Origin of the sequence: Mycobacterium sp. ACS1612 (genome assembly GCF_001667505.1) — a bacterium.
Taxonomy (GTDB): Bacteria; Actinomycetota; Actinomycetes; order Mycobacteriales; family Mycobacteriaceae; genus Mycobacterium.
On sequence record NZ_LZHZ01000022.1, the window covers coordinates 115,344 to 173,014 of the forward strand.

The window sequence follows — 57,671 nt, forward strand, 5'->3', positions numbered from 1 at the left end:
AGCGAACGATTCGGCCGCGCGGCGCCGCATCTCCTTCTCGTCCATGAAGCCCAGGTATCCGAGCAGGCCCTTGCGGGCGATCTCCCTGCCGAGGAACACGTTCTGCACCGGGTTCAGATGCGGTGCGAGAGCCAGATCCTGGTACACCACCTCGATGCCGAGTTCCTCGGCCTGCCGCGGCCCCGACAGCCGGACTCGGTTGCCCTCGAAGAAGATCTGGCCGTCGTCGAGATCGAGGTTGCCGGACAGCGCCTTGATCAGCGTCGACTTACCGGCGCCGTTGTCCCCGATGAGGCCGACGATCTCACCGGGCGTCACGTCGAAGTCCGCGCCGTCCAATGCGCGGACGTGGCCGAAGCTACGTGACAGGCCACGGGCTTCCAGCAGTGCGGTCATGCCGTGTCCTCCGATATGTTCGGCGTGCATTGTGGGGGCCAGGACTGGCCCGGCCGGCAGACCAGCAGTCGGACATCGCCCTCGGTGTGCCACACGCCCGACGAGGCGGGCACGACGAGTGTGTTGCCCGCGCGCACCGCGACGGCCTCCCCCGCGGTGGGGACGATTGATCCCGATCCGGTGAGCACCACGGCGACAGCGAAGCCCGCGTCGACATCAATGTGGGGTGCGAGAAGGTCCATGCGGAAGTAGCTTTCGGCCGCTTCCGGCAGCACCGGCGTCACACCGGCCGTATCGACGCCGACGTGGCGCATCAGATCGCCGACGTCGGCCCGCGCCGCCGACTCGACGGCCGACAGCGCGACGTCACGGTCGAGGCCGAGAAAGACCTCGTCGTCGGACGCGCTGGTGTTGACGCGCTCCAGCAGGATGGACTGGTCGGTCGGTTCCTGGGCCTCGACGAGCAGGATCCCCTGCCCGATCGCGTGCGGGGTGCCGCCGGGGACCAGGATGCCGTCGCCCGGCCGCACTGGGATCCGGTGCATCAACGCCAGCAGTGCCTCAGTGTCCTGCGCGTCGACGAGCACCGAAAGGCGTTCCGGTGCAACGGTTTCACGCCAGCCGACCCAGACGGCGGCATCGGCGGCGGCCTGCAGGATGTACCACGCCTCGGTCTTGCCGTAGGGGCAGCCGAGATGGCGACAGGCGAAGTCGCGCGTCGGGTGCACGTGCACAGGCAGTCGCTGCCCGGCGTCGAGCAGCTTCACCAGCACGCCGGTGTCGCCCGGCTCACCGTCGTCGCGCCCCAGCCAGCTTTTGGGATCCGCGCGGATCGCCTCGCGCAGCAGCGTGCCGTCGGCCAGCGCTGCCGGCCCCAGAGCCGGTGCACCGAAACGCGAGACGGTGGCACCGATCCACTCCTCGGGCGAACGGTCCCCGACCGGCGGCAGCCCGCGCCACGCAGCCAGCGCCGGGCCGCCTGCGTACCAATGCCGTACGACGTTGGGCGGCAGCAGTTGTGGTTGCACGGTCGTCGTGGCCTCTTCGAGTCTGTTACCTGGGTCACGCCGGACAGTACGCCATATTCCCGGCTATGTCACCGGTGTCAGAGAATCCGTGCCTCCGGTCTGACATCGGTGACATACTGGCCGCTGTCCGACCGCGAAAGGATGCTCGATGGCGACCATGCGCGACGTTGCCGAGCGGGCCGGTGTGAGCACCAAGACGGTCTCCCGAGTCGTCAACAACGACCGCTACGTCTCCGCCGATGTCCGGGAACGCGTCGAGCGAGCCATCGACGAACTTCAGTACGTGCCCAACATGCTCGCTGTCACATTCCGGAGCGGTCGCGACGCCGCGATCGGCGTTTCGGTGCCCGGCGTGGCGGACCCGTTCTTCGCCGGCATCATCGGCGCGGTCGAGCGCGAGGCAAGCCGCCGCGGGGTCGCGGTGATCGTGACCGGCGCCGGTTGGGAACCGTCGCACGAACAGCAGTCGATCGAGGCCGTGTTGAAGCGACAGGTGGCCGGAATGATCATTTGTCCGGTTGGCCGCGACATGTCCTATCTGCGGCCCTGGCAGCAGCGCACGCCGCTGGTGTTCGTCGACCGGGAGCCCGGCAAACTGTCAGCCGACACCGTGCTGCAGGACGACGTCGGAGGAGGCTACGACGCCACGCGGCATCTGATTTCGCATGGCCACCACAGCATCGCGTTCGTTGGTGACGACACGGTGACCGGTCTGCTGCGGCTCAAGGGTTTGCAGCAGGCGATGGATGAAGCCGGACTGCCGCAGCGCGACGATCTAATCCACGTCGGCGCCATCGACGAAGCCACCCTGACCGCGGAACTGCGTCGGATGCTCGCGGTGCCCGCCCCACCGAGCGCGGTGTTCTCCTCGAATGCCCGCGTCACCATTGCAGTCGTGACGACGCTGCAGGCGTTGCGCCGCAAGGACGTTGGGCTGGTGGGTTTTGGCGACTTCCCGACGGCCGCCGCGCTGAGCCCAGCCGTCACCGTCATCCATCAGGACGGCGACGCGATGGGACGCTTTGCCGCCGACCGGCTGTTCACCCGGCTGGATCAACCGCACCGGCGGCTCCGCCGACGCACGGTGCTGCCTGTGTCGCTGGTGACCCGCGCGTCGTGCGCGATGCCCGGCGAGAAGGTGCGCGCCGGGCACGGCGACGTCGTCAGTCCTGCAGCGTCGTGACCAGAATGGGGCGCTGCGGCGGACCGTCGAGCAGCGCGAGGATCGCGTCGAGGTCGGTGTGAGCGGTGAGCAGGTCGGCCATCAGGTCCAGTTGTGCGTCCCGGCGGGCCGCCACGTCGACATCGTCGGCGACGACGAACCCGGGCCCGGCGACTTCGCTCAGCCAGGTGCGGCGGAAGCCGTCGTTGTCCAGCAACCCATGCCAATGGGTGCCGTAGACGCGCCCGCGCCGGATGCCGACCGACATCCAGTCCTGCTCGGCATGGCGCTCGAGTTGACCATGGTGGATCTCGTAGCCGTGCAGCGGAGACTCCCAGTGCTGCAAAGTTTTTCGTGGCGAGAACGCGATGTCCGCGTCGAGCAGGCCGAGGCCCTCGACGACGCCGGCCTTGGATTCCACCAGGTCGTCGATGCGTTTGCACAGCATCTGGAAGCCGCCGCAGACGCCGAGCACCGGCTTGCCGTGTGCGGCGTGCTCGCGAATCGCTTCGGCCAGACCGCGCTCTTTGAGCCAATCCAGATCCGACACCGTGGCTTTGCTGCCGGGCAGCACCACCACGTCGGCGTCGCTCACGTCGGCGGGATCGGTCACCCACCGCACCAGCACACCGGGCTCACAGGCCAGTGCCTCCGCGTCGGTGGAGTTGGAGATGCGCGGCAACCGGATCGCGGCCACCCGCAGCCAGTCCGCGCCGCGCGGGGGCTGTGACACACCGAGCAGGCCGTGCACCGACAGCGAGTCCTCGGCGTCCAGCCACAGGTCCTCGGCGTATGGGATGACGCCGTAGGCCGGCCTGCCTGTCCGCCGGTGCAACTGGTCGAGGCCGGGCGCCAGCAGCGCGGGGTCGCCGCGGAACTTGTTGACGAGGAAACCAGCGATGAGTCGCTGGTCGTCGGGTTCGAGCACCGCGACGGTGCCGTGCAGATGCGCCAGCAGGCCGCCGCGGTCGATGTCGCCGACCAGGACGACGGGCAGGTCCGCCGCACGGGCCAGGCCCATGTTGGCCAGATCGGTTGCCCGCAAGTTGATTTCTGCAGGCGAGCCCGCGCCTTCGCAGATCACTGCATCGAATTCGCTTCGCAGCGACCGCAATTCGTCAGACACCACCGCGGCCAGCCGGTCGCGGTGCTTGAAGTAGTCGCCCGCACTGACGGTGTCGACCACCTGACCGCGCAGCACCAGTTGCGACGTGCGGTCACTTCCGGGTTTGAGCAGGATCGGGTTGAACCGGACGCTCGGCGACAATCCCGCGGCGCGGGCCTGCATGGCCTGGGCCCGACCGATCTCGCCGCCCTCGACGGTGACCGCCGAGTTGTTGGACATGTTCTGCGCCTTGAACGGCGCGACGCGAACGCCCTTGCGCGCCAAGAGCCGGCACAGTCCCGCCACGACCATGGACTTACCCGCGTCGGACGTGGTCCCCGCGATCAGCAGCGCACCGCTCATTTTTCTCCGGTGAGCAGACGCAAAACTGCCCATTTTTCCGCCGAAACAGGCAGTTTTGCGTCTGCTCGCGGGGAGAGCGTCACAGCTGGGTCAAAATGTCCGCGCCGTCGTCGGTGACCACCAGCGTGTGCTCGAATTGCGCGGTCCACTTCTTGTCCTTGGTGGCCACGGTCCAGCCGTCGTCCCAGATCTCGTAGTCCAGCGTGCCGAGATTGATCATCGGCTCGATGGTGAACGTCATACCCGGCTCGAGCACGGTCTCAACGGCAGGCTGGTCGTAGTGCAGTACCACCAAGCCGTTGTGGAAAGTGGTGCCGATGCCGTGTCCGGTGAAATCGCGAACGACGTTGTAGCCGAACCGGTTTGCATACGACTCGATCACCCGGCCGATCACCGAGAGCTGCCTGCCGGGTTTGACGGCCTTGATCGCGCGCATCGTCGCTTCCTGGGTGCGCTCGACAAGCAGTCGGTGCTCCTCGGACACGTTGCCCGCCAGGAAGGTGGCGTTGGTGTCACCGTGCACGCCGTCGATGTAGGCGGTGACGTCGATGTTGACGATGTCGCCGTCCTCGATCACGGTCGAGTCGGGGACGCCGTGGCAGATGATCTCATTCAGCGAGGTGCAACACGACTTCGGGAAGTCCTTGTAGCCCAACGTCGACGGGTAGGCGCCGTGATCGATCATGTACTGGTGCGCGATGCGGTCCAGTTCGTCGGTGGTCACACCGGGTGCCACGGCCTTTCCGGCCTCGGCGAGCGCGCCCGCCGCGATGCGGCCCGCGACGCGCATCTTCTCGATCACCTCGGGCGTCTGCACCCATGGTTCGGCGCCCTCTTGGACCGTCGGCTTCCACACATATTCGGGGGGCTCGATCGAGCGCGGCACCGGCAGCGTCGGTGACAGCACGCCGGGGCGAAGGGCAGTGCGAACGGGCATGACGCCAGCGTAACCGGGCCGTCTCTCGCTAAATTCGGGTGCCATGACCAATGACGAGGTTGACCAGCAATTCGCCACGCAGTTCGCCGAGCGGTTCGCCGACACGTGGCGGACTCCGGACTTGGCCAAGCACGAGGCGTTGTGGAGTGACGACATCGTGGTGGTCCAGCCGATGATGGGCACCCTGCGGGGCAGGCAGGCCTGCCGGGCGGCCTTTCAGCGGTTGTTCGCGCTGGTGCCCGACCTGCACGCCGACGTGCACCGGGTCGGGTACGGCGGAAACGCGGTGTTCATCGAGTTCACGTTGAGCGGAACGTACGGCGGCAAGCCGATCGCGTGGGATGCCGTCGACCGCTTCACCTTCGCCAACGGCCTGATTGCCGAGCGGGTCTCGTATTTCGACTCCACGCCGCTGATCGGCAAGTTGGTCGCCCGCCCGGCGGGCTGGGACCGGCTGGTCCGCATCGGGTCGCAGTTGTTCCGGCGCTAACGACGGTCGAAGCGGCCGAACCGCAACGACCGCCGGGGGCCCCGGATGTCGACCGAACCACAGACCACCTTGCCCGTGAGGATGACGTGTGGCCTGCCTTCGGCGGGAGCATCTTTGCGGTGATCGCGGGCGCTACCGACGTTGACCTCCACGTCGTCGATCGACGCGCTTGCCCCGTCGGGGAGCCGCAGATCCAGCCCGCCGAATCGCATGTCCAGCTCGATGACCACGATCGGCCCCGCGAAGCGGGCCTGGGTCAGGTCCAGGTCAACCGACCCCATCCGCCGCCGCAGGGCCAGTCGGGTCGGCACGATCCACTCCCCCTGGCGTTTGAGCGAGCCGAGCACGCCGCGCAATTCGACGCGGTCTGTGGCGGTGGTGACGATCGCCCCCGGGCCGGGTAGGTCGCCGACGAGCGCGTCGAGGTCGGTCCGCAGCCGCGCCTGCGACACCAGTGCGGAGCGCTCCTCGAACTCTTCGATGTCGATCAGCCCGAGCGCGACGGCGTTGTGCAGCCGGCGCAGCGTGCCGTTGCGGTCGGCATCCGAGATGCGCATCGCGTATTCACCGTTGGTCTCCGTCATAGCCGCTACCAACGGTACCGCTGCCGGGCCGGCCATCCGCGTCACGCCGAGTAGTCGGGCGGCAGTTGGTCGAACATGCCCCGCAGCATCCGCACCGCGTACTCCGACGACCCGCCGCCGACGATCAACGCCGCGAACGCCATATCGCCGCGGTAGCCGGCGAACCACGAATGCGAACCGCCGTCGAACTCGGCCTCACCGGTCTTGCCGCGCACGTCGCCCAAACCGGCGAGATCCTTGGCGGTGCCGTTGGTGACCACCAACCGCATCATCGGCCGCAGCCCGTCGAGCATCTTCTGCGTGATCTGGCCCTGATCACCGTTCACCACCGTCTGCCTGCCCTCGATCAGTTGCGGCACAGGGGTTTTGCCCGCCGCGACCGTCGCTGCCACCAACGCCATCCCGAACGGAGTGACCAGCACCTTGCCCTGGCCGAAGCCGTCCTCGGTGCGCTCGGCGAGGTTGACCGTCGGCGGCACCGAACCGGTCAGCGTGTTGATGCCCTCGATCTGATAGTCGGCACCGAGCCCGTACTGCGCGGCGGCCATCGTCAAACCGCGCGGCGGCATCCTGCTCGCCAACTCCGCGAACGTGGTGTTGCACGAACTGGCGAACGCCCGCGACATCGGCACGACGCCGAGGTCGAAGCCGCCGTAGTTGGGCACGGTGCGGTGGCCGATGTCCAAGGTGCCGGGGCAGCCCAGCAGGGTGTTCGGCGTCGCCATATCGCGCTCGATCGCCGCCCCGGCGGTGACAATCTTGAACGTCGAACCGGGCGGATACAGCCCGGTGGTGGCCAGTGGCCCCTCGGCGTTGGCCGCCCCGTTCTGCGCAACCGCCAGGATCTCGCCGGTCGACGGTTTGATCACCACGATCATCGCTTTCTTACCGGTGGTGTTGACCGCGTTCTGCGCCGCGTTCTGCACCGACCGGTCCAGGCTGACGGTGACCGACGGCGCCGGGGCACCCGGCACCTCGTTGAGCACGTCGACGTCCACCCCGTTCTGGTTGACGCTGACCACCCGCCAGCCTGCCTCGCCGTCGAGTTCGTCGACCACCGCCTTCTTCACCTCGCTGACGATCTCGGGTGCGAACGTGTCGTCGGTCGGCAACAGTTCGGCCTGCGGGGTGATCACCACACCGGGCAGCGACCCGATGGCAGCCGAAACGCGATCGTGGTCGGCCTGCCGCAGCGTGATCACGCTCATCGGTTCCTTCGACGAACTGGCCTGCTCCGCCAACCGCTGCGGGTCCAGGGTGTTGTCGAAGGGACGCAACGCGTCGACCACGGCCCTGGCCGTCGGCATCAACGCGGCGCCGGCCGATTTCGCGTCCAGCGCATAGTGATACAGGTAACCGGGCACCAGCACGTCGGTGCCGCCGCGCTCGTTGACCGACGCCGTGCGCGGCGGGTCGGCACGCAGCGCGAAGGTCTGGTGCTCGCCGAGTCGGGGATGCAGTCCGGTGGCGCTCCACCGGACCTCCCACTTGCCCTCGTCGCGAACCAAGTTCAGCTGCCCGTCGTAGGTCCACGTCCGGTTCTTCGGCAGATGCCAGGTGTAGCGGTAGGTGACGCTGCCGGTGTCGTCGGCCCACTTCGAGCCGAGGATCTGGGCGTCCAGGTGCTGCGCTTGCAGCCCGGCCCAGGCCTCGTTCAACGCGGCGCGCGCGTCGGCCGGTTTATCGGCCAACTCGGCGGCGGTCGCGGTGTCGCCGGTGGCCAGCGCGGCGAAGAACTTCTGCGCGGTCGGTTCGGGTCCGTTCGGTTTCGGGGTGCACGCGTTCAGCGAGGTGACCAGCGCGGCGGCGGTCAGCACACTCGCCGTCCGTGTTGCAGTTGAGAGCCAAGTTGCCATTGAGGCTGATGTTACGAATCCGAGACCGCAAAGCGGCGGAGGCGCACCGTGCGTCTCAGACGAGGAAACCGATGTCCCGGCGGCCGGGACCGATGACCGGTTCCGGGTCAGTGCCGATTGTGTGCACCAGCAGCTCGTGGTAGATGTCGCGGAAATCCGTGTCGCCCTTGAGGTCGCCGTCGTCGAGGTCGGTCAGGCTGGGTTGCTCCCCGTAGAAGCCGCCCTTGACCGGCTGACCGCAGATGAACACCGGGCCCGCCGTGCCGTGATCCGTGCCGTACGACGCGTTGGCCCTGACCCGTCGGCCGAACTCCGAATACACCATGACGACGACGTCCTTGCCGTGCGGATCGGTGCTCATCTCGCGCAGGAAGGGCGTCAGCGCCTCGTCGACGACGCTCAGGAGCTGCTGCTGTGATTCGCGTTCGTCGGTGTGCAGGTCGAAACCGCCGAGCGAGACCATGTAGACGCGGCTGGGCACCGCCGCCTTGACGCATCTGCTCACGACGTTGAGTTGGGCCGCCAGCGTGTTCTTGCCGTAGAGGTCGGCACTGGTGAGACCCCCCACGTTGGTGCCGCCCGATACGGCGGTGTCGCCGCTGGCGATGACCGGTTCGAGCGCCGAGCCGACTGCCCGGCTGGAGCGGTAGGCGGTGCGGATCGCGGTCATCGCCGCGGTGTCTTGTGGGTCGTCGACACCCACGGTGTCCAGCGCGGCCACCACCTCCGCGGGCAGCGGTGACATGTCGCGGGCCAGCGCCGAAGCGGTGTACTTCTCCCCCACCGCCATCGGTGGTAACACGGCGCCGATGTTGATCGCCCTGACCGGGTCATCGCCCGTGGCGTCCAGCCAGCGGCCGATCCAACCGGTGGGCACCGATTCCAGCGGCGACGCCGACTGCCAGATGTCCATCGACCGGAAATGACTGCGCGACGGCTTCGGATACGTCACGCCGCGCACGATCGCCAGCTTCTGCTCGTCCCACAGCTTGTGCAGGCCCTTCAGTACCGGGTTGAGCCCCAGCTGATCGTCGAGCGGTATCACTTCCCCTGGCGCATAGGCCAAGTCGGGTCGCGCATCGTGATAAGCGTTGTCCGGGAACGGGATAACGGTGCTCAGCCCGTCGTTGCCACCGTAGAGCGTGACGATCACCAGCACGCCCGCCCCGTCGGGCAGCTGAGCCCGCTCGGCGGCCTGCTGCAGATCCAACCAGCTACACGACGCCGCGCCGGCGAGCAGGCCCGCCGCGCCGACGCCGATGCTGGCGGTCAAGAACTTTCGCCGATTGATCTCTGCCATCTGAAAGCCGTTACGTCGTCAGGTATTCGGGTGTGCTGACTGCTGCCATGAAGAGAGCCCTCGGGTTCTTGGCGAAGGGTTTCAGTCCCGCGACCGTCTGATCCGTCCACGCGCCGACGCCGATCAGATAGCCCGCGGCGTCGATGCGTTCGTTCTTACCTACCTCTTCGATCACCGACAGGTCGCCGCGGTCGGCCAGTTCGCCGACCGCCCAGGTTTGGGACGTGATGCTCGCGGTCGACACCCACGCGCGGCCCTGCGGCCATCCCGCGACATCCGGTGGGTAGAGCGGTTTTTGACCGAGCACGGTCAAGATGTCGAAGGCCGTGCCTGCCTCTGCGTCGCTGTCCAGCGTCAGTTCGAGCGTGCGGACCACGCCGAGCAACCACTCCATGGGGTTGTTCACCGACGAGGCGGTGACGAATTCCGGGTCGAGCAGAATCGCCTTGGTCAGCGCCTTGAGGTCGCGGCCTTGGCCGTACGCGCTGACGAGGCGGGCGAGTGTCTGCGGCGACGGCGGCGCGTCCGATGCCAGCTGTTTCCACAGCCTGGTCGCGACGTACGGCGCCGACGCCGGATGGTTCAGCACCGCATCGCAGAACCCCTCAGCGTCCAGGTCACCCGACTGGCCCAGCACCGTCTTGGTCTGCGAATCGTGTTTGTCGGCAACGACTTTGGTTTGTCCGTCCCGTGCGACGGTCCAGCCGGTCAATGCTCTGGCGCCCTCTTTGACGTCTGACTCGGTGTAGCCGTTGCCCTCGCCGAGTGTGAAAAGCTCCATGAATTCGCGCGACAGGTTCTCGTTCGGCGACGACGCGACATTGTCCTTACCGTCCAGCCAGGACAACATGGCGGCGTCGGTCAACATCGCGTAGGCCAGCGTGCGGAAGTCGCCGAGCGCCAGCGTGCGCAGCTTCTGATTCTGGGCAGCCATGTAGGTGGCGTAGCGGACCTTCGCCGTCGACGTGGCGAAATGGTTGTGCCAGATCAGCGTCAGCTTCTCGTGGATCGGCTCGTGCACCGCCGCGATTCGGCGCACCCACCAGTGCGCCAGTTCCGTCGCCTGTGAGGAGATCAGGTTGTCCCGGGCCAGCAGCGCCGCCGACAACTCGTCGCCGACCAATTCATCGGGCCAGCCCGGCGCGGGCGGGAAGACCGGCATCGGTGTGGCGATGGCGCCTGGATCGGATTCGGGGTCCGCGTCGAGCAGCGTGTCGAGGTAGGTCGACCAGTCCTGGCCGACGACCGCGTCGACGCGCGGCCCCGACGTGCCGAACCCCGTTCGTCGCAACAGACGCGCAGTGGCGATCCACTGTGGTGACTGCGCCGACATACCTAGACCCCCAGTCGCTGACGGGTCAGTTGGCTAAGTCTGCGGAGGCGTGACTGACCCGTCGCTGCCCACAGCGTAGGCGATCAGCAATCGGTTCGACGGCTGCTTGCAAAGGCAACAGCAGTTGCTGGTTCAGGGCCCCGCGGCGGGTGCGCGGACCACGAGAGGCACCGCGGGGAAGTACGCGGCCATCTCCGAGCGTGACTTGCGCAGTGTCGCCGTGCCGTATCCCTGCTTGCGGTACGCGGGGTGGATCCAGATCCGGACGTTGACCTCGCCGCCGGAGAGCTCCCCGAACACCATGCCGACCTTCTCCGAGCCGTCGATGGCCACCAGCCAGGCCGCTTCTTCGGCGTCGACGCGACGCAGCGCGGCGCGGATCTCGTCGTCGAGGTCACCGGGCGGCGCGCCGGAGCCGTCGCCGGCGGCGCGCACGTCGTCGGTACGGGCGGCGAAGAGGTCGCGGTCCTGATCCGCCGCGAACGGGCGCAGCACCAGATTCTGTCCCGGCACGGGCGGCGGTTCGGCGATGAACGTCAGCTGACTGTTCAGATCCTCGAGTTCGGCGGCGATCCTGTCCCGCGACACTTTCGTCAGCCTGTCGAACGACAGCCGCAGCACCGCCTCGGCTGCCACCGGCGTCGTGCCGACCAGCCGGGCGATCGCCTCGATGGCGGCGTCGTAGTCCTGCGATTCGACGACCGCATCGAGCAGTTCGTGGCGGCGGTCGAGCGCGCGGACCATCGCACGAGCGATCTCCCTGCGTTCGATCTTGTTGTCGTGCTCCGTCATACCGCCAGACGCTAGTCCAGAAGGACGGTCGCGAAGGTGCCGACCTGTTGGAAACCGATGCGCGCGTAGGTGGCGCGGGCAACGGTGTTGAAGTCGTTGACGTACAGGCTTGCGACGCGGCCGCTGCGTACCACCGCCGAAGCCAGCGTCGCAGTGCCCGCGGTGCCCAGGCCGCGGCCGCGGTAATCGGGATGCACCCAGACACCCTGGATCTGGCCCACCGACGGCGACTGCGAGCCGACCTCGGCCTTGAACACCACCTGACCGCGCTCGAACCGCGCCCACGCGCGGCCCGCGGCGATCAGGCCCGCGACGCGCCGCCGGTAGCCGCGCCCGCCGTCGCCGATACGCGGATCGATGCCGACCTCGCCGATGAACATGTCGATGGCCGCCACCAGATAGGCGTCGAGCTCGTCGACGCGAACCGGGCGCACCGCCGGGTCGATCGGCGACTGCGGCGCGGCGGCCAACGCCATCAACGGTTGTTGTTCGCGCACATCACGTGCCGGACCCCAGGCCTGCTCCAGGCGCCGCCACATGGGCATCACGTATTCGGCGCGGCCCACCAGTGACGAGCAGCGCCGCGCGGTGCTCATGGCCTTGTCCGCGAACGCGTTCAGATCGGTGAGCTCACCGCGCAGCGGGATCAGATTCGCCCCGGCGAAGCACAGCGACTCACTGACCCGCCGACGCGTCCACAGTTCACCGCCGATGGCCGACGGTTCGACACCGTGTTCGGCGACCCGCGACGCCACCATGCAGGAACCGACGGGATCGTCGTCGAGCACCTGGCGCACGGCCGCGGCGTCATGAACCACCGATACCCGTCGGTCGTCGACAAGGCGGAATAGCGGCGGAGCCGACATGGGCGCTCTTTCTAACCGATGCTGGGGCTGGTGACCCTGCTCACAGGGTCATGCTCAGCTTACGGTCACAACCGGCGTACCGCTGGCAGATGTTTCGTCACCACGCTCCTCCGCGATTCGCATGGCCTCTTCGATCAACGTCTCGACGATCTGCGCCTCGGGCACGGTCTTGATGACCTCACCCTTGACGAAGATCTGCCCCTTGCCGTTTCCGGATGCGACGCCGAGGTCCGCCTCGCGCGCTTCGCCGGGACCGTTGACGACGCAGCCCATCACGGCGACGCGCAACGGAACGTCCATGCCCTCCAGGCCCGCGCTGACCTCGTTGGCCAACGTGTAGACGTCGACCTGCGCGCGCCCGCAGGACGGGCAGGACACGATCTCGAGCGAGCGCGGCCGCAGATTCAGCGATTCCAGGATCTGGTTGCCGACCTTGACCTCTTCGATCGGCGGCGCCGACAGCGACACCCTGATGGTGTCGCCGATGCCCCGCGACAACAACGCGCCGAACGCGACAGCCGATTTGATCGTGCCCTGAAACGCCGGGCCCGCTTCGGTGACGCCGAGGTGCAGCGGGTAGTCGCACTGGGCGGCCAACTGCTCGTAGGCAGCGACCATGATCACGGGATCGTTGTGCTTGACGCTGATCTTGATGTCGCCGAAGCCGTGCTCCTCGAACAGCGAGGCCTCCCACAGCGCCGATTCGACGAGCGCTTCGGGGGTGGCCTTGCCGTACTTCTCCATGAACCGCTTGTCCAGCGAGCCCGCGTTGACGCCGATCCGGATCGGGATGCCCGCCTCGCCCGCCGCCTTGGCTACTTCCTTCACCCGGCCGTCGAATTCCTTGATGTTCCCGGGGTTTACCCGCACCGCGGCGCACCCCGCGTCGATGGCGGCGAAGATGTACTTCGGCTGGAAGTGGATGTCGGCGATCACCGGGATCTGGCTGTGCTTGGCGATCTCGGACAGCGCGTCGGCGTCCTCCTGACGCGGACAGGCCACCCGGACGATGTCGCAGCCCGATGCGGTCAGTTCGGCGATCTGCTGAAGCGTGGAGTTGACGTCGTGGGTCTTGGTGGTGCACATCGACTGCACCGCGATCGGATGGTCGCTGCCGATGCCGACATTGCCGACCATCAACTGGCGGGTCTTGCGGCGCGGCGCCAACGTCGGAGCAGGCGGGGCCGGCATACCCAGCCCAATTGCCTGGCCTGTCATGGTTTCTCCTACTGGAAAGGTCTGATCGGGTTGACGAAGTCAGCGGTCACCGTGAGCGCCATGTAGCCGATGACGAAGACGAGGATCACGTACGTGGCCGGCATCAGTTTGAGGTAGTTGACCGGCGGCGCCGCGTCGATGCGGCGCGCTCTACGGATCATATTGCGGATCTTCTCGAACACGGCAATCGCGATGTGGCCGCCGTCGAACGGCAGCAGCGGAACCAGGTTGATGGCGCCGAGCACGAAGTTCAACTGGGCGAGGAAGAACCAGAACGCCATGAAGTAACCGTGTTCGAAGGCGTCGCCGCCGATGATCGACGCGCCCACCACGCTGATCGGCGTATCGGGATCGCGCTGCCCGCCGCCGATGCTGTGCACGAGCGCACCGATCTTGGTGGGGATCTTCGCGAGCGACTTACCCAGTTCCACGGCGAGGTCACCGGTGAACGCGACCGTGCCCGGCACGGCGGTCACCGGGTTGAAGTGCTGGTATTTGACCGGGCCGAACTCGGAGGCCGAGACGCCGACCGCGGCCACCGTGGTCGGGCCCTGCGCGTCTTTCGACGTCCAACGCTGGGTGCGGGTGACGTCGACCATGGTGGTGAACTTCTTGCCGTCGCGTTCGATGACGAACTGCGTCGGACCGGTCAGCGCGCGCACCGCGTCGACCATCTCGTCGGGATTGGTGACGTCCTTGTCGCCGACCTTGACGATGATGTCGCCCGCCTTGATCCCAGCGGCGGCGGCGGGCCCGATGCCCTCGCACTTGCCCATCTGGTCTTTACTGAGTTGCGGTGCGACACAAGATGTTTCGGCAACGTAGGCCGCCGGCTGCGGATGCAGGTTCGGCAGCCCCCAGATCAATGCCATGCCGTAGATGAGCACCAGGCCGATGACGAAATTCATGCCCGGCCCTGCGAACAGCACCAGCACCCGCTTCCAGGTCTTCTGCCGGTACATCGCATATTTCTCGTCCTCGGGCGCGATCTCGTCGATCGCGGTCATGCCCGCGATGTCGCAGAAGCCGCCGAGCGGCACGGCCTTGACGCCGTATTCGGTGTGGCCGAGCTTGTTGGGCCGATGCGTCGACCACAGCGTCGGGCCGAACCCGACGAAGTAGCGGCGCACCTTCATCCCGGTGGCGCGCGCGGCCCACATGTGCCCGCATTCGTGCAGCGCCACCGACACCAGGATGAAGAGCGCGAACAGCGCGACGCCGATGATCCACATGATCATTTGGTGGTGACGACCTCCCGGGAAACTACGCTCTTTGCCCGGTCGCGGGCCCAGCGTTGCGCATCGAGCACGTCTTCCACGGTAGCGGGTTCGGCGGCCCACTGGTCGGCAGCGCGCAGGACCTCGGCGATCGTTCGCACAATCGACGGGAAGCGGATCCGGCCGTCGAGGAAGGCTGCCGCCGCTTCCTCGTTGGCGGCGTTGTAGACCGCGGTCAGGCAGCCGCCCCTGGTGCCGGCTTCTTTCGCCAGGTCGACCGCCGGGAACACCGTGGCATCGAGCGGCTCGAAGTCCCAGCTCGACGCGGTGGAGAAATCGCAGGCCAGGGCGGCGCCGGCGACACGCGCGGGCCAGCCCAGCGCCAGCGCGATGGGCAGCTTCATATCCGGCGGGCTGGCCTGGGCCAGCGTCGAGCCGTCGGTGAACGTCACCATCGAGTGCACGATCGACTGCGGGTGCACGACGACGTCGATCCGGTCGTACGGGATGCCGAACAGCAGGTGTGTCTCGATCAGCTCCAGCCCCTTGTTGACCAGCGACGCCGAGTTCAGCGTGTTCATCGGCCCCATCGACCAGGTGGGATGCGCGCCTGCCTGCTCGGGGGTGACGTCCTCGAGCCGTTCGGCGGGCCAGCCGCGGAACGGTCCGCCGGACGCGGTCAGCACGATCTTGGCCACCTCGTCGGGCGCGCCGCCGCGCAGGCACTGCGCCATCGCGGAGTGTTCCGAGTCGACCGGCACGATCTGCCCCGGCGCGGCGGCCTTGAGCACCAGCGGGCCGCCCGCGACCAGCGACTCCTTGTTGGCCAGCGCGAGCCGGGCGCCGCTGGCCAGCGCCGCCAGCGTGGGCGCCAGCCCCAGCGCGCCGACGAGCGCGTTGAGCACGACGTCGGCCTCGGTGTTCTCGACGAGTCTGGTGGCGGCATCCGCTCCGGCGTAGGTGACGTCGCCGACCTCGGCGGCTGCCGCGTCGTCAGCGACCGCGATGTTCGTCACGCCCGTCTGGGCGCGCTGCCGGGTCACCAGGTCGGGGTTGCCGCCGCCTGCGGCCAGCCCGACGACTTCGAAGCGGTCGGGGTTGGCGGCGATGACCTCCAGCGCCTGGGTGCCGATCGAGCCGGTGCTGCCGAGGATCAGCACGCGGGTTCTGCTCACTGCTTCATTGTGCCGCGCCGCGATTTCTCAGCGCGAGCGGCGGAAAAAATGACGCAAATGTGACGTGCCCCATCCGTGACGGGCCTCACGCCGAATCTCTGGTGTCAGTGCAGAGCGCGGGCACCATGCCCGTCACGACAAGGGAGCAAGAGCGTCATGAATGTTATTCACCGTCAAGCAGTATCGGTGGCGGGCCTGGCCGCGGTCGCGGTTTTCGGTTTGTCGGCGTGTTCGACCGACACTTCCACCGCGGCACCCGTCGAACCGGCGAGCCCGTCGTCGTCGGCGATGGCGACCCCGATGGATCAGCCCGTCGATCCCGGCGCCAGCCTGGTCGGACCGGGCTGCGCCGACTACGCCGCACAGAACCCCACCGGCCCCGGCTCGGTGACCGGTATGGCGCAGGATCCGGTGGCGGTGGCGGCGAGCAACAATCCGCTGCTCACCACGCTGACCGCCGCGATCTCGGGCAAGCTCAACCCCAACGTGAACCTGGTCGACACCCTCAACGGCGGTGAGTTCACGGTGTTCGCCCCGACCGACGCCGCGTTCGCCAAGATCGACCCGGCCACCATCGAGAAGCTGAAGACCGACTCGAACCTGCTGAGCAGCATCCTCACCTATCACGTGGTGCCCGGGCAGGCGAGCCCCGCTCAGGTCGTCGGGATGCACAAGACCGTGCAGGGCGGCCAGGTCGACGTGACCGGCATGGGCAACACCCTGAAGGTCAACAACGCAGGCGTGGTGTGCGGCGGCGTCCGTACCGCCAACGCGACCGTGTACCTGATCGACACGGTCCTGATGCCGCCTGCCGCCTAGGTCACCAACCCTCGCGAGCAGACGTAGAACTGCCCATTTCGCGCCGAAATCAGGCAGTTCTATGTTCCCTACCCGAGCTGGGCCCCGGTGGCCCAGCTCGGGTAGGGGCCCAGCTCGCGCCATGAAGGCGGACGCCCCCATGTTCACACTCATCCTGATCGGCTTCCTGGGCGGCTTGATCACCGGCATCTCGCCGTGCATCCTTCCCGTGCTACCGGTGATCTTCTTCTCCGGCACCCCGAGCGGTGGGGTGAAGGCCCGGCCGTACCGCGTGATCGCCGGTCTGGTGCTGAGCTTTTCGGTTGTCACACTGATCGGCTCGGCGCTGCTGTCGCTGCTACGACTGCCTCAGGACGCGATCCGCTGGGTGGCGCTGGCGGCACTGGTGGCCATCGGCGTCGGGCTGATCTTCCCGAAATTCGAAGCGCTGCTGGAGAAACCGTTCTCCCGGCTGCCGCAGAAGCAGTTCGGTTCCGGCAGTAGCGGTTTTGGGCTCGGTCTGGCGTTGGGCGTGCTGTACGTGCCGTGCGCGGGCCCAGTGCTCGCGGCCATCGTGATCGCCGGTGCGACGGGGACGATCGGGCTGCCGACGGTGGCGTTGACGGTGTCGTTCGCGGTGGGCGCGGGCCTGCCGCTGCTGTTCTTCGCGCTCGCAGGCCGTCGCGTCGCTGAACGGGTCGCGGCGTTCCGCGAGCGCCAACGTGAAATCCGCATCGTCGCAGGCGTTGTCACCATCCTGCTGGCGGTGGCGCTGGTGTTCAACCTGCCCGCAGCGCTGCAACGCACCATCCCCGACTACACCGCCAAGCTGCAGGAGACCGTCGGCGGCGACGAGCAGCTCCGCGAGAAACTGAACCTCGGCGGTCTAATCAACGACCAGAACGAGGACCTGGCCAAGTGCACCAACGGCGCAGCGGAATTGGAGAGTTGCGGCACGGCGCCCGACATCAAAGGCATCACCGGATGGCTCAATACCCCCAACGGTGCGGCCGTCGACCTGAAATCGCTTCGCGGCAAAGTGGTCATCGTCGATTTCTGGGCCTACTCGTGCATCAACTGCCAGCGCGCGATCCCGCACATCGTCGACTGGTACCGGGCCTATAAGGACGCCGGCCTCGAAGTGATCGGCGTGCACACACCCGAATACGCATTCGAGCGTGAGCCACGCAACGTCGCCAGCGGTGCCCGCGACCTGAACATCACCTATCCGGTCGCGCTGGACACCAACTACGCGACGTGGACCAACTACCGCAATCGTTACTGGCCGGCCAAGTATCTGATCGACGCCGCCGGCACCGTCCGCCATATCAAGTTCGGCGAGGGCGACTATGCACAAACCGAAACGCTGATCCGTCAACTACTTTCGGATGTCCGGCCCGATGTCACGCTTCCGACCCCGACCGAGGCTGCCGACACCACTCCCCCATCCGGCCTGACCCCGGAGACCTATCTGGGAGTCGGCAAGGTGGTCAATTACGGCGGCGGGCAGACCTATGACGAGGGCGAGGCTACATTCGACTACCCGGCCTGGCTGCCCGACGACACGTTCGCACTGCGGGGCGACTGGAAACTGGACTATCAGGGCGCGACGGCCGACGGATCGGGTGCCGGCATCAAATTGAGCTACCGCGCCCGCAATGTGTATCTGGTCGTCGGCGGCACAGGCACGGTGACCGTGACCCGCGACGGCGAGTCCAGGCAGATCCCAGTCAGCGGTCCGCCCACATTGCGCCAACTGGTCGGCGACGACGAGGTGCACCGGGCGACGGTCGAGGTCCAGTTGAGCGAAGGGCTGCAGGCGTTCTCGTTCACCTATGGGTGAGCGGCTCTGTCACACTTCAGTAAGGAAATCCCGCCGATCTTGGGCCGCCGTCGACGCTAGCCTCGACATGTGAGCTTCAAAGAGCGCGGCCTCGCAGCCCTGACGCTGGTCGTCGCGTTCGGCGCGGCGCTGCTGGCGTTGCACATCGGCGTGGAGCCCTCGCCCCGCGCGAACGCGTCGGTCGATGTTCCCGGGCCCACCGTCGATGAGCCCGTGGGTCAACCGGGCGTTAGTGAGACCGCCGTGTTGGCGGGCGGCTGTTTCTGGGGCGTTCAGGGCGTCTTCCAGCATGTGAAGGGTGTGTCGGCGGCGGTCGCCGGCTACGCCGGCGGCGATGCGTCGACGGCTCACTACAAAACAGTGGGGACGGGCACCACAGGGCATGCCGAATCCGTGCGCGTTTCCTACGATCCCAGCCAGGTGACATTCGGCCAGCTGCTACATGTCTTCTTCGCGGTCGTTCACGATCCGACCCAGATCAACCGGCAAGGACCCGACGTCGGCGACCAGTATCGCTCGGCGATCTTCCCGCAGAACGACATGCAGCAGCGGGTTGCCGAGGCGTACATCGCGCAACTCAACCAAGCGAAGGTCTTCGACGCACCGGTTGTCACACAGACGAAGAGGGACTCCGGCTTCTTCCCCGCCGAGGACTACCACCAGGATTACCTGAGCGAACATCCGGCCGCGCTGTACATCGCCACCTACGACATGCCGAAGGTCGACCAGCTGCGGCAACAGTTCCCGCAGTTGTATCGCGATCAGCCCGTGCTGGTGCACGCGGTCAACGCCGGCTAGCCGCTGACGGATCGACGGTAGCCTCGATCTTGACGACAAGACCGTCCTGCACGGTCAACACCAACACCACCAACAGCGCGCGGCCCGCGTAACCGAGCACCTCTCCCGCGGGCCCGGTGACCAGAGTCAAGCCACCGCCGAGGAAGCGAAGAAGGTTGGGCGCCACCGCATCCCGGCCGTGGTTGATCTGCGGCGGGCCGCCGCCCACGAACGTCGCCGCGCCCCAGACGGTCGGGTCCAGCACAGCGGTCAGCGACTCCAGGTCACCGTTCGCACATGCGGTGATGAACTTCTCGGTGACGATCCTGTGCTCGACATCGGTGACGTCGGACGGCCGCGCCGCAGAGTCCGCGAACTTGGTCCTGGCCCGCCGCGCCAGTTGCCGGCAAGTGCCGACCGGCCTGCCCACCGTCTCGGCGATCTCATCGAAAGGCATTGCGAACACGTCGTGCAGGATGAACGCCACCCGCTCAGCGGGGCTCAGCCGGCGTAGCACTTCCAGCAATGCGGTGCGCACCTCATCGTCGAGGGTGACCCGATCGGCCGGGTCGGCGTCCCGCGCCGCGGGCGCATCGAGCCCGCCCATCTCGTCGGGTTGTTCGTGACGGGCCCGCGCTGACCGCAACTGGTCCAGACAGAGCCGCCCAGCGACAACGGTCAGCCAGGCGCGCACATCGTCGACGTGCGACGCGCGCGACAGCCGAAGCAGCGCCTCCTGCGCGACGTCCTCCGCCTCCGCCACGTCACCAAGCATCTGATACGCGAGGTTCACCAGGTACGGGCGGTGGCTGCGCACCGCGGCGTCTATCGGGCCCACGAAGTAGTGACGAAACGCGGCCCGGAAAAGTTACCGCGGCCGCCATGTAACTTTCCGTCGCGCGACGTCGTCCTTGTCTTCATGAACGCAATTCTCGTCACGGGCGCAACCGGCAACGTCGGCCGCCCACTGGTCCATGAACTCGCAGCGGCAGGCGCCGAGGTACGCGCCGTCACCCGGCAGCCGGACGCGCGCTTGCCCGACGGCGTCGCGGCGGTGCGCACCGCGACCGAGGGTCTGCCCGGTGCGACGGCGGTGTTCCTCAACTCGCGTGCGCTCGGTGATCAGCTCGAATCGCTCGTCGAGCAGGCGCGCGATCACGGTGTCATGCGACTCGTCGCCCTGTCGGCGATCAACGCGGACGACGATTTCGCGCGCCAACCGTCACGGTTCCGCGGCGACCGCAACAAAGAGGTCGAACAGCTCGTCGTCGACTCCGGCCTGGAATGGGTGAGCCTTCGCCCAACAGTTTTCGTCACGAACTTCTTCGGCATGTGGGCGCCGCAGATCCAGGCGGGCGACGTGGTCAACGGGCCGTATGCAACCGCGTCGACCGCACCGATCGTCGACAAGGACATCTCTGCCGTTGCCGCCAAAGCGTTGCTCACCGACGACCTTGTCGGGCAGAGGATCCCGTTGACCGGCCCGCAGGCGTTCACCAACGCCGAACTCGTCGACATCATCGGGTCGGTGCTGTCCCGGCCGTTGCGCTACCAGGAGGTGCCAGCCGACGTGGTGCGGCAACGCTTCATGGTGATCGGCTTCTCACCCGAGTTCGCCGACGCCTACCTCGCGTTCCTGGAAGCCACCGTCGACAAATCCGCGCCGGTCACGCACGACGTGGAGAAGATCCTCGGCAGACCGCCCTCGACGTTCGCCGATGCCGTGTCCACGCATAGGGAACTCTTCAAATAGAAAGGGAGACAGACGATGTCGGTGTTGCATCCGCCGCGCTACCTCAAGCCGATGAACAAATTCATGATGGCCGTGCAGAAGCTCGGCATCCCCACCGGCCCTGCGATGGTGCTGACCGTGCCCGGCCGCAAGACCGGAAAGCCGCGCAGCACCCCGATGACGCCGTTCGAGCACGACGGCGATATGTACGTGGTGGCCGGTTATCCGGGTGCCGACTGGGCGTCCAACGCCCGAGCGGCAGGCGAGGGCACGCTGTCGCGCGGACGCAAATCGCGGCGCGTGAAGATCGTCGAACTCGACGCCGCCCAATCCCGGCCTGTGCTGCGGGCTTTCGCGGTCAAGGTGCCCGTCGGCGTCGGATTCGCCAAACGCGCGGGCCTGGTCCGCGACGGCGCCCCGGACGAATTCGCCGCACTGGCGGGGCAACTCGCGGTGTTCCGGTTCGACCCCGGCGACTAGCCTCGGCGGCGCGACCGAAGCAGCCACGGATGTCGTGCCCGCCCGGTTGAACAGCCATGGGTCTGCCCGGGGGACATCAGCTGATCGTGACCGGCCCCGCCTGAGAAGCGCGCTGCACCACGACGTCACCGGATGCGGTCTGCGCATGCACGATGAGCGTCTCGTCGCCCTCCGCGGGGCCGTCCGATTGCGTCAGCGAGTTGCGGACCTCACCTGATCTGGTGTGCACGTCGAGTTTGGCCGCGGTGCCTTCGGCGATACCGACGACGACGTCGCCGCTGGCGGTCTGCGCCGACACGCCGCCGCTGACGGCGTGTGCGACATTGACGTCCCCGGAGGCGGTCCGCGTGCTGAGTTGCCCGCGCAGTCGCCGAACCACCACCGACCCGCTGGCTGCGCGGAACTTCATGTCGCCGTCGAGGCTGCCGATCACGGCGTCGCCGGACGCCGTCGACACCGATGCCGACCCGGCGACAATGGCAGCCGTGACGCCGCCGGATGCGCTGTCCACCTTGAGGTTTCCCAGCACCGAGCCCACCTCGACGTCTCCGCTCGCGGACGCGAACTTGCAGTCGGCATAGCCGCCATCGGCTGTGACGTCCGCCGACGCCGCTGCCGCATTGAACCGCGAACCGGATGGCAACGCGATGTCGACGACCACCGCGCCCCTGCGCGGGAACGAGAATCCGCGCCGACTCGACACCAGCAGGGCGCCGTTTGCGAAGTCGACACGCACTTGTTCGGCGGCCCTGACATCGTGGCTGCACGATTCGTCACGGGGTCGCACCTCGACGACCGTGTCGGCGCGCTCACTGGCGACCAGGTGCACCGACCCGGCCGAGATCTCCACCGTCGCGGTGATCGGTTGTGGGGTATCGAATTTCGGCATCGCTTCTCCTGATCGGTGGTGTGGAATCAGCGGACCCAGCCGCTGAAGTGCTTACCGGCCTCACCGCGCGGCCGTCGCGGTCCGCCGAGCGCGGCGGTGACGGCACGAACCAGCCACGCGTTCACCGACAGCCCGTCACCGCGTGCGGCCGCGTCGACTCGGGTTCGCAGGTGCTCCGGCAGCCGCAGCGTCACCCGCCACGTGCCGCCGTCGTCGTCTGATTCCGGCACGATGACGGTGGGCGTCTCACCCACGGTGCCCGACGACACCGTGAACTCCGGGTCGCGTCCACGCAACCGGACGTCGACCGCCCCAGGCGCCAACTCGCGGGTGATCTGCTCGGCCGCCTCGGACAAGGCTTCGAGCAGGGCCAGCCGGATGGCGGACTCCAGCGGTGCGGCCAGCCGCTCGGCGAGCGCTTCGGCATCCGGTCCCCCTGCGGCGGCCGCCACCGACAAATCGTGGCGTACGCCGTCCACGTACGGCTGCAAGTTCATGACGTCATGGTGACATCAATTTGATGTCACCACAAGTGTCAGCCTGACGGAAAGGTGGCTCTCAGCTGCTCCAGCAAGCCGTAGAGATCGACTTGGCCACGGCGGGCGGCCAGCACGTCGCCCTGGAACCGGTCGATGTAAATGCCCGCGACCGACACCTTGGCCCCGGTCGGCGCGATCCCGCGAACTCTTCGGAGTGGCATCTTGTTTCTCTGACCCGAAATTCGGGCAGCATCAATGGATGCCCGCAGTGTTGTGGTTCCGACGCGATCTGCGGCTGTCCGATCTGCCCGCGCTGCTCGACGCGGCGGCCGTCGACGGCGAGGTGCTGGCCTGCTACGTCCTGGATCCACGGCTCGAGGCTTCATCAGGCCCGCGCCGCCTGCAGCACCTGTACGACGCGCTGCGCGACGTCCATGACCGCCTCGACGGCAACCTGCTGGTCGCCCGCGGCCGCCCCGAACAACGAATTCCCCAGCTGGCCAACGCGATCGGTGCCGCGTCGGTACATGTGTCGGCGGACTACACGCCGTTCGGCCGGCGCCGCGACGACGCGGTCCGCGATGCGCTCGGCGACGTCGCGTTGGAGGAGTCGGGTTCGCCGTACCTGGTGTCGCCCGGCCGGGTCACCAAGGGCGACGGCACGCCGTACCGAGTCTTCAGCCCGTTCTACGAGGCCTGGCGGCGACACGGTTGGCGCACACCGGCCAGCTCCGGTGCAGACTCCGCACGTTGGATCGACCCGACCGACCTGGCGGGCGGCGTCGACATCCCCGACACCGGGACGACATTGGAGCTGCCCGCAGGCGAGATGGCCGCCGTCGCGCAATGGGCGAAATTCGTTGCCAGCGGCCTGAATACCTACGCCGAGGACCGCAACCGGCCGGACCTCGACGCGACCAGCCGGATGTCGGCGCACCTGAAGTTCGGCGCCATCCACCCCCGCACCATGGCCGTCGATCTGGGTCGCGGCATGGGCGCGCAGGCCTACCTTCGCGAATTGGCGTTCCGCGACTTCTACGCCACGGTGCTCTACGACCGTCCCGACAGCGCGTGGTGGAACTGGAACAAGGCGTTCGACGCCATCGAAGTCGACGAGAACGACACGCTGTTCACCGCGTGGAAAGAAGGCAGGACGGGTTACCCGATTGTCGACGCCGGTATGCGGCAGCTGGCCGCGACCGGTTGGATGCACAACCGGGTGCGGATGATCGTGGCGTCGTTTCTGGTCAAGGATCTGCACCTGCCCTGGCAATGGGGTGCGCGATGGTTTCTCGAGCAGTTGGTCGACGGCGACATGGCCAACAACCAACACGGGTGGCAATGGGCGGCGGGCTGCGGCACGGACGCCGCGCCGTACTTCCGGGTTTTCAATCCGACGACACAGGCGGTCAAGTTCGACCCGGACGGTGTTTACGTGCGACGGTGGGTGCCTGAGATCGACGACGGCGACTACCCCGAGCCGATCGTCGACCACGCCGCCGAACGCAAAGAGGCGCTGCGGCGCTACAGCCAGGTCGGCTGACTACTTGACGGTGAGTCCGGCGTCGACGGGCAATTGGATCCCCGTGATGTAGCGGCCGGATTCCGCGCACAGATACAGCATCGCCTCGCTGATGTCGGCCGCATCGATCAGCTGGACCGGCAGCAGGTTGTCGAATGCGGCCAACGCCTCGGGATGCTTGCCGAAGTACTGCTCGGCATATTCATTCATCAGCATCGGCGTCGCCACCCCGGTCGGGTGCACGGTGTTCACTCGAATGTTCTTCTCGGCGAGCGCTTTTGCGTAGTACCGCATCAGCCCGATGACTCCGTGTTTGGCGGCTTGGTAGCCGGCCAGCCCATGGTTGAGAAGGTCGTAACTCACACACAGGCCGTTGAGACCGGCCGTTGAACTCGTGATGACGATGGCTCCGCCGTCGCCTTGCTCGACGAGTACAGGTAGCGCCGCCTCGATGGTGTAGTAGACACCGTTGAGCAGGACGTCGACCGCGTCGACGTAGCAGGCGACGGCATTGAGGTCCTCGTCGGCCGCGGGCAGGATTCCGGCGTTCGCCAGCACGAAGTCCAGTCGACCGAGTTCCGCTACGCCCTTGGCGACCACGGCCTTGAGGCGTTCGAAGTCGCGGACGTCGCCCTGCTCTGCAACGATCCGCCTGCCGGTCTTCTCGACGAGGTTGACGGTCTCGTCGAGATCTTCAGGCCGGGCCAACGGGTAAGGCACGCTGGCTATCTGTTCGCAGAGGTCGACGGCGATGATGTCGGCGCCCTCTTCGGCGAACCTGACCGCATGCGAACGGCCCTGCCCCCGTGCCGCGCCGGTGATGAACGCGACCTTGCCCTCCAATAGCCCCGCCATCACGATTCCCCCTTCGGCGCGCAGATGACGCTACGCCGCCGACGAGCGCGCGATCCAGCAAACCGACAAAGGTGAACGCGCCGGGTGTACGGCCGCGCGTAGTAGACCTATGCCAAAATGTCTGAAGATCGCCCTAGACCGTGAGGAGCAACCGTGGCCAGCACCGAGGTGGACCGACACACCGGCGTCGACGTCGAAGATGTGCCCTCCGCGGAGTGGGGCTGGTCGAAGGAGAACCACAAGGCCATCCACATCGGTGGGCTGCTGGCGGCGCTGTTCATGCTGGCGATGCTGCGCGGCAACCATGTCGGCCACGTCGAGGACGGGTTCCTCATCGGGTTTGCGATCCTGGTCTTGGTCGTGGTCGCGCGTGACTGGTGGCTGCGCCGCCGGGGCTGGATCCGGTAGGCAGCAGTCACCTCAGACGGAGTGCAGCGGGCGGACTGATTTCGTCTCGACCCGAAACAGCTCCTCGGTCGCGCCGCCGCCATCCGTGACGACGAGGCCCGCTGCCAGCAGAGCATGCGATTTGAAGGCCCGTGCGGCCGTGCTGACCCGGTGCGTCACCGAGTCCGCCGCCCTGCCCAATCCGGTCGGCCACCGCCTCCCCCACACGATGACCTCGGTGGCTCCCCGCTTCAACACCCGGCTCATCTCCGCGCGTACACCCGCGTCGGTGGCCAGGAGGTCCGCGCTGACGGCCAACGTCCCGCCGGGCGCCGAGTTCCTGACCGTCGACAGATAACCGTCGGTCCAGTCGAGTGCCGTGGCTCCGAGGATCGTCAGACCTCGGGTGTCCCCCGTCGCCACCATCACGTTGACGTCCCATCCGGCGAGCGCGCGGTCGCACAACCATCCGCCTGCGGACTGGAGCACGTCCTGTGCGGTGTCGGCGACGACGTCGAGTTGGTACCGCAGCACCCTGCCCGCGCCCGACGGCACGGGAGCGGCGGGCAGGACACTCGCAGTGGTCTTGTCGTCAGCGATGTACGAACGGCGTGCCATCTCTAGAGCGTGACAGTTTTGCCATGATCTGTAAAGGTTCGATTTCCAGCGCAAACGGGACCCGTTCAGCGTGCGCGCGAATGGGACGCGGGCGGCTGGTTGAGTTCGGCCGCGACGTCACGGTGGCTGGTCAGCTGGAGGAACTTCGTCATCGCCCGCGTCGCAAGGGAATCCGGAATCCGCGCTGCCAGCCGCAGCACGGGTTCACTCTGCGGCTGCTGACGCGACGTCATCCACGACACCGCATTGAGTGGGCGCCGCCGGGTCCGCTCATACCACCGCAACGCGCGACACAAATCCTCCCTGCGCGTGGCCGACAGCGCCTTGCGCAGCACCATCGTGTCGAGCAGCGCCTGATTGGTGCCCTGCGCGAGGATCGGCGGCATCGTGTGCGCGGCGTCGCCGAGCAGCGTGACTGCGCCGCGACGCGTCGGACGCGGTACCCGGTGCCGAAAATGGGGGAAGGGCGAATCGGCGAGGTCATCGTCGGTCAACGTGGCGAGCGCCCGGTCGACCGCATCGGACCATCCGCCGAAGTTCGCGCGAATCATCTCGATAGGGCGGGCCGGTCTGACGAAATCGCGCGACCAGGGCATCTCGAACCACCATTGCACATCCGGGCCCCCCGCCGGCCACAGGCCGACGTTGCCGCACGCGCCGATCATCTGCACGGCGACGTCCTGTTCGACCACGCCCGGCAGCGTGCTCATCCCCTGCCAACTGCACCAGCCGGTCGGCTTCGCAGTTCGCCCACCAATGACGTCCCGCACCATCGAGTGCAGCCCGTCGGCGCCGACCACCAGATCCGCGTCGGCCCTGCCACCGTCCTCGAAGCGCACCTGCGCCCCGGCGGCACGGTCCAGCACGTCGACCGCGCGGGCATTGCAGCGGATGCGGTCGCCGGGAAAGCCGTCCAGCAGGCGGTCGAGTAGCACGCGCCGGGGCACCTGCCGGACGGCCCCGCCGAGCCGATCCGCCACCGACGCCAGGTCGATGGTCATCACGCTGCGACCGGTCGATGTGGCGATCTCAGCCGACGACAGCCGCTGCCCAACCCCCTCCATGTCGACGCCGAGCTGCGCCAGCACCGTCGACCCGGTGGGCCAGAGCGTCACCGAGCCACCGCCGGGCCGCATGTCTCGGCGCCGTTCGACAACGGTGACGTCGTGCCCGTCGCGCAGCAATGCGCGCGCGAGGGAGACACCGCCGACACCGGCGCCGACGACCAGCACCCGAAGCGCCGTCATCGACGCCCTCCAGCGTGGGTCAAAACCATTGGGTCTCCTCGTGATTCATGCGCCAGCGGCCGACCATTTCCGGCCCACCCAGCGCAACAGCCGCGGGTAGATGATCAGGTACCGAAACGGCGCGATCGCTGCGAGGTAAACGCGGCCGAGTAATCCGTTGGGCTTGACCAACATCGCGATCTGACCGCGGTAGTCCCCCGGCCCGTGCTGCGTCCAGCCGACGTGGGCGACGCCGTGCACGGTTTTGTTGATCAGCTCGGCCGCCCACTCGCAGTCCGTCTGGTACAGCGGCACGAGACCCATCGGCAGGGTCACTGCCTGCGGATCGGCGGCCAACTCCGCGGGGAGCCGTCGACGCAGACTCGGCCTGCCGCCGCCGGCGAGCCTGCCGTCCCAGCCGAACATTCGGCCGACGGTCTCGCGTATGGCGAACAGTGCGCCGATCAGCGAACCCGGCTGGCGGGCCTCGTCGAAGCCGGTCAAGATCCGAACCAGCCGCGGGAAGTCGTCCTGGCCGCCCGGCGTCGGCAGGGCCCACACCCCCTCGAATCGAAAGTCCCGCGTGAAGTCGTGGATCAGCCACTGCCGCGAAAAGTGGTCGCTGTCGGGAAGTTTCATGGCATCAGGTCACTCATCGCGCAGGGCTGTCGCGGGCGCCGCCTGGGTGTTCTTCCAGGCGGGGACGACCGCCGCGACGACTGCAGCAGCCGCGGCGAACGCGGAGTACTTGATCGCTTCCGGCCACGGAAAGCTCAGAGGGCTCAATGAACCCACGACCACGACGGCCGCCCGCCGCACCGCCTCGGTGATGGCGACGGAGAACACCGCACCGAAGCCGGCACCCACAGCGCCAGCGACGATCGATTCGACCGTGGTGATGGCGAAGACCTTCGACTTGGTCGCGCCAAGCGCTTGTATGAGGGCCATCTCGCGCTGCCTGCGCAGTCCGACGAGCAGCAGCGTGGCCGACACCGAGATGAAGGCGATGGCGAGCAGCCCGTACTCGAGCGCATTGAGCGGCACCAGGAAATTGTTGGCGCCGTCGGCGATCTCGTTGCGGTAGCCGGCCGAATTCACCACTCTGACAGGCTGATTGAAGGTAGCGGAGTGGATCTCGTCTGCAATCTGCTCGATTCGAACGCCGTCGTCCGGCACGACGCGAACCAGCCCCGCCGGGTGGAAGCCATAGATCTCCTGTGCGGTCGGGAAGGGCAGGTAGATTCGCCGGCCGCCCAGTTCCGGGGTGGCGACGATGGAGCCGACGACCATGGTGCGCGCACGCGTTCCTGCCCCGAGACGCATCGAGTCACCGACGCGAAGGTGCTCGTCGCGGGCGAGGGTGCTGCCCACGATGAGCTCGTCGGCGTGCATCGCGTCTTGCTGAGGCTTTCCAGCCACCACGGGGAACGGCAGCGCCGGATCATCCTCGGCGCGCACATACGCCGATGCCCCGTCGGCCAGCGATACCTGGATCTCCACCATCCGCTCGACGTGCCCGACTCCCGGCAGTGCAGCCAGTTTGGTGATCGTTTCCGGGGAGAACCCCGAGTCCAGTCCCTGCCAATTGTTGAACCGGGAGGTAGTGGCGACCAGCCGACCGGTGGCCTGCGACTTGGCGAGAACCTCGGAGCTGCTGCTGATTCCGACGAGAAACGAGGACAGCACCGACGCGACCACGACCGGCACGGCGACAGCACCCGCCATCGCCGTCGTGCGTGACGCATCGGCGCGAAGACCGGTGAGCGCCACCCGCACCGTGGCGCCCCCCGCCCGGTTCTGCGGCACGCGCAACAGAGTTATCAGCTGGGCGCTCAAATACGCTGCGGCCGAGAGCAATCCGACGATGACCAGGACGACCGCGGCGCTGGCGACGACAGCCTGCCATTGCTGCAGTCCACCCGACCGCGTCGTGACCTCGGTGGCGGCGACGCCGGCAGCCCCGACGATCAGCAGCCCCGCCGCTTTGGGCCAGATGCTGCGGGATTCCATGTTCATCTGGGGCGCACGACCGGAAAGCTCGGACGCGATCGCGGTTTTCAACACCGAAAGGCCGGGCAGCGCGGCGGCAAGGACGGCCAACAGCACGCCCATCGCCACCCCGACCGCGGGGATCCACGGATGGACCACCACCGACACGTTCACCCCGAGGAAGACCTGCGTGAGTGCGCTGGCATGCGCGACCACAGGATGGGCGATGCCGATGCCTGCGAGCACCCCGACGGCCGACCCGAGCGCGCCGAGCACGGCGGCTTCGGCGAGGAACCCCGTCACCGTGGCCAGCGGCGAGGCACCGAGAGCCGCGGCCACAGCGACCTCATGTCGGCGCTCCTCGACCGAAAGCCGGGTGATCTGCGCGATCAGGATGACGCCCACTCCCACCGCGATCAGCGCGAAGATCCCCAACAACGGAAGCAGCGCGGCGTTCACGTCGATCCCGGCGTCGGGGTCGTTTCGAGTGAGGACGCTGTAACCCGGTCCGAGTGCGGCGCGAATCTGCGCCTGAATCTGTGGTGCCTTCGAATCGTCGACCAAGGTCACATAGAGCAGATCGACCCGGTCGCCCCTGGCGAATTGTGCCTTCGCGGCGCTCAGCGGTAGCACCACCGCGAGACCGTCGTTGACGGTGTCGAGCTGAGACGTGTGCAGCACACCGGTCAGCGGCAACTGGCCCTCGTCGGTCACCAGTGTCGTCGGGTGATCGGCCCCGGTGGCGAAGGTCGTCGAGGCGGCGGGCACCGGCGGTTCTGATCGGCCGGGCGGACAGACGGCGGGGTCGATGATCCACCGTGCAGTGCAGTCGATTCCGAGTGTCAGCACGTAGTCGTCGCGGTTCCCGGTCCGCGCCAGCGTCACCGCGCGAATGACGGGAGCCGCCGCCGAAACGCCGGGTATCCCGCGCACCTTCGCGATAGCTTGCGCGTCGATGCCGCCTTGCGAGGCGGCACCGACGACCCGCAGCGGGGCCGGTCCGGCGATCCGGTAGCCCACATTGTGGACGGCGTCGCTGACGCTGGTGGCCTCGATCATCACGGCGACGACAACGGCCACACCACCGCCGAGCGACACGGCGGCCAACAGCGCGCGAAAGCTGTGTCGGCGCAGCGCCCGCAGATTGATGATCCGAAGGACGCTCAGCGCCGCAGCCAGCTGTCGACCCGCCACGCTATGGCCCGATCCGCTCGGTCAACACGATCGGAGCGGCGTTGCGCGACGCGACATCACTTTCGATGCGACCGTCCCGAAACGAGATGAGCCGCGGCGCTTCCTCGGCAATCGACAGGTCGTGGGTGACCAGGATGATGGTCTGCCCCCCGCGATTCAACCTCTCGAGAACCTCGATGACGTTTTGTCCGTTTCGGGTGTCCAGGTTCCCGGTGGGCTCGTCGGCGAGGATGACGTCGGGTTCGGAGAACAACGCCCGCGCGATCGCCACCCGCTGCTGCTCCCCTCCGGAGAGCTCGGCGGGCACCCGTTTCGCCTTGCCTGCCAACCCGAATTGATCGAGCAGTTCGATCGCACGTCGATGTTGCGCGGACCCGGAGTGGCCGGTGAGCAGACCGCTCAGCATCACGTTCTCGGCAACGGACAGTCCTGCGAGAAGGTTGAACGACTGGAAGACGTATCCGAGCTTGGTGCCCCGGAGGCGGGCCAGCTGCCGTCGCGAAAGCTGCGTCACACTACGACCGTTCACCAGGACGTCGCCGCTGGACGGTGGCTCAAGCAGGCCGAGGATGCTGAGCAGAGTCGACTTCCCCGACCCGGACGGGCCGATCAACACCACGAATTCGCCTGGGAGAATGCGCAGGTCGATGCCTTTGAGGATCTGCGTCTCGGTGTCGCTGCGGCCGAACGACTTCCGCAGGTCACGTACCTCGATGACAGCGTCGGCAGATACGCCGTTTCCGTTTGACGTGCCTGTTGGAGTGGATAGCGTCACAACGACCTCAGAACCGGTACGTGGTGCAACCGACCTGCAGGCCGGAACCGACTGTCACGATCAGACCGATGTCACCTGGTGCCGCCAGGCCCTGGCGCACCGCACGCTCGATGCCCTGCGGCACCGATGACGTGAAAGGGTCGTCCTCACCGTCGAATTCGACGAACCGCGCGCTGTCGATACCGATGCGGTGGGCCAGCTCCGTGCGGTCATCGACCGGCAGGAACGGCGGAACCACCACCTTGATATCCGAGCGGTCCAGGTTCTCCAGCTCCAACAGTTCTTCGACAGCGGCGGGCACCATGTCCAGGTAGTGGGTGGCGAGTTTGGGTTCGCGGTCGATCTGCAGCCAGGTCCGGCCACCGGCCTGTCGGGTGTACGTGGTCAGCGCATCGGCGTGTTCGGGATCGTAACGGAACACGAACCCGCCGAAGCCGACCGCGTCGTCACTTCTGCTGAGCACAACGGCGGATCCGGTTTGTTGGACGCCAAGCAGTTGGTGTACACCGTCTGCGGCGTTGTTTTCGGTCTCGGAGGTCACCACCATCGCGTTCTGGACCTTCCCTCCGCCGATCATCTGAGCGGCGACCTGGCAGGCGTTGAGGAAACCGACTGCACCGTTGAACACGTCGAAGGCCAGAGTCTTTGTGCCATCGGCGGATTGGATGTCGTCGTTGGCCCCGATGTCGCCGGCGATGAACGTAGCGATCGCCGGTTCGCCGATGAACTCGTCCCGGTACACACCGGCGTGTATCAGCAGGCCCAGCTGTGACGGCTCGAGACGGGCGTTCTCGAGGCACGACTTGGCGGCGCGTACCGCGTTCGCCACCGAGTGAGTTTCCGCCGTGCCGGCGGGAACCGTGCCCACACCTGCGATCCGCACCCGTGGCGTTGCATGAACATCCACAGTCCTTGATGCCGTAACACTTTGTGTCCGGCGGTTCTTGCGGCCTAGGCGTAGACGGTCAGGTAGATCGTCGAATGTGTACAGTGCGGCACCGACAGTCTGCCCGGATCCGCTGATGCCGAAGACCATGCGATCGCCCGATTGGATGCGGTTGTTGAGGATGTGATCTTTCAACGCCACCCAGTGCGATGTGCTTGCGGTATTGCCTCGCTCGGCCAGGTTGAAGATCGTGTTACCCGGATGGGCGGCGGTCTTCCCGAACTCCCGGTTGATAGCGAGCATCGCGTCCCTGAGGGACGATTCCGATGTCTGGTGGATCAGAAGGTGGTCGCAATTCTGCGGCCGCCACCCGTGCCGCCGCATCACCGCGGCGACGTAGGGTACTGCCGCCTTGACCGCGACGACAGTCGCCGCGATGGAGTCGGTGACCATCACCGCGCCCCCATGCGGCCCTTCGCTGGGTTTCGCCACGCAAAGCCTGCTGTACGCGCCCAGCGTGGCCATGTCGATATCGTGGAAACCGATGCGGTCATTGGCGCTGCGCTCCAGAATCACCGCGGCGCCTGCGTCGCCGAGGGTCAGGCATGCCAGACGCGGGTCCATCGGGCCTTCGATCTCCTTCTGCGCCGTCTCGGCAAGCAGGCTGATGTACTCGCCGCTGACCACCATCGCGCGCCGAATCTGGCCCGTCTTCAGGTAGGCGTCGGCGACGGTGATGCCGGTCCACATCCCCGCGCAGGCATTGCTGATGTCGAAGGCCAGCGCGTTGCTCAGGCCGCAGCGGTCTCGCAGTCGCACCGCGGTGCCTGGCTCGAATACCAGCCTGAATTCCGGCCCGTCGTATCGAGAGGTGTTGCACGCGACGATCAGATCGATGTCGTCCGGTTCGTGACTCGAACGCGCCAGGCAGTCGTCGATCGCCTGCCGGGCAAGGTCGCTCGCGTATTCGCCAGGCCCGACGACGCGCCTGTTCAAGATGCCGGTCAGGCGCCCCAGCGGGATACCGACCTCGGCGGTGCACCCAGCGACAACCGCCTCTGTGGAGACGACTTCCGCGGGTAGGTACGTGCCGATGCTCTCGATCACCGTGCTGCCACCCAGCGTCGTGGCTGCCTCTGGGGTGGCGGTCACCCTTTCGGCTACGCCGCCGCCGTGCTGGGCCGCCAGTTCGGCGATCGTGCCGCACACGAACACCGCTTCCGGCGTCAACGCGATGCCCGCCGCCTTGGCCTTGACGGTGACCTCCATGCTGTGGGTCGAGCATCCGCCGAGCGCGAAGAAATCATCGTGTATGCCAACGTTTTCCACATCGAGCACCTCGGACCAGATCTCCGTCAGAATCTTCTCGGCGGGTGTGCGTGGCGCGACGAACTCGCGGTCGGGGGTCGGCGTGGCGGCGGACGCCGCCCCCAACGCGCGGCGATCCACCTTGCCACCCGGCGTCTGTGGCAGCGCCTCGGTGAAGCAGAACACCGCAGGCACCATGGATGCGGGCAACTGGTCGCGCAGGAACAGGCGCATGTCAGTAGTGCTTGGTCGATCCTGGTCGCCCGCGACCAGATGCGCGACCAGCCGCGTGTTACCGCGGTCGTCAGGCCCGGCCACCACCGCGCTGTCCCGGATAGCGGGGTGCTTGGCCAGTGCGGCCTCGATCTCGCCCAATTCGATTCGTACGCCGCGGACCTTCACTTGGTCATCGCGGCGGCCGATGTACTCGATGTTGCCATCGGGCAGGTACCGCGCCAAGTCGCCGGTGCGGTACATCAGCTGACCGTCTGCTTCGGCGAACGGGTCGGGCGAAAAACTCGCGGCGGTCGCGTCGGGGTGGTTGAGATAGCCGCGCCCCACGCCGGCGCCGCCGATGTAGAGCTCGCCGATGACTCCGATAGGCACCGGTTGCCGATGTGTGTCAAGGAGATAGACGTGCACGTTGGCGATCGGCCTGCCGATCGGAACCGATGGCCCCGACGCACCCCGCTTGCAGTGGAAGTAGGTGGCCGTGACGGCGGCCTCGGCGGGACCGTATTCGTTCCACAACTCGGCGTTCACGGTGGCGTGGAATCGCTGCGTGAGTTCGTAGGGCACGATGTCGCCGCCGCACGACACGTGGCGCAGCGCCTCGCACTCCTTCGCCGCGGGTTGGGCGAGGAACGAACGCAATGTAGTGGGTACGAAAAACGCTGCGGTGATCTGGTTTTCAGCGATGCTGTTGGCGATGTACTCGACGTCTGTGTGTCCGTCGGGTTTCGCGATGACGATCTGCGCACCCGCGATCAGTGGCCAGAAGATCTCGAGCACCGAAACGTCGAAGGCCACCGGGGTCTGGTGGAGTACCCGGTCGCCGACACCGAGCGGGTCGGTCTGCTGCATCCACAGCAGCCGGTTTCGGATGCCGCCGTGGGTGTTCAGCGCACCCTTGGGCGTACCGGTAGACCCCGATGTGTGAACGACGTAGGCCAGGTTGCGCCTTGTCACGCCGACCGAAGACGGGCTCGCGTGTCCGGACAGCGACGGTGACAGCCGATCGAGGCACACCGGCTCACCGCTGAACCCGGTCAGCTTGTCGAGATGGCATTGGTGTGTGAGGCAGACCGGCGCCCCGGGCACGCCCGACAGCATGGCGGCAATGCGATTCGCCGGCTGCGCGGGATCGAGGGGCATGAACGCGCCGCCGGCCTTGAGCGCGGCGAGCAGGGCGATGACCAGATCCTCCGAGCGGTCGAGCAGGACCGGAACGAGGGTGTCGGTCCCGACGCCAAGGGCCTGCAGCCGGTGCGCCAACGCGTCCGCGCGCCGGTCGAGTTCGCCGTAAGTCAGGTGACGGTCCTCGAATGACACCGCCACCGCAGCCGGATGACGTTGGGCCGCTTGCGCGACCAACTCATGTAAGCAGTCGGGAGCGTCGTAGCTGACCTGCGTTCGATTCCAAGCCTTCTGTTCCCGCGACTCGGCGTCGGTGAGCAGCGGCAGCTGTGACAACCGCTTGCCAGGGTCGGCCACGACACCACGCAGCAGCGTGAGGAAGTGTCCGGACATTCGCTCGATGGTGGCCTGGTCGAAGAGGTCGGTGTTGTACTGCAACGCGCCGATCAGCCGTCCGTCCAATTCGCCCATCAGCAACATCAGGTCGCTCAGCGCACCGCCCTGGCCGATTTGAACCGACGTCAGGTTCAGCGAGTTGGCACCGTCGGATTGACCCGCATCCCGGAAACGCCGGACCTGCTCCCATGCGAAGCTGACCTGAAACAGCGGTGCATGACTCGCATCACGAACCGGGTGCAGCCGGTCGACAAGCAGGCTGAACGGAAATTCCTGATGTTCCAACGCGCCCAGCACCGTCTGCTTGATGCGGGCAAGAAGGGCGGCGAATGTCGGGTCGCCGCTCATATCGGCGCGCAAGACCAACGGGTTGGCGAGATAGCCGACGAGTTCCTGGATCGCTGCGGATTCCCGGCAGGCGAACGGGGATCCGATCGGCAGGTCGGTTTGGCCGTTGTAGCGGTGCAGCAGAGTCGCGTACCCGGCCAGCAGGGTCATGTACGGCGTCGCTCCCGCGCGACGGCCGATCTCCTTCAACGCCGCCGCGAGTTCGGCGTCGATGGTGAAATGATGCACCGCACCGCGATAGGTCTGCGCCTGCCGCCGCGGTCGGTCGGTCGGGAGGTTGGTGACCGGCAGGTCACCGGAAAGCTGCTCACGCCAGTACTTCCAGAGGCGGTCCCCGTATTCACCTTCCAACGCGCGGTTCTGCCTGCGGGCATGCTGGACGTAGGTCTCCGCACAGGCGTCGGGTGCCTCTGCGCCGAATTGCGCGGCGTAGAGCAGGCGAAGTTCGTCGAGAAGGATATCGAGCGACCAGAAGTCGACTGCGATGTGATGGATGGCCAAAACCAGTATGTGGTCCTGCGGTCCTCGCCTGAGCAGGGTCAGCCGGAATACCGGCCCGGTTTCGAGGTCGAAGGGGCGGTTCGATTCCCGACGCAGCCAGTTCTGCAGCCCGTACTCGCCGGGGTCAAGGTCCTGTCGAGCCATCCGCACCTGCCAACGCGGGTGCACCCGCTGTATCGGTTGCCCGTCGCGGACGCCATAAGTGGTGCGCAGGATGGCATTTCGATCGACGAGGGCCTGGGCGGCGCGTTCCAGCGCAGCTACGTCGAGTTCGCCGCTGATCAGACCCGTATAGGTGATGATGTGCGCGGGGCTCCCCGGCGAGAGGTTCTCGAGCAGCCACAGCGAACGCTGCCCGAAGGACAGCGGATGCGTCGCCGCGGACGATTCGACGCGTTCCCGCAACAACCGCGACAGCAGGGCCCGCTTTTCGTCAGCGGACAGGTCCGCGATGTCCACGTCACGACCGATGGTTTCTGTCATTGTCAACCTCACCAACATTCAATATCTCGCGGAGTAGAGCATCGACGTCGTCGTCCGATACCTCTTCCACCTGCGTGAGCAAATCGCTCCACCGTGTGCCGCTGAAATCATTTGTTCCCGTGATCAAGTCAGCGGCCGCCCGCTGCCGGCCCGAATCGGGAGACGCGGCGAGCCAGTTGGCCAGCCCGACGATGCTTGGCCCGCCCAGCAGCGTCGAGAGCGGCACCACGATGCCGGTATCGGACTCGACTTGTGCGCGCAGTTCCGCAGCGATCAGAGAGTCGATCCCGAAACTGATCAGCGGCTGTTCGATGTCGAGGCGCGACGGCGCCATATCGATTCTCGCCGCGACATGATCACGCAGATATTCGGTCAGGAGCCGTTGGCGCTCCCGCTCGTTGGCGCCGCTTAGTGCGGCGATCAGGCCGACTTCCGGCTCTGCGACCTCCACAACCGGTTGTTCGATCGTCGTGATGGGCGCGTCGGTGTCGCCCAGCCAGAACCGGTTGCGCTGCCACGGGTAGGTCGGGGCCGCGACAGGTCGGCAGCCTGGTGGGTGAAGCTGCTCCCAGGCCACAGCGTGCCCGGCGGTGTACAGGTTGGCCAACGACGTCAGCATGGTCGCGCGTTCGGATTCGCCTGCGCAAACAGACGGCAGCGCGTCGCCGATCGAGGGGTGCGGGCTGATCTCCACGAACGTGTCATGGCCGCGTTCGGTCAGTCTGCTGATGGCCGTCGAAATGCGCACGGGCGCACGGAGGTTCGCCATCCAATGGCTCTCGGCGCGCAGCTGACCGTCCAGTGCGTCTCCGGTCACGCTGGAGTACACCGGAACGTTCGCGGGCAGCACCGAAAGGTCGTCCAGTACCTCGTTGAGTTCGGCGCGCGCCGCCCGATCACTCGTTCGCCGGCCAAGACGCGTGCGCACACAAATCAAGCGGGCGGCGTCCTCCAGGCTCAACGCGCCTGCCGCGTGTGCCGCAGCCACCTCGCCCATGCTGTGACCGATCACCGCCGACGGTTCGATCCCCCACGACCGCCACAGCGCCGTCAACGCCACCTGATATGCGAAGACGACCGCCCCGGCGATGTCGACGTCGTCGAGGTAGCCGTCGGGACGATCGGCGAGCAACTCGGTGAGCACGCAGCGTGTCAGGTGGGGGCGTAATGCGCGGCCGGTCGCCGTCAGCGCATCTTTGAAGGCGGGTTCGTCGGCGTACAGTTGCCGGCCCATGCCGCACCAGTGAGATCCCTCGCCGTTGAACACGAAGACCGCGTTCGATCGCCGGTCCGGACGACGTCGCCCGGTCGACAAATTGGCATGTGGTAGCCCGTTTCGGTGCGCGGTCAGCGCTGCCACCATTTCGTCGCGAGTCCGCCCGACCACGGCCAACCGGTGATCGTGGTGGGCGCGTCGGACGCCCGCGGTGTAGCAGAGGTCAGCGATCGAAGCTCCATCGGCAAGGACGGATGCGTACCGCTGGGCTAGTTCGACAAGGGCCTCGGGCGAACGGGCCGACAGCGGCAGCACCTGGATGTGGTCATCCGTGGTGCCGTCCGCCGTATTCATGACTGAGAGCTGCGGCGCCTCGGCGAGCACGACGTGCGCATTGGTGCCACCGAAGCCGAACGCGCTGACACCCGCGACTGCCCGGCCGCTGCCCTGCCACGGCGTGAGGCGCTCTGCCACCCGCAATTTCAGCGCGTCGAAGGGGATGTTCGGATTGGGCTGCGAGAAGTTCAGTGTCGGCGGAATCGTCCGATGCTGCAGGGCCAGAGCGACTTTGATGATTCCTGCGACTCCCGAGGCGGCCTCCAGATGGCCGATGTTCGTCTTGACCGAGCCGATCATGCAGGGCTCGTCGGGCGCCCGGTCCTCGGCCAACACCGCGCCGAGGGCATCCGCCTCGACGGCGTCACCGAGGAGGGTGCCGGTGCCTTGTGCCTCCACGTACTGCACGACGCCCGGCGACAAGCCTGCGCGTCGGTAGGCGTCGGTAAGAACACTTTCCTGCGACTGCCTGCTGGGCGCCATCAAGCCGTTCGTCCGCCCGTCCTGGTTGACCGCACTACCGCGTATCACCGCGTAGATCGAATCTCCGTCGGCCAGAGCGGAACTCAACCGCTTGAGGACGACGACGCCTGCGCCTTCGCCGCGCACCCAGCCGTCGGCGCGGGAGTCGAACGTCTTACAACGCCCGTCTGTCGCCAGCACCCCGGTCTTCGAGAAGCTGACATTCGGTTCATAGGTCAGCATGATGTTCACGCCGCCGGCCAGCGCGAGGGTGGACTCACCGTCACGCAGACTGCGACACGCGAGATGAACGGCGACCAACGATGACGAACACGCGGTGTCGATCGACATACTCGGCCCGCGGAAGTCGAAGGTGTAGGAAAGCCGGTTGGCGGCGATGCTCATCGCGGTGCCAGTCCCGCTGTAGGCGTCGGCAAGATCCGGGCGGAGCATCGACAGGTGCTGATATTCGTTGGTGGAGATGCCGGTGAAAATGCCGACGTGGCCGCCTGCCAGTTTGTCCGGCACCTGGCCGGCGTCCTCGAGCGCCTCCCATGCCACTTCCAGTAACAGCCGCTGCTGCGGATCCATGCGGGCCGCTTCCCGCGGCGAGATACCGAAGAATGCGGCATCGAAGTGGTCGACCTGATCGAGGAAGCCGCCCCAGTCGTCAGCCTCAGCCGCGAGACCGGTTTCTTTCCAACGGCTTCCAGGAGGCCTCCGTACCGCGTCGACGCCGTCGCACAGCATCCGCCAATACGCCGACGGTCCATCTGCTCCCGGGAAGCGGCAACCGATTCCGATGATCGCGATGGGTTCGTCGGCGTCGGACGGGTGCGCGGACTCGATGGGGGCCTGTTCAACGCGCTGCGCATCGGAGGCCAGGTGATCGGCGAGTGTCTCGATCGTCGGATAGGAGTAGGTCAGCGTCGGCGGCAACTCGCGGCCGATCCATGTTTCCAGCGCCTTCATCAATTGAATCGACCGCACCGAGTCGAGACCGTACGCCGCGAATGGTTCGGTGATGTCGATCGCGGTCGGTGCGAGGTCGAGGTCCGCGGCGAGTTGCTCTAGGAACCAGGCTTGGATCTCCTCGGCGCTGCGCCCGGTCTGTTCGAGCGGCTCAGCCGCTGGTGTCGTGACGGGCCGGCGGTGACCGGGCTCCGGCGCCTGCCACGATGCGAACGGTACGAGCCGGCCGTCGACGAATTCCTGTTTGCAGGTGCTGCGGCGAATCTTCCCGCTCGATGTGGTCGGGATTCTCAGCACGTCCACCAAAAGTACCGTGTGTGGCTGGATTTGGTGCTCGGCGGTGATGGCGGTGCGGATCGCGGCGATCACCTCGTCGGTGTCGGCGTCGGCGATCTGTTGGCGGTCGACCTCCTGTACGACGACAAGCTGCTCGGGTCCCGACTCCGAAGCGACGGAAAATACGGCACCGCGTCCGTTCAGCAGACCCGGATGCGTCTGCTGCACAGTGAGTTCGATGTCGGTGGGATGGTAGTTGCGCCCGCGGATGATCACCACGTCTTTGAGCCGCCCTGTGACGAACAGCTCCCCATCGGCGGCGAGGAAGCCCAGGTCTCCAGTGCGCAGATAAGGCCCGTCATCCGTGTCGGCGGTACGCGCTTTGAACGTCTCCTCTGTCTCGGCAGCCTTGCCCCAGTAGCCGTATGCGACATTCGGTCCGGCGACCCAGATCTCTCCAACTTCGTCCGGGGCGAGCCGGGTGCGGGTTACCGGATCGACGACGATGATCTCTTGGCTTGCATCCGCAGGCCCACAACCCACGATCGGTGCGGCGTTCACGTGATCCGATGGCACCGAGGTGATTCGGTTGTCCCGCAGTGCCGTTTTGTCGATGTGCCGCACGGTCGGCGTCCTGCCACGGTCTGATTCGCCGGATACCAGCAGGGTGGCCTCCGCCAGGCCGTAGACCGGGCAGAACGCCTGCTGTCGGAAACCCGCAGGGGCGAAGGCCTCTGTGAAGCGCTGCATCGTCGCTGCGCGAACCGGTTCCGCACCGCTGAGTGCAGCGATCCAGTGGGACAGGTCGAGCTTGGCCCGCTCCTCGGCGGTGCTGCGTTCAACGCACAGATCGTAGGCGAAGTTGGGGGCCACGCTGACGTCGGCGCGATAGCGGGAGATCATTTCGAGCCATCGCATCGGCCGTTGAATGAACGCCGACGGCGGAATAAGGAAGCCGGTGCCCCCGGCGTACACGACTTCGAACGTTGCGCCGATGAGACCCATGTCGTGATGCATCGGCAGCCAACTCACCAACCGCACATCGTCGCCGCTCACCAATCTGTGCATGTCCTTGAGGTTGGCGAGCAGATTGCCGTGAGTCAGCTGGACACCCTTGGGGGTACCCGTCGAGCCCGACGTGTACTGGATGAACGCCGTTGCCTGCGCGTCAGTCTCAGGCAGGACCAATTCCTCAGCGGTGCCGTATGTCACATCTGTGTCGACCGCGCACCATTGAAGAGAAGCGCCATCTGGCATCTCGTCGATGACGGGCTTCAGTTCACTTCGCACCTCCGCCGTGGTGAGCACGAAGCCGGCGTTGGCGTCAGCCATGATGGAGGCGACCCGAGGCATCAGTCGGCTATGAACCGGTGGATGCAGCGGTATTGCAACGGTTCCTGCGTAGAAGCAGCCGAAGATGGCGGCGATGAAGTCGAGGCCGGAGGGACAGAGGACCAACGCGGTGCCGGTGGCCGTATCGCGTTGCCGCAGCGCAGATCCGATCGCTCGCGCCCTATCGTCCAGCTGCCGATACGTGATGCGCGCAGATTCCTCCTCACCGTCGCGGCTGTAAACGAATGCGGTTTTGTCGCCGTGGCGCCTGGCGGCGTGGACCAGTACATCTGCCACAGACTTTGGTGGGATTTGCGATTCCTGCACCTGCATACTTCTCTCACTCGAGTCTGATGGTGGTGGTTGATGAGCCGCTACTGCCTAACAGCGCACCGTCTTCGGTGTGAGTCCCGCTGGCGGGGAGGGGGTTTTGGCGCCGCATCGAAACAACCCACCTTCATCTCAAACACCGTCACACGTGTTCATCGTTGCGTGACAAATGTCACCGGGCGGCGGTCAGGTAGGCGATCGGCAGTTCGGCGTTGACCGATCAGCAGACGCAGGATCATCACAGGGTGGAGTAGCCGCACCGGGGAGTCGACCATCCCGGCGACCCTCAGGAACTGTTCGGTGACCGCCGGGTCGGATGCGGCGGCGGTCAGCAGGCGCTCGAGGTACGCGTTTGCCAATCGCACGGAAAGTGGTCGCGGGCCGGTGACTCCGGGCAGGCTCAGATCCGACGACACCGCGGTCCGCCAGGCGGCACCGACCAGCTTCCCGGCCGCACGAAAATACCGTTGCGGCAATCGCGACCGGCCCCGCCGCAGACAGTCCCTGAGCGTGACGGCCTCCAACGCGGCGATGGTCATTCCTTGGCCATAGACGGGGTTGAAACTGCAGAACGCGTCCCCGATCACCACGAATCCCTCCGGAAATCTCCTCATCTTGTCGTAGCGGCGCCACCGGTTCGACGGCACGCGGTGCTTGGTGACACTGCCGACCGGGTTCGCCGTGCGAAGCGCATCCAGCACGTCAGGCGGCGCGATGTCCTCGATGAACGACAGGAGGGTGGCGCAATCCTCTGCCGGCTCGTTGGCCCCCGTCGAGCCGACAGAGAGGCCCCATCGGTCCCCCTCGTTCTCCAGCAGCGCGAACCCGCTGGTATGACCGGGCTCCGGAAAGACACCGGCGACGTCGACGGGCATGGTTCCGTGCGGGATCTGAAACCACTGACTGGTGTAGGTGAGGCGGATCGTCAACTCATCCTCAGCCGGTCTTCGGTAACCGAGTTGTTCGAGGAGCACCGGTGTCCGCGACCCGCGCCCGGTCGCATCGACAACCAAGTCTGCTGCAATCGTCGATGTTTCGTCGGCTGCGCGGTTGGCGACGACCGCGCCGGTCACACGACCGTTGTCTGTGCTCGACGTCAACGAAACGACTTCGTGGCGCTCCAGAAATCTGACGTTCGCGATGGCACGAACACGTCGACGGACGACATCGTCCAACAGCGGACGGCTCGGACGATAATCGCGCAACGGACGGCGCATTCGCCCATGCCTGCATAGCTGGCGAGTGCCTACCCGTATATCGCGCCGCGACAGATCCCCGTCATCCCACTTGGGTACACCGGCTTCGTCGAGTTCGTTTAGGAGCCCCGGGAACAGCTCGGCGAGAGTATCGGCGCCACGGGTGAGCAGGACGTGGGCATGGCTGGCTTGCGGCACGCCCCTGCGCATCTCCGAACCCACGGGAAGCGCATCGCGTTCCACTACCGCCACGGTGTCGTAGAAGTCGGAAAGTACTCGGGCGGCGAGTAATCCGCTCATGCTCGCCCCCAACACCAATGCGCGCGTCATAACGAGACTAACGCACGGCACGACCAAATCCTTCGGTCACGTACCGGATACGAGGTACATCACATGTGCATGGACACCCGGCGGAGAATCTCCAGAAGATTGGCACGTGGGTATCAGGCAGTCACAAGGATCGACCACGATGCCTGCCGCTGAACAACCGAAAAGCGGTTGACTCTCACAGGATTACGACTGCCGCCGCCACCAGGCAGACGAATACGACCACGGAACAAATGCAATACACCGTGAAGCGTAGTCCCACAACGTTATTCGGCGTCGCAGCGGCAATCGACTCCGGCGTCCGCAGACCTTCTGCAGCGTTGTCGGCAACCCAAATCGCACCGTCGCCAAGATCTTCGAGGGCCATGACTCTGCTCGCGAACTTTGGCGACACGTGGGCCACGGTGCGCAGATGAGCCCTGTAGCGGCCGAAAGGATCTGCGTCCATCTCTTTAGATAACGCTCCCAATCCGCCAACTAGCGCCCAGTATTTCTGAGACACAGAAATATGTGTGCCGCCCCCGGCGCGCAGTTGACGGATACAGGCCGGGGAACGGTAATTGCTAATACGCCTCACTCTGCGCAGATCATCCATGAAGCAAACCGAGATGTTTTCAAATAATCTGTGTAGGTTCGATGTTCACCAACAGCCGGAGATGTTCGGCATCGCATAATCACGCCAGGAGCCATTACCGCGCTGTCCAAACTTCTCGGTGTTACGCCTAAAATCGGTCGCTCTCGCAGCGGTGGACGTCTGCAGTCACGTAACTTGAGAGCATGAGTCTCGTTGCAGGCCGCGGCCCCCTCAGCAAGGACCCTGCAGGCTGGTTCTCCTCACCGTTGCCCGACGATGTCGTGTTCGTCGAACCCCATCCGCGACGCGTAGAGGCCATCCGTGCCGGACAGACGATCATCGATACCGAGCAGGCGTTGCTGGTGCACCGACGCGGCCACCCGCTCAGCTACGTGTTCCCCGCAGACGACGTCGGCGGCCTCGCCGGGCGCCCCGAACCGCACGCGCCGGGCTATGTCCACGTGCCGTGGGACGCCGTCGACGCCTGGTTCGAGGAAGGGCGTCAACTCGTCGACTACCCGCCGAATCCGTACCACCGGGTCGACTGCCGCCCGACCCGGCGGCGACTCCGGGTCACCGTCGGAGGCACGACGCTCGTCGACACCGCAGACACCGTGGTCGTCTTCGAGACCGGGCTGGAAGCCCGCCTCTACGTCGATCCCCGCCTCGTCCGCACGGACGTGCTGCGACGAACCGAGAACAGCAGCTACTGCAACTACAAGGGTTACGCGACGTACTGGGCGGCGGCAGTCGGCGACGCCGTCGTCGAAGACGTGGCGTGGAGCTATCAGGATCCGCCGCCCGAATGCCTGCCCATCAAGGGCTTTCTCAGCTTCGACGACACGCGCGCGGAGGTGGCCGCCGAGCTGCCCGGCCGGGTGTGACACCGGTCACACCGTCGTCGGCGACCTCAGACCCTACGGTTCCGTCACCGTAGGTTGCGCCTGGTTACGGTTGCGTACGTTTTCCCCGCTCAGCCACACTTTTTGCAGTTTGCCAAAGCGGAAGGAACTGCGTTGGGCCACTACATCGCCAATGTTCGTGACATCGAGTTCAACCTGTTCGAGGTGCTGAACATCGACGACGTGCTCGCCGGTGGCGGCTACGCCGATCTCGATGCCGACACAGTACGCACGATGCTCGACGAGGTCGCCCGGCTTGCGGAGGGCCCCGTGGCCGAATCCTTCGCCGCAGCCGACCGGAACCCGCCCGTCTTCGATCCGGAGCACCACACCATCAGCGTGCCGGGTGAGTTGGCGAAATCGGTTCAGGCCATCAAGGACTCGGACTGGTGGCGCGTCAGCATTCCCGAGGAGATCGGCGGTGTGCCCGCACCCGCACCGGTGATCTGGGCGATCAACGAGATGCTGCTGTGCGCCAACCCCTCCGCCGCATTCTGGTGGGCGCTGGGTCCGGCGATGGCGCGGGCGCTCTACGTCGAAGGCAACGATGAGCAGAAGCGTTGGGCGGCAGAGGGTATCGCGCGTGGCTGGTCGGCGACCATGGTGCTGACCGAGCCCGACGCGGGGTCCGACGTCGGCGCGGGCCGTGCGAAAGCCACCGCGCAACCCGACGGCACCTGGCACATCGAAGGCGTCAAGCGGTTCATTTCCGGTGGTGACGTCGGCGATACCGCCGAGAACATCTTCCATCTGGTGCTGGCCCGCCCCGAGGGCGCGGGCCCGGGTACCAAGGGCCTGAGCCTGTTCTACGTGCCGAAATATTTGTTCGACCCCGAGACGTTCGAACTCGGTAAGCGCAACGGTGTCTTCGCGACAGGGCTCGAACACAAGATGGGGCTGAAGTCCTCCCCCACATGCGAATTGACGTTCGGTGCGCACGGAATTCCGGCCGTCGGTTATCTGGTCGGGGACGTCCACAATGGCATCGCGCAGATGTTCACCGTCATCGAGAACGCCAGGATGACGATCGGCGTCAAGGCGGCGGGCACACTGTCGACCGGCTATCTCAACGCGCTGGCGTTCGCAAAGGAGCGGATCCAAGGGGCTGACCTGACCCAGATGACCGACAAGTCCGCGCCGCGGGTGACGATCATCCACCACCCCGATGTACGCCGCAGCCTGATGGCGCAGAAGGCGTACGCCGAGGGTTTGCGGGCGCTGTACTTCTACGCCGCCGCGCATCAGGATGACGATGTGGCCCAATTGGTTTCGGGCGCCAGCCCGGAGTTGGCCCACCGTGTCGATGATCTGCTGCTGCCGATCGTCAAGGGTGTGGGTTCCGAACGCGCCTATGAGTTGCTGACCGAGTCGCTGCAGACCCTCGGCGGGTCCGGTTTCCTCCAGGATTACCCGATCGAGCAGTACATCCGCGACGCCAAGATCGACTCGCTGTACGAGGGCACCACCGCGATCCAGGCGCTGGACCTGTTCTTCCGCAAGATCGTTCGCGACCGCGGCGAGTCGCTGGCCCATGTGGCGGCGCAGATCACGAAGACGATCGACACGTGCGACGCCGATTTGAAGACTCAGGCCGCACAGTTGCGCACGGCGCTGGAGCATGTCCAGGGGATGACGGCGACCATGACCGGCTACCTGATGGCTGCGGCCGAACAGCCAACGGAGATCTACAAAGTGGGGCTCGCCTCGGTGCGGTACCTGCTCGCCGTCGGCGACCTGATCATCGGGTGGCGTCTGCTGGTGCAGGCCGATGTGGCCCGCGCCGCGCTGGCCGCCGCCAAGGGTGACGATGCGTTCTATCAGGGCAAGGTCGCGACCGCGACGTTCTTCGCCGCCAACATGCTGCCGAACCTCGCGGCCGTTCGCGGCATCATCGAGAACTTCGACATTGACATCATGACACTGCCCGAGGAAGCCTTCTGAGGTAGCCGCTGCTCCTAGCTAGAAAGTTTGTCGCCTTGCCCTTCGGCGACTTCGCTTTGGATGCGTTCGAATTGCACTGCCATGGCTGCTGAGGGGGGCGTTGGCCGCTGACAGCGGACGCACCCATCACCATGAAGTCGTCGATGAGGCCGTCGTCGTTGACGCGGATGAAGTCGCAACCGGTGCTGCGGCAGCTGCGGATTGTTGGGCTCGTACGGCGACCGGGTCCGCGACGCTGTTTATCGGCCGGCGAACCAAGGCGGCATCGAATAGCCCAAGGCACTGTGCCGTGGCGCCGGTGCTCGATGGCTTCAGTCATGATGTGTCCCAAGACATTCGGTGAATCCTAATGAGGAGGCTGGCGGGTCAGCGTTGGCGGTACGACGGTCACGCTGGACTGCACTGCCGAACTGGGCGTACTGACCACGGTCATCGGGTTAGCCAATTGAGCTCCGCAAAGGCCAGCGGCGAGGTCGACCGCCGAGCCGGCTGTATTGATGTGGGTAGCATGAGGACCGCGTTCGCTCATACGAGGGTAGGTGGTGACGTTGACGCGCCCCTGGTTCGCCGAACTCAAACCCACTGCGCAACAGGCGTCGCCGATCGTGTCCGTACTCCCCGAACGGGCTGCGGAACTGACTGCACTCCTGGGGTCGGGGCCGGCGGACTGGGCGGTTGAATTGGGTGCGCTGATGGCCGCCAGCATCATCGCCGCGATCCCGGAGCTGGCCGTGGACGCAGTCGCCGACGAGGTTGCCAAGGGTTGCGAGGCCGTGGCCCTGGGCACCCTGACTGCACTCGCGCTCGACGACGACGTGAAGTTCGCGGCGATGCCGGAGGTTCTCACTGGGCCCATGGAAGTGGTAGCGCGCGGCATCGGCATCGAGCACATGCTGCGCAGTATCCACGTCGCCCACGCCACCGCCGCGGGCGTGGTGCTCGATGCCGCCGAACGCGTGGTGCCCGAGTCCCAGCGCTTCGTCGAGATGAGGCGCATCAACCAGACACTGTTCGGCATCGTCGATGTCCTGACCAAACGAATGGCCGATGAGTACGCCCGCGCGCAGGAGGCGTGGTTGACCAGTTCAGTGGCTCTACCCACCGAGATCGTGGAGGACCTTGTGCAGGGTTCTGCCGTGCCGATTGATAGGGCCACCCGGATTCTGGGTTACGACCTGAGCCGCTGGCATCTTGCCGTGATCGTCTGGACTGATGCGACCACCCCCGCTGCACCCATCCAGCTCAGAACCGCTGCTTCCGAGGTCCTTACCGCCGCGGGGTGCGTCTCGACGCTCGTTCTTCCGGTGGGAGCCCACCGAGTTTGGGCGTGGGGCTCGCGAACGTCGGACCCGCCCGAGTCGGCCGTCGCAACGACGGCGCCGCCTTCAGGCGTGCGCGTCGCAGTCGGACTGGCGGCTGCCGGCGTCGAGGGGTTCCGGGACAGCCACCGCCAGGCGGCCGAGGTAGCCCGCGTCGGCGCCTTGTCGACGCGTGACGTCTCGTCGTTTTGCTATCACGACCTCGACATCGTCGCGATGCTCAGCACCGACCTGCCGGCCGCACGCGGCTTCGTCGCCCGCGAACTCGGCGGCTTGGCCGGCAGCACCGAGTCCGTTTCCACCATCCGTCGGACCCTCAAGCGGTACCTCGATCGCGACAGGAGTCTGGCCACCACCGCAGCCGATCTCCACATCGCGCGAAACACCGTTGCCTACCGGGTTCAGCGCGCTGAGCAACTGCGTGGCCGACCCGCGACCGATCGCCGCCTGCAGCTGCATGCCGCCCTCACCCTCGCCGACGAACTCGGTGACGCCGTCCTGCGACCACGGCCGCCCGCATCGGACCTGGATTGAAGCACAGTCGAAACCGGTCAATTTTGGATTTGAGTCCAGGCTTTGGTTTGTGGTCGCGCGGTTGACTGGACAGAAAGCCCGTCGAAAGGTGGGCAGACGAGGAGAAGTCGGTGGTCGTCCATCTGGTCCGGTACCAGGACGCCGAGCAGAGCTCGTGGGGCGTCCTTACAGGCGACATCGTCTCGCCACTCGCCGGGGACTATCGGCGCACCGCCGACCTGATCGAGCGCGGTGAGCCCGACTGGAGCGCGGTAGCGGCCCGAGCGGGCGGGCTGGCGCTGACCGAGGTTGAACTGCTCTCACCGGTCACCACGCCGTGCCGGGTGATGTGTCAGGGCGCCAACTACCGTCAACACGCCATCGAGTCCGGGATGAACCCTGATGAGAGGGCCTTCAACCTGTTCTTCGACAAAACCGACGCCGCCGTCACTGGACCCTGCGCCCCAGTCACCCGTCCGGCTCACGTCACCCTGCTGGACTACGAGATCGAGCTGGCGCTCGTGCTGCGTCAAAAGGTCGACGCGCCCACGACGGTAACCATGGAGAACCTGCACGAATACGTCTTCGGCGTCACCATCGCCAACGACCTCTCCGCCCGCGACATCCAGCTACCACAGGGACAATTCCTGAAGGGCAAGAGCTACCGCGGATTCTGTCCGCTGGGCCCGGTGCTGGCCGTCCTTGAACCACACGAGTTCGGTCTGCTCGACGACCTTGAGTTGCGGCTGGAGGTCAACGGGTCGCTACGACAGACCGATAACACCGTGAACATGCTCTATCGGCCCGCTGAGACGCTGACTGAGTTGACCGAGTTCTGCAACGTCAGCCCCGGTGACGTGCTGCTGACCGGCACCCCACATGGCTGCGTGGCGACCTCGCCTCGGCCCGCGCTCCGCCGACTGGCGACCGCGCTGCTGCCCGAAGACAAGCTGTGGGCGGCATTCATCAAGCTCAACCAACGCAAGCCCTACCTGCAGCCCGGCGACGTGGTCACCGCCTCGATTCGCAACGGCGCCGGGACTCTCGACTTGGGCACTCAGCGAAACACCATCGTTGCCGGAACCCGCTAGGAAGGATTCACAATGAGCGCCACGCCCAGTCCACTGCATCCCTCTCACTCAGAGGACTCCGACACGGCGACCTCGACACCGGATCTCGCGGAACTTCCCGACCGTCTCGTGCCCGACTTCATCGCTCACTGGGTGATCAAGACCGCCCGCAGCGCCGAGATGATCGAGTGGTACGGAAAGGTTTTCGGCGCTCGCGTCGTCTACGAAGACCATCAGATCGCGTTTCTCACTTGGGATCACGAGAGCCATCGGCTGGCGCTGGTCAAACTTCCGCCGCCATTACGCTACGTCTTTCCGCTGTCCCGATGGCGCCGCAAGGCCTACGGCATCGACCATCTCGCCTTCACTTTCACGTCAGTGAAGGCCTTGCTGCTGACCTACGAACGGCTCAGGGGAGTCGGCATAACGCCGGTCTGGTCCATCTACCACGGGCCCACGACCAGCCTGTACTACGAGGATCCAGAAGGTATTCGGCTCGAATTCCAGACGGAGAACTTTCCCACCGCCCAGAAGACCGCCGAGTACTTCGGCAGCGACGAGTTCGCAGCGAACCCGATCGGCACCAACATCGACCCGGACTACCTTCTCGAACAGCTTCACGTAGGTGTACGCGAAGAGGACCTGCTCAAGAGAGGCGCCGGCATCCATCCTGGTACCAAACCCCGATCCAACAAGCGCGCCATCACGTGGAAGACGCTGTGAGGCATAGACACCGAATCGGTCGTCATCGTCGGCGCCGGCGCCGCCGGATCCACGTTGGCCTTGCTGCTGGCCCGCTACGACATACCCAGCACGGTTATCGAACAACGCAATGATCCCCGCCTGCATCCGGCCGCGCATGTCATCAACGCCTGCTCCTAGAGATCTGGCATCAGGCCTCCCTGCGCTGGCGCGCGCCGTGGAATCGATCAACCCCCGATCGACACGGTCAACATCATCCGCTGGTGCACCGACGTGCGCAGCCCGCCGTTAGGAGAGATCGACCTCCTCTCCCAACCCGACCGGTCGCCGAGGTGCGCAGTCACAGCGCAAATCTCATCTCCCACAGCGGTCAGCACCTGCTCATGCCGGAGGTGTGGAAAGTTCTCGACGATGAGTCTCTCATCGGCTTCCGGCGCGGATGGCGAGCCGAGAAGGATGGCGGCCGGTTGATCGTGCGCTCGTCGGGTACGGAGCCGACCGCCGTATCACCGCGGTACGTCATCGCCGCGGACTGGGCGAACAGCGCGTTGTGCGACGCTGCCGGCATCGCCATGAGAGGTCCGGTACTGGCCAACATGGGTAGCGCTTATTCTTTGACGCGCCGGGGATCTATCCCGCCGGCAGCGACCGGCCGCTGCTCAGCTGGATCTACCATCCGCGTTTTAGTGGGGAGATGATCGCCCACGCCGACGATGACTATGTGCTGATGACCTATACCTGCACGAGGCTCAACTGATCGCATCCGACAGCCGCCCGTTCTGGGATCGGATACTGCCCAACGTAATTGGCTTCGACGATTATCGGATCCGCTCGACCGGCACCTGGACGATGACCAAGCAGATCGCTGATCGGTTCCGTCGAGAATCGCTGCTGCTCATCGGCGACGCTGCTCACCGCTTCCCCCACCGGCGGCTTCGGGCTCGGCAGCGGCGACCCGATGGCCACGTGGTGTGGCGCACCAGCACGGCCCCGCTGGGGGCTGACCGGCCGCGGATGTTCATCGAACGCGCCTGGGTTCAGGTCCATCCGCACGCGAGCCGCCGTAAGCGCCTCCGCGCCTGCAATCATGACCGCTTCGATGGCGCTGATGTCACGATGTGCGGCGTCATCGATTGCGCAGCGGCTCGGGTGGTTTCGGCGGCGTTGTGGATCGCGATGTGGCCGATGTAGCCGTCCGGGCGAATCAGTAACAACGTGTCTCGGGTCAGCCCGTAGATCCTGGCGAATCCTCCGGTCGGGTCACTGAACACATCACCGGCGTCGATGGCGAGGCGTTTGAGTGGTGCGCTGGCGGCGGGCCAGTCGAGTTCCGCCAGCGCCGCGGCGGCGTGCGCGCCGTAAGCCAGCACCGTGAAATGAGGTCCGCGGTATGCGTCAAACAGTCTCACGCGGCGGCCGTCCGCATCGACGAGGTCGGCGTTCGGTGCGCGGTCACCGACACGCAGCGTCGCCGTGCGGTCCGCGACCAGCGGCGCTAGCGGCCCGCCGTGGTAGGTCAGGGCGAGTTGTTTTTCGTCCTTGCCGCGCCGCATGCTCGACGGGTCGAGCTTACCGATCCCTTCGTACTTCTTGGTCGAGAGACCGAGCACGCCCGCAGCGATCGGCAGCCGTTCCTGTTCATAGGTGTCGAGGAGTTGATCGTCGGCTCCCGCTAGGACTTGGCCGAGTTTCCATCCCAAGTTGTAAGCATCCCCGATACCAGTGTTGAGGCCCTGCGCGCCGGCCGGGGTGTGCACATGGGCGGCGTCACCGGCCAATAGCACCCGGCCGCGGCGGTAGTTCTCGGCCAGCCGGATATTGGGGCGAAACACAGACTGCCACTGGATGTCTCGCAGTGCGAGCCGCTTGTTGCGGGTATGCGCTTGGATGCGCGCGTTGATCTGCGCCAGGTCTTGCGGGGCTGGTTCGTCGGGTGAGAACCGGATCATCCATTGAAATTTGTCACTGTGGGGCAGCGGGCAGGCGCCCACGAAGCGGCCCTTGAGGCCGGGCCACACGTGCCAGTACTTGCGGGATAGTCCACCCGAGACGGTGGCGTCGACGATGAGGATGCGGTCGGCCTCGTCCGTGGAGCCACTGAACTCGACGCCGAGGAGCTTGCGAACTCGGCTGCCGCCGCCGTCGGCGCCGACGAGGTAACGCGCGCTGATGTCCTCGGCGCCGTCGGAGGTCGCGACCTGCGCGGTGACATGGGTGCCGTGGTCGGTCAAGCCCACCAGCTCTGTACCGAAATCAACCCGCTCGCCCAATGATTCGAATCGGGCGTGCAGCGCGCGGTCGGTACGGTGCTGCGGGATGAGCCAGGTGTCGGGGTATGGGATATCGGCACCGCGCTTTCCTTTGGCCATCATCCGGAAGGGGATGGTGAGCGGGCCCAGATGGATTCCCATAGGCGGGTAAAGCGCGCCCTGATTCATGATGTCAGGCAATGCGCCGAGATCGTCGAGAACCTCGAGGGTCCGGGGCTGGATGCCTTTGGCGCGCGACCCGTCGAAGGCATGTGGCGCCTTGTCGATGAGGCGCACCGCTACCCCACGGCGTGCGAGGTCTATTGCCAGCGTGGTGCCGGCGGGCCCCGCCCCGACGATCAAGACGTCGGTGGCGCTGGTTGTGGTCATTGGTTATACCGATCTGTGGGAGGTGTCGTAGAAGGCCGCCAGTTGGTCGGCGACGACGACGGGGCGTTCGAAGGGAGCCATGTGGCCGCAGTCGTCGATGACGTGGCATTGGCTGGGATGCAGCAGCTCGCGGACCTGGTCCAGGTTGCTGATGGGTGTGACGTGATCGTCTGTGCCCCAGATTAATTGGATGGGCCGCCCCACCGTACCGGTGTGCCGGTAGAGCTCGGCGCGGTCGAACAACGGGAAGTGCCGCAGTGTCTCGAAGAAGGCGTAGATCGAGCCTTCGTATCGGTAGGCGTCGCCGACCATGGTTGACAGTGCAGCGGCGCGATTCGGGTCCGCCACGTTTTGCCCTAGGTGCTGCTCGAGGATGCGACGTCCGAAGTGTCTGGCGATGAAACCGGCGGTGAAGTCGTTGGCCAGCAATAGTTTCTGGGTCACCGGTTGACGACTTAAACCGGCCGGGCCGACCAACGTCAATGTGGCGGTGCTCCTGCCGTGTTGACCCACATACGCCATGGCAATCAGCGCGCCCATCGACGTACCCACGACATGAAAGGGCGCGGGCAACTCCAGGCGCTCGATGAGCTCGTGGAGTTGGCGCACGAACAGCGCCTGGTCATAGCGGGCGACGACGCGGTCGGAATAGCCGCGCCCGTAGCCGCTGTAGGCCAGGGTCCGAAGTCCGCGGGCGTGCAGTTCGACGGCTAGCTCATCCCAGTAGAACAGCGGAATGGTCAGGCCGCCGGCCAGTACGACGACGTCACCGCCGTCGGGACCGGTCAGCTCGTAATGCGTTACACCATCCGACAATTGAATGTAGTTGCCACGCAGACTGGGCCGCGTGGCGGGATCGAGTCTGCGGTCCTCTCCGGATGCGACGAAGTACTTCATCGGACGTTCCTATGCTGAGTTTGCAAGAATTCGATGATCGAGTCGGCCACCCAAGCAGGGTCTTCCTCGGGGAGCAGATGCCCGCCGTCGGGATGGATCTTTTCCGTGCTGCCGGCGATGTCGCGGGTGAAGTGTTGGCCATCCATGTCGGCGCTGCGTAGCACCAGGGTCGGCACGCTGATGTAGGGGATCTCGGCGCTGCGATCGGGCTGGTCGGTGGTGAGGAAATCAACGAACGCCGAGCGATTGCCCGGCCGATTCCACAACCGGTGCGCTCGCTCCACCATCGCAGCATCGACGATGTCGCAGTTCGGCCCGACCGCTTGGCGCAGGCTGCGCTCGACGGCGCGCCGGGGCATGAACCGCCGCAGCAGTTGCCCCACCACCGGGTTGCGCGCCAATGCCATCGCGGCGGGCAGTTTCTTGTCCGGATAGCCAGTCGCGTTGATCAACACCAAACCGCTCAGGTGCAGGTGCTCGGTGTGATCGAGGGCAAGGTTCCAGGCGATGTTGCCGCCCAACGAGTTGCCCACCAGGGCGCATCGCTCGACGCCGATGACGTCCAAGAACCGGGCGAGCATCGCGGCGTAGGTGGCAACGCGGTAGTCGCGGTCGGGGCGCGGCCCCGTTACGCCGAAACCAGGCAGATCCAGGCGAATCACGTCGAAGGACGCACACAGCCGTTGCGCGACGGCCTCCACTCCGTACAGCGAGGACGCGCTGCCGTGCAGCAGCACCACTGTCGGGCCCGTCCCCGAGCGCTTGTAGTGGATCCGCATCCCGTCGACCGCGGCGAACCGCGAGTCCGAATCAACATCGATATCGTCAACCTTCATAATGGATACAGTGTTGCCGTTATTGTGATCGCTGTCAAGAATGGTCATACTGAGCCTCATGGGCACGTCATGCACCGGTACTGAGCCGATGGAGCGGAGCACTCTGCGAACCAGGGGTCGTCCGCCGCTACCGCTGGACCGGATCGTCGCGACTGCGACGCGCATCCTTGACGAAGAGGGCGCCGACGCCCTGTCGATGCGAAATCTGGCTCAGCGTCTGAACTCGGGCACCGCGACGCTGTATCGGCACTTCACCGGACGGGCGGACCTTGTCGCCCACGTCGTCGACGGCGTGCTGGCCGAGGCACACGTGGAAGATGAAGTACTCGAAGACATGACGTGGCAGCAAGCCTGTGGGACGTTGGCACATAAGCTTTTTGATGTGTTCCGACGTCACCCCCATGTGGCACCGCTTTTGGTCGAACACATGCCGCTAGGGCCCAACGCGATGGCCCAGCGCGAGCAGTCGATCGGGCTGCTGCTCAAAGCCGGCTTCAGGCCTGCACTGGCAGCGCAGGCCTGCGCCACGCTCGCGCGCTACGTGTTGGGGTTCGCTACGCAGTTGTCCACATCAACTGGCAGCGCGACCGATGACGATGAAGCGTGGACGAGCCTGGACCCCGGGACGTTTCCTGCCATCGTCAGCGTGGCCGAGCATCTGCCGGTACCGCTGGAGCAAGAGTTCGCCTTCGGCCTTGAGTTGATCATCAACGGGTTGAGCCAACTCGCACCGAAATCGGTCGCGCGCAAGGGGCGTTGACACCGCTCCTATTATCGGACACACTGTATCCGTTAATAGGGCAGCGGGAGGCAAACAGTGGCGCGAATACTGTTGCGTGGTGCACAGGTGATCACCATGGCGCCCCATCGCCCCGACACCGAACGCATCGACATCCTCGTCGATGAGGACCGCATTGCGGCGTTGGGCGACTCCGTCGACACTGCCGGCGCCGACGTAGTCGATCTCGAAGACCGCATCGTCATCCCGGGACTCGTCAACGCCCACCTACACACGTGGCAGACCGCGCTACGGTTCGCCGGCGGAGACTGGTCGCTGCTGGAATACCTGGCCCACACTCACGGCCACGTCGCCCGCAGATACGCGCCAGACGATATGTATATCGGCACACTGGCCGGTGCACTGAACCAAATCAACTGCGGCACAACCACTGTGGGCGACTGGTGCCACAACTGCCTGACACCGGCGCATGCCGACGCCGCAATCGACGCACTGAAAACCGCCGGTATCCGCGCCGTCTTCTTTCACGGCACACCTCATGGCGGCCCCACCAAACCTCACGACGTGTCCGAAGTCGACCGTCTCCTTGACGGGCCCATCGCCAACAGCGCTCTACTCACGCTGGGAATGGCAATCAAAGGCCCGCAACTCTCGGCACCCGACGTGGCGATCGCGGACCTGCGCGCCGCCATCGACCGCGGCGTGATCGCATCGATGCATCAAAGTGCGGGAAGCCCCGCAGAGGGCTGGAACTCAGTCGGCACCGCAGGCCTGTGGGGGCCGCGCGTCAACATCGTGCACGGCACCGGTCTGACAGGCGCATGGGTCAAGCGCCTCGCCGACGTCGGAGTAAGCTTTACAACGACACCGGAAAACGAACTGGGCCAAGGACATTGCACGGCGATCACCGAACAACTGCTGCACGCCGCTGCCGCGCCGTCGCTCGGTACCGACACCGAGACCGCCGTATCCGGCGAAGTTCTCACCGCCGCCAGGATCACGTTGGCCCGCCAGCGCGGACTAATCCATGGACAACAACTCGAGCGAACGGGCCTGAGCGCGCCAACCGCGACACCCACCGGTAAGCAGGCGCTGTCGTGGGCCACCTCGCACGGCGCACGTGCGCTTGGGCTCGGCGACCGGATCGGCCACCTCTCCCCTGGGATGCAAGCAGATCTCGTCGTCATCGACACCAGAGCACTGAACCTGTGGCCGGCACACGACCCGATCACCGCGGCGTTGCAGGCCAGCATCGCCAATATCGAAGCGGTCATGATCGCCGGACGCTGGCGCAAGCGGCACCACGCACTCATCGACTCGGACGTCGACGGGGTCAAAGAGCAGCTATGGCGGTCGGGCGAACGATTCAGCCACGCATTGGATGCCACCGGTCCGATCGCCCGCACACGGCACCGGGTGGTGCGCACGGTTGTGCGTCGACATCTCCGTCGCCAAGCGCATGCCGGGGATGCCTAGCGACCGCGCGTCAGCCGGCTTAGGCGGAGTCGGGCAGCATCTCGTCGGCAAGGTCCGGCAGCGGGCGGGTGCAGATCTCATGCGCCTCGTCGGCAGGAAGCCCGAACAACCGCAGCACGTCTTCGGTCACTCGATCGGCGGCCGCGGAGTCGTCCCGCTCCGGCTCATCCTGCAGCAGCTTGCCGAGACCGAGCAACGCGCCGCCGGCGACGGCCAACGCCAACTTGGGGTCGTCCACCGTGAATCGACCTGCGGCGACTGCCGTTTCGATGTCCCGCAATGCACGCGGGCCGAGGCCGCGTTCCGACGACATCAGGTTGAGTCCGCTGGCAAGCAGGATCCGACTCTCCTGTGGACGACGTCGAAATAGCCGCCCGGTCAATCGGAAGCTGGACGCGAAAGTTTCAGCGGGGTCGTCGATCGTCGCCGTGAGCTGATCGAGCAGGGCGCCATGGGTGTCGAGCACGTCGGCAACCGCGGCCTCGAACAGTTCTTCCTTGCTGTCGAAGTGGTTGTAGAACGACCCCATCCCGACATCGGCGGCCTGCGTGATCTCGAGCACCGGCACGTTGAGCTTGCCCGCAGCGATCAGGGCCTGCGCCGCCTGGATCAGGGCCGCGCGCGTGCGCTGCTTGCGCCGTTCCAGCCGGTTGACCGGCTCATCCTGCGATTCACTCACCCATGCAGCATAGCAGTCTCTGTCAGTTTTGATGATTTCGTCAGAAAGTCTTGACTGAGCATTACGTCGTATGTGACGATTTCGTCAGTCAGAAGGGAGCCAGCATGAACGGCCTGGTAGGTGCCCACAGCGAGTTGCACAGTGAGCACGGCGCTCGGAAGGGCGAGCACATCGGGCGGTCGCGGAATCCGGTGATCAAGGTCGCCGACATCGCGTGGCTGGAGTTCCAGAAGCCCGACCTCGTGCGGGCCGAGGTGTTCGCACACGCCTTCG

At 66.1% G+C, this 57,671-nt stretch carries 50 protein-coding genes (2 of these 50 cut by a window edge); 19 read left to right on the forward strand and 31 right to left on the reverse strand.

The features are described from left to right. Nucleotides 1–396, reverse strand: the 5' portion of a protein-coding gene (locus A5724_RS09095) for an ATP-binding cassette domain-containing protein (protein ID WP_067799563.1). It extends 369 nt beyond the left edge of the window; the window shows 396 of its 765 coding nt (coding positions 1–396); the start codon lies at nucleotides 394–396; its stop codon lies off the left edge, out of view. Further along, nucleotides 393–1,424, reverse strand: coding sequence for a class I mannose-6-phosphate isomerase (locus tag A5724_RS09100; protein ID WP_067799566.1), 1,032 nt, complete (start codon nucleotides 1,422–1,424; stop codon nucleotides 393–395). The genes A5724_RS09095 and A5724_RS09100 overlap by 4 nt, the downstream gene beginning before the upstream one ends. Nucleotides 1,425–1,572: 148 nt before the next feature. Between A5724_RS09100 and A5724_RS09105 the strand changes: the two genes are divergently transcribed. Further along, the gene (locus tag A5724_RS09105) at nucleotides 1,573–2,607 is read left to right on the forward strand and encodes a LacI family DNA-binding transcriptional regulator (RefSeq protein ID WP_067799569.1); all 1,035 of its coding nucleotides are present in this window, start codon (nucleotides 1,573–1,575) and stop codon (nucleotides 2,605–2,607) included. On the opposite strand, the gene A5724_RS09110 is transcribed toward A5724_RS09105, so the two are convergent. Both A5724_RS09110 and map read right to left on the reverse strand, forming a co-directional pair. Further along, nucleotides 2,588–4,054, reverse strand: a complete 1,467-nt coding sequence (locus A5724_RS09110) for a cobyric acid synthase (RefSeq protein WP_067799572.1) — start codon at nucleotides 4,052–4,054, stop codon at nucleotides 2,588–2,590. The genes A5724_RS09105 and A5724_RS09110 overlap by 20 nt on opposite strands. Before the next feature lie 79 nt (nucleotides 4,055–4,133). Continuing rightward, nucleotides 4,134–4,991: a type I methionyl aminopeptidase gene (gene map, locus A5724_RS09115; RefSeq protein ID WP_067799575.1), complete on the reverse strand. Its 858-nt coding sequence runs from the start codon at nucleotides 4,989–4,991 to the stop codon at nucleotides 4,134–4,136. 43 nt (nucleotides 4,992–5,034) lie between these two features. Here map and A5724_RS09120 point away from each other — a divergent pair, with 43 nt between their 5' ends. After that, nucleotides 5,035–5,481 (forward strand): nuclear transport factor 2 family protein, encoded by a 447-nt coding sequence (locus A5724_RS09120; protein ID WP_067799579.1) that lies wholly within the window; start codon nucleotides 5,035–5,037, stop codon nucleotides 5,479–5,481. On the opposite strand, the gene A5724_RS09125 is transcribed toward A5724_RS09120, so the two are convergent. From A5724_RS09125 to dxr, 9 genes are all read right to left on the reverse strand, one after another. Continuing rightward, complete coding sequence (locus A5724_RS09125) at nucleotides 5,478–6,065, reverse strand: DUF1707 domain-containing protein (RefSeq protein ID WP_067799841.1); 588 nt, start codon at nucleotides 6,063–6,065, stop codon at nucleotides 5,478–5,480. The two genes, A5724_RS09120 and A5724_RS09125, sit on opposite strands and share 4 nt — an antisense overlap. Nucleotides 6,066–6,106: 41 nt before the next feature. Then, nucleotides 6,107–7,921: a penicillin-binding transpeptidase domain-containing protein gene (locus A5724_RS09130; protein ID WP_067799582.1), complete on the reverse strand. Its 1,815-nt coding sequence runs from the start codon at nucleotides 7,919–7,921 to the stop codon at nucleotides 6,107–6,109. Nucleotides 7,922–7,976: 55 nt separating this feature from the next. Beyond that, nucleotides 7,977–9,221 carry a DUF1501 domain-containing protein gene (locus tag A5724_RS09135; protein WP_067799585.1) on the reverse strand — a complete coding sequence of 415 codons (1,245 nt, stop codon included), beginning with the start codon at nucleotides 9,219–9,221 and terminating at the stop codon, nucleotides 7,977–7,979. Between the two features lie 10 nt (nucleotides 9,222–9,231). After that, nucleotides 9,232–10,554 (reverse strand): DUF1800 family protein, encoded by a 1,323-nt coding sequence (locus A5724_RS09140; RefSeq protein ID WP_067799589.1) that lies wholly within the window; start codon nucleotides 10,552–10,554, stop codon nucleotides 9,232–9,234. A 132-nt stretch (nucleotides 10,555–10,686) separates the two neighbouring features. Further along, on the reverse strand, nucleotides 10,687–11,346 hold the full coding sequence (locus A5724_RS09145; protein ID WP_067799592.1) for a GNAT family N-acetyltransferase: 660 nt from the start codon (nucleotides 11,344–11,346) through the stop codon (nucleotides 10,687–10,689). Nucleotides 11,347–11,357: 11 nt separating this feature from the next. Next, nucleotides 11,358–12,212 (reverse strand): GNAT family N-acetyltransferase, encoded by an 855-nt coding sequence (locus A5724_RS09150; protein WP_067799595.1) that lies wholly within the window; start codon nucleotides 12,210–12,212, stop codon nucleotides 11,358–11,360. Between the two features lie 54 nt (nucleotides 12,213–12,266). Then, the gene (ispG, locus tag A5724_RS09155) at nucleotides 12,267–13,430 is read right to left on the reverse strand and encodes a flavodoxin-dependent (E)-4-hydroxy-3-methylbut-2-enyl-diphosphate synthase (protein WP_156752204.1); all 1,164 of its coding nucleotides are present in this window, start codon (nucleotides 13,428–13,430) and stop codon (nucleotides 12,267–12,269) included. An 8-nt stretch (nucleotides 13,431–13,438) separates the two neighbouring features. After that, a complete protein-coding gene (locus A5724_RS09160; protein WP_067799847.1) occupies nucleotides 13,439–14,665 on the reverse strand; it encodes an RIP metalloprotease in 1,227 nt (408 codons plus the stop codon). Next, nucleotides 14,665–15,846 (reverse strand): 1-deoxy-D-xylulose-5-phosphate reductoisomerase, encoded by a 1,182-nt coding sequence (gene dxr / locus A5724_RS09165; RefSeq protein ID WP_197518599.1) that lies wholly within the window; start codon nucleotides 15,844–15,846, stop codon nucleotides 14,665–14,667. The genes A5724_RS09160 and dxr overlap by 1 nt, the downstream gene beginning before the upstream one ends. Before the next feature lie 132 nt (nucleotides 15,847–15,978). Here dxr and A5724_RS09170 point away from each other — a divergent pair, with 132 nt between their 5' ends. The 3 genes from A5724_RS09170 to msrA all read left to right on the forward strand — a co-directional run bounded on the left by A5724_RS09170 (nucleotide 15,979) and on the right by msrA (nucleotide 19,261). Continuing rightward, nucleotides 15,979–16,641, forward strand: a complete 663-nt coding sequence (locus tag A5724_RS09170; protein ID WP_067799601.1) for a fasciclin domain-containing protein — start codon at nucleotides 15,979–15,981, stop codon at nucleotides 16,639–16,641. Nucleotides 16,642–16,780: 139 nt separating this feature from the next. Beyond that, a complete protein-coding gene (locus tag A5724_RS09175) occupies nucleotides 16,781–18,463 on the forward strand; it encodes a cytochrome c biogenesis protein DipZ (protein WP_067799850.1) in 1,683 nt (560 codons plus the stop codon). Nucleotides 18,464–18,532: 69 nt separating this feature from the next. Then, nucleotides 18,533–19,261: a peptide-methionine (S)-S-oxide reductase MsrA gene (gene msrA / locus A5724_RS09180; protein WP_067799604.1), complete on the forward strand. Its 729-nt coding sequence runs from the start codon at nucleotides 18,533–18,535 to the stop codon at nucleotides 19,259–19,261. Here msrA and sigI read toward each other — a convergent pair. Next, complete coding sequence (gene sigI, locus A5724_RS09185; RefSeq protein ID WP_082964932.1) at nucleotides 19,248–20,078, reverse strand: RNA polymerase sigma factor SigI; 831 nt, start codon at nucleotides 20,076–20,078, stop codon at nucleotides 19,248–19,250. The genes msrA and sigI overlap by 14 nt on opposite strands. 81 nt (nucleotides 20,079–20,159) lie before the next feature. On the opposite strand from sigI, the gene A5724_RS09190 reads away from it, so the two are divergent. Both A5724_RS09190 and A5724_RS09195 read left to right on the forward strand, forming a co-directional pair. Then, entirely contained in the window at nucleotides 20,160–20,993 is an 834-nt protein-coding gene (locus tag A5724_RS09190) for an NAD(P)H-binding protein (protein ID WP_067799855.1), read from the forward strand. A gap of 15 nt (nucleotides 20,994–21,008) precedes the next feature. Then, a complete protein-coding gene (locus A5724_RS09195) occupies nucleotides 21,009–21,452 on the forward strand; it encodes a nitroreductase family deazaflavin-dependent oxidoreductase (protein ID WP_067799607.1) in 444 nt (147 codons plus the stop codon). A gap of 76 nt (nucleotides 21,453–21,528) precedes the next feature. Here A5724_RS09195 and A5724_RS09200 read toward each other — a convergent pair whose 3' ends face one another. Genes A5724_RS09200 through A5724_RS33660 form a run of 3 tightly spaced genes read right to left on the reverse strand, consistent with a single transcriptional unit; the run spans nucleotide 21,529 to nucleotide 23,041 of the window. Continuing rightward, nucleotides 21,529–22,341: a DUF4097 family beta strand repeat-containing protein gene (locus tag A5724_RS09200; RefSeq protein WP_067799610.1), complete on the reverse strand. Its 813-nt coding sequence runs from the start codon at nucleotides 22,339–22,341 to the stop codon at nucleotides 21,529–21,531. A gap of 26 nt (nucleotides 22,342–22,367) precedes the next feature. Then, nucleotides 22,368–22,838, reverse strand: coding sequence for a histidine kinase (locus A5724_RS09205; RefSeq protein ID WP_067799612.1), 471 nt, complete (start codon nucleotides 22,836–22,838; stop codon nucleotides 22,368–22,370). Nucleotides 22,839–22,876: 38 nt separating this feature from the next. Beyond that, nucleotides 22,877–23,041 carry a hypothetical protein gene (locus A5724_RS33660; RefSeq protein ID WP_197518601.1) on the reverse strand — a complete coding sequence of 55 codons (165 nt, stop codon included), beginning with the start codon at nucleotides 23,039–23,041 and terminating at the stop codon, nucleotides 22,877–22,879. A 38-nt stretch (nucleotides 23,042–23,079) separates the two neighbouring features. On the opposite strand from A5724_RS33660, the gene A5724_RS09210 reads away from it, so the two are divergent. Then, entirely contained in the window at nucleotides 23,080–24,363 is a 1,284-nt protein-coding gene (locus A5724_RS09210) for a deoxyribodipyrimidine photo-lyase (protein WP_067799615.1), read from the forward strand. On the opposite strand, the gene A5724_RS09215 is transcribed toward A5724_RS09210, so the two are convergent. Continuing rightward, nucleotides 24,364–25,197: a mycofactocin-coupled SDR family oxidoreductase gene (locus A5724_RS09215; protein ID WP_067799858.1), complete on the reverse strand. Its 834-nt coding sequence runs from the start codon at nucleotides 25,195–25,197 to the stop codon at nucleotides 24,364–24,366. Nucleotides 25,198–25,350: 153 nt separating this feature from the next. On the opposite strand from A5724_RS09215, the gene A5724_RS09220 reads away from it, so the two are divergent. Beyond that, nucleotides 25,351–25,605, forward strand: a complete 255-nt coding sequence (locus A5724_RS09220; protein WP_067799620.1) for a DUF2631 domain-containing protein — start codon at nucleotides 25,351–25,353, stop codon at nucleotides 25,603–25,605. A gap of 12 nt (nucleotides 25,606–25,617) precedes the next feature. Here the strand turns inward: A5724_RS09220 and A5724_RS09225 are convergent, their stop codons facing one another. The 9 genes from A5724_RS09225 to A5724_RS33665 all read right to left on the reverse strand — a co-directional run bounded on the left by A5724_RS09225 (nucleotide 25,618) and on the right by A5724_RS33665 (nucleotide 43,706). Continuing rightward, on the reverse strand, nucleotides 25,618–26,202 hold the full coding sequence (locus A5724_RS09225; protein ID WP_082964933.1) for a hypothetical protein: 585 nt from the start codon (nucleotides 26,200–26,202) through the stop codon (nucleotides 25,618–25,620). A 65-nt stretch (nucleotides 26,203–26,267) separates the two neighbouring features. Then, nucleotides 26,268–27,449, reverse strand: coding sequence for an NAD(P)/FAD-dependent oxidoreductase (locus A5724_RS09230; protein WP_067799623.1), 1,182 nt, complete (start codon nucleotides 27,447–27,449; stop codon nucleotides 26,268–26,270). A 45-nt stretch (nucleotides 27,450–27,494) separates the two neighbouring features. Next, nucleotides 27,495–28,067 (reverse strand): DUF2867 domain-containing protein, encoded by a 573-nt coding sequence (locus A5724_RS09235; RefSeq protein ID WP_067799626.1) that lies wholly within the window; start codon nucleotides 28,065–28,067, stop codon nucleotides 27,495–27,497. 9 nt (nucleotides 28,068–28,076) lie between these two features. Then, nucleotides 28,077–30,611, reverse strand: coding sequence for an FtsX-like permease family protein (locus A5724_RS09240; protein ID WP_067799629.1), 2,535 nt, complete (start codon nucleotides 30,609–30,611; stop codon nucleotides 28,077–28,079). Nucleotide 30,612: 1 nt separating this feature from the next. Continuing rightward, complete coding sequence (locus A5724_RS09245; protein WP_067799632.1) at nucleotides 30,613–31,386, reverse strand: ABC transporter ATP-binding protein; 774 nt, start codon at nucleotides 31,384–31,386, stop codon at nucleotides 30,613–30,615. A gap of 7 nt (nucleotides 31,387–31,393) precedes the next feature. Next, nucleotides 31,394–36,664, reverse strand: coding sequence for a non-ribosomal peptide synthetase (locus tag A5724_RS09250; protein WP_067799635.1), 5,271 nt, complete (start codon nucleotides 36,662–36,664; stop codon nucleotides 31,394–31,396). Next, on the reverse strand, nucleotides 36,642–41,555 hold the full coding sequence (locus A5724_RS09255; RefSeq protein ID WP_232004753.1) for a type I polyketide synthase: 4,914 nt from the start codon (nucleotides 41,553–41,555) through the stop codon (nucleotides 36,642–36,644). The genes A5724_RS09250 and A5724_RS09255 overlap by 23 nt, the downstream gene beginning before the upstream one ends. A gap of 185 nt (nucleotides 41,556–41,740) precedes the next feature. Next, nucleotides 41,741–43,114: an NAD(P)/FAD-dependent oxidoreductase gene (locus A5724_RS09260; RefSeq protein WP_067799641.1), complete on the reverse strand. Its 1,374-nt coding sequence runs from the start codon at nucleotides 43,112–43,114 to the stop codon at nucleotides 41,741–41,743. A 175-nt stretch (nucleotides 43,115–43,289) separates the two neighbouring features. After that, nucleotides 43,290–43,706 carry a hypothetical protein gene (locus tag A5724_RS33665; RefSeq protein ID WP_156752206.1) on the reverse strand — a complete coding sequence of 139 codons (417 nt, stop codon included), beginning with the start codon at nucleotides 43,704–43,706 and terminating at the stop codon, nucleotides 43,290–43,292. A gap of 182 nt (nucleotides 43,707–43,888) precedes the next feature. Here A5724_RS33665 and A5724_RS09270 point away from each other — a divergent pair, with 182 nt between their 5' ends. The 7 genes from A5724_RS09270 to A5724_RS34470 all read left to right on the forward strand — a co-directional run bounded on the left by A5724_RS09270 (nucleotide 43,889) and on the right by A5724_RS34470 (nucleotide 51,323). Next, the gene (locus tag A5724_RS09270) at nucleotides 43,889–44,569 is read left to right on the forward strand and encodes a DUF427 domain-containing protein (protein ID WP_067799648.1); all 681 of its coding nucleotides are present in this window, start codon (nucleotides 43,889–43,891) and stop codon (nucleotides 44,567–44,569) included. A gap of 132 nt (nucleotides 44,570–44,701) precedes the next feature. After that, entirely contained in the window at nucleotides 44,702–46,528 is a 1,827-nt protein-coding gene (locus A5724_RS09275; protein WP_067799651.1) for an acyl-CoA dehydrogenase, read from the forward strand. Between the two features lie 542 nt (nucleotides 46,529–47,070). Then, nucleotides 47,071–48,381: a CdaR family transcriptional regulator gene (locus tag A5724_RS09280; RefSeq protein WP_232004755.1), complete on the forward strand. Its 1,311-nt coding sequence runs from the start codon at nucleotides 47,071–47,073 to the stop codon at nucleotides 48,379–48,381. Between the two features lie 110 nt (nucleotides 48,382–48,491). Next, nucleotides 48,492–49,451 carry a fumarylacetoacetate hydrolase family protein gene (locus A5724_RS09285; RefSeq protein ID WP_067799654.1) on the forward strand — a complete coding sequence of 320 codons (960 nt, stop codon included), beginning with the start codon at nucleotides 48,492–48,494 and terminating at the stop codon, nucleotides 49,449–49,451. A 12-nt stretch (nucleotides 49,452–49,463) separates the two neighbouring features. Continuing rightward, on the forward strand, nucleotides 49,464–50,153 hold the full coding sequence (locus tag A5724_RS09290; protein ID WP_082964934.1) for a VOC family protein: 690 nt from the start codon (nucleotides 49,464–49,466) through the stop codon (nucleotides 50,151–50,153). Nucleotides 50,154–50,213: 60 nt separating this feature from the next. Beyond that, on the forward strand, nucleotides 50,214–50,312 hold the full coding sequence (locus tag A5724_RS34465; protein WP_232004761.1) for an FAD-dependent monooxygenase: 99 nt from the start codon (nucleotides 50,214–50,216) through the stop codon (nucleotides 50,310–50,312). A 669-nt stretch (nucleotides 50,313–50,981) separates the two neighbouring features. After that, a complete protein-coding gene (locus tag A5724_RS34470; RefSeq protein ID WP_232004756.1) occupies nucleotides 50,982–51,323 on the forward strand; it encodes a hypothetical protein in 342 nt (113 codons plus the stop codon). Here A5724_RS34470 and A5724_RS09305 read toward each other — a convergent pair. From A5724_RS09305 to A5724_RS09315, 3 genes are read right to left on the reverse strand one after another with little or no spacing between them, the layout of a single operon-like run. Then, nucleotides 51,218–52,771 carry an FAD-dependent monooxygenase gene (locus tag A5724_RS09305; protein ID WP_067799663.1) on the reverse strand — a complete coding sequence of 518 codons (1,554 nt, stop codon included), beginning with the start codon at nucleotides 52,769–52,771 and terminating at the stop codon, nucleotides 51,218–51,220. The genes A5724_RS34470 and A5724_RS09305 overlap by 106 nt on opposite strands. 3 nt (nucleotides 52,772–52,774) lie before the next feature. Continuing rightward, nucleotides 52,775–53,668: an alpha/beta fold hydrolase gene (locus A5724_RS09310; RefSeq protein ID WP_067799667.1), complete on the reverse strand. Its 894-nt coding sequence runs from the start codon at nucleotides 53,666–53,668 to the stop codon at nucleotides 52,775–52,777. Further along, nucleotides 53,665–54,504 carry an alpha/beta fold hydrolase gene (locus A5724_RS09315; RefSeq protein ID WP_067799670.1) on the reverse strand — a complete coding sequence of 280 codons (840 nt, stop codon included), beginning with the start codon at nucleotides 54,502–54,504 and terminating at the stop codon, nucleotides 53,665–53,667. The genes A5724_RS09310 and A5724_RS09315 overlap by 4 nt, the downstream gene beginning before the upstream one ends. A 58-nt stretch (nucleotides 54,505–54,562) precedes the next feature. On the opposite strand from A5724_RS09315, the gene A5724_RS09320 reads away from it, so the two are divergent. Further along, nucleotides 54,563–55,264: a TetR/AcrR family transcriptional regulator gene (locus A5724_RS09320; RefSeq protein WP_232004757.1), complete on the forward strand. Its 702-nt coding sequence runs from the start codon at nucleotides 54,563–54,565 to the stop codon at nucleotides 55,262–55,264. Between the two features lie 57 nt (nucleotides 55,265–55,321). Beyond that, nucleotides 55,322–56,719 carry an amidohydrolase family protein gene (locus tag A5724_RS09325; protein ID WP_232004758.1) on the forward strand — a complete coding sequence of 466 codons (1,398 nt, stop codon included), beginning with the start codon at nucleotides 55,322–55,324 and terminating at the stop codon, nucleotides 56,717–56,719. A gap of 19 nt (nucleotides 56,720–56,738) precedes the next feature. On the opposite strand, the gene A5724_RS09330 is transcribed toward A5724_RS09325, so the two are convergent. Further along, the gene (locus A5724_RS09330) at nucleotides 56,739–57,398 is read right to left on the reverse strand and encodes a TetR/AcrR family transcriptional regulator (RefSeq protein ID WP_067799672.1); all 660 of its coding nucleotides are present in this window, start codon (nucleotides 57,396–57,398) and stop codon (nucleotides 56,739–56,741) included. A gap of 104 nt (nucleotides 57,399–57,502) precedes the next feature. Between A5724_RS09330 and A5724_RS09335 the strand changes: the two genes are divergently transcribed. Then, on the forward strand, nucleotides 57,503–57,671 hold the start of the coding sequence (locus tag A5724_RS09335) for a VOC family protein (RefSeq protein ID WP_067799675.1). Its footprint extends 962 nt past the window's final position; the window shows 169 of its 1,131 coding nt (coding positions 1–169); the start codon lies at nucleotides 57,503–57,505; its stop codon lies beyond the right edge, outside the window.

Coding starts and splice junctions, on each gene's coding strand:
- A5724_RS09190 (WP_067799855.1), top strand. CDS start 20,160: ATGAACGCAATTCTCGTCACGGGCGCAACCGGCAACGTCGGCCGCCCA.
- A5724_RS09290 (WP_082964934.1), top strand. CDS start 49,464: ATGAGCGCCACGCCCAGTCCACTGCATCCCTCTCACTCAGAGGACTCC.
- A5724_RS34470 (WP_232004756.1), top strand. CDS start 50,982: ATGACCAAGCAGATCGCTGATCGGTTCCGTCGAGAATCGCTGCTGCTC.
- ispG (WP_156752204.1), bottom strand. CDS start 13,430: ATGACAGGCCAGGCAATTGGGCTGGGTATGCCGGCCCCGCCTGCTCCG.
- A5724_RS09235 (WP_067799626.1), bottom strand. CDS start 28,067: ATGAAACTTCCCGACAGCGACCACTTTTCGCGGCAGTGGCTGATCCAC.
- A5724_RS09110 (WP_067799572.1), bottom strand. CDS start 4,054: ATGAGCGGTGCGCTGCTGATCGCGGGGACCACGTCCGACGCGGGTAAG.
- A5724_RS09215 (WP_067799858.1), bottom strand. CDS start 25,197: ATGGCGGGGCTATTGGAGGGCAAGGTCGCGTTCATCACCGGCGCGGCA.
- A5724_RS09150 (WP_067799595.1), bottom strand. CDS start 12,212: ATGTCGGCTCCGCCGCTATTCCGCCTTGTCGACGACCGACGGGTATCG.
- A5724_RS09260 (WP_067799641.1), bottom strand. CDS start 43,114: ATGACGCGCGCATTGGTGTTGGGGGCGAGCATGAGCGGATTACTCGCC.
- A5724_RS09320 (WP_232004757.1), top strand. CDS start 54,563: ATGGGCACGTCATGCACCGGTACTGAGCCGATGGAGCGGAGCACTCTG.
- A5724_RS09250 (WP_067799635.1), bottom strand. CDS start 36,664: ATGACAGAAACCATCGGTCGTGACGTGGACATCGCGGACCTGTCCGCT.
- A5724_RS09120 (WP_067799579.1), top strand. CDS start 5,035: ATGACCAATGACGAGGTTGACCAGCAATTCGCCACGCAGTTCGCCGAG.
- A5724_RS09270 (WP_067799648.1), top strand. CDS start 43,889: ATGAGTCTCGTTGCAGGCCGCGGCCCCCTCAGCAAGGACCCTGCAGGC.
- A5724_RS09200 (WP_067799610.1), bottom strand. CDS start 22,341: ATGCCGAAATTCGATACCCCACAACCGATCACCGCGACGGTGGAGATC.
- A5724_RS09195 (WP_067799607.1), top strand. CDS start 21,009: ATGTCGGTGTTGCATCCGCCGCGCTACCTCAAGCCGATGAACAAATTC.
- A5724_RS09205 (WP_067799612.1), bottom strand. CDS start 22,838: ATGAACTTGCAGCCGTACGTGGACGGCGTACGCCACGATTTGTCGGTG.
- A5724_RS09310 (WP_067799667.1), bottom strand. CDS start 53,668: ATGAAGTACTTCGTCGCATCCGGAGAGGACCGCAGACTCGATCCCGCC.
- A5724_RS09230 (WP_067799623.1), bottom strand. CDS start 27,449: ATGACGGCGCTTCGGGTGCTGGTCGTCGGCGCCGGTGTCGGCGGTGTC.
- A5724_RS09225 (WP_082964933.1), bottom strand. CDS start 26,202: ATGGCACGCCGTTCGTACATCGCTGACGACAAGACCACTGCGAGTGTC.
- A5724_RS09130 (WP_067799582.1), bottom strand. CDS start 7,921: ATGGCAACTTGGCTCTCAACTGCAACACGGACGGCGAGTGTGCTGACC.
- A5724_RS09125 (WP_067799841.1), bottom strand. CDS start 6,065: ATGACGGAGACCAACGGTGAATACGCGATGCGCATCTCGGATGCCGAC.
- A5724_RS09145 (WP_067799592.1), bottom strand. CDS start 11,346: ATGACGGAGCACGACAACAAGATCGAACGCAGGGAGATCGCTCGTGCG.
- A5724_RS09315 (WP_067799670.1), bottom strand. CDS start 54,504: ATGAAGGTTGACGATATCGATGTTGATTCGGACTCGCGGTTCGCCGCG.
- A5724_RS09170 (WP_067799601.1), top strand. CDS start 15,979: ATGAATGTTATTCACCGTCAAGCAGTATCGGTGGCGGGCCTGGCCGCG.
- A5724_RS09135 (WP_067799585.1), bottom strand. CDS start 9,221: ATGGCAGAGATCAATCGGCGAAAGTTCTTGACCGCCAGCATCGGCGTC.
- A5724_RS09210 (WP_067799615.1), top strand. CDS start 23,080: ATGCCCGCAGTGTTGTGGTTCCGACGCGATCTGCGGCTGTCCGATCTG.
- A5724_RS09305 (WP_067799663.1), bottom strand. CDS start 52,771: ATGACCACAACCAGCGCCACCGACGTCTTGATCGTCGGGGCGGGGCCC.
- A5724_RS09105 (WP_067799569.1), top strand. CDS start 1,573: ATGGCGACCATGCGCGACGTTGCCGAGCGGGCCGGTGTGAGCACCAAG.
- A5724_RS09175 (WP_067799850.1), top strand. CDS start 16,781: ATGTTCACACTCATCCTGATCGGCTTCCTGGGCGGCTTGATCACCGGC.
- A5724_RS33665 (WP_156752206.1), bottom strand. CDS start 43,706: ATGGATGATCTGCGCAGAGTGAGGCGTATTAGCAATTACCGTTCCCCG.
- A5724_RS09140 (WP_067799589.1), bottom strand. CDS start 10,554: ATGTCGGCGCAGTCACCACAGTGGATCGCCACTGCGCGTCTGTTGCGA.
- map (WP_067799575.1), bottom strand. CDS start 4,991: ATGCCCGTTCGCACTGCCCTTCGCCCCGGCGTGCTGTCACCGACGCTG.
- A5724_RS33660 (WP_197518601.1), bottom strand. CDS start 23,041: ATGCCACTCCGAAGAGTTCGCGGGATCGCGCCGACCGGGGCCAAGGTG.